At 70.2% G+C, this 55519-nt stretch carries 50 protein-coding genes; 21 read left to right on the plus strand and 29 right to left on the minus strand.

The annotated features are described in order from the left end of the window. Positions 1-227: 227 nt before the first annotated feature. Together VFR90_RS10070 and VFR90_RS10075 are read right to left on the minus strand one after the other, a co-directional pair. Positions 228-2711 carry an ATP-binding protein gene (locus VFR90_RS10070; RefSeq protein ID WP_326405994.1) on the minus strand — a complete coding sequence of 828 codons (2484 nt, stop codon included), beginning with the start codon at positions 2709-2711 and terminating at the stop codon, positions 228-230. Between the two features lie 207 nt (positions 2712-2918). Further along, a complete protein-coding gene (locus tag VFR90_RS10075) occupies positions 2919-4019 on the minus strand; it encodes an alkene reductase (RefSeq protein ID WP_326405995.1) in 1101 nt (366 codons plus the stop codon). Positions 4020-4134: 115 nt separating this feature from the next. On the opposite strand from VFR90_RS10075, the gene VFR90_RS10080 reads away from it, so the two are divergent. From VFR90_RS10080 to VFR90_RS10120, 9 genes are all read left to right on the plus strand, one after another. Then, positions 4135-4986, plus strand: coding sequence for an HDOD domain-containing protein (locus VFR90_RS10080; protein WP_326405996.1), 852 nt, complete (start codon positions 4135-4137; stop codon positions 4984-4986). Between the two features lie 147 nt (positions 4987-5133). Next, positions 5134-5904: an ABC transporter ATP-binding protein gene (locus VFR90_RS10085; RefSeq protein WP_326405997.1), complete on the plus strand. Its 771-nt coding sequence runs from the start codon at positions 5134-5136 to the stop codon at positions 5902-5904. Beyond that, entirely contained in the window at positions 5894-6619 is a 726-nt protein-coding gene (locus tag VFR90_RS10090) for an ABC transporter ATP-binding protein (protein WP_326405998.1), read from the plus strand. The genes VFR90_RS10085 and VFR90_RS10090 overlap by 11 nt, the downstream gene beginning before the upstream one ends. Positions 6620-6657: 38 nt before the next feature. Then, positions 6658-7869 (plus strand): ABC transporter substrate-binding protein, encoded by a 1212-nt coding sequence (locus VFR90_RS10095; protein WP_326405999.1) that lies wholly within the window; start codon positions 6658-6660, stop codon positions 7867-7869. 116 nt (positions 7870-7985) lie between these two features. Continuing rightward, positions 7986-8870 (plus strand): branched-chain amino acid ABC transporter permease, encoded by an 885-nt coding sequence (locus tag VFR90_RS10100; RefSeq protein WP_326406000.1) that lies wholly within the window; start codon positions 7986-7988, stop codon positions 8868-8870. Beyond that, positions 8870-9886: a branched-chain amino acid ABC transporter permease gene (locus tag VFR90_RS10105; RefSeq protein ID WP_326406001.1), complete on the plus strand. Its 1017-nt coding sequence runs from the start codon at positions 8870-8872 to the stop codon at positions 9884-9886. The genes VFR90_RS10100 and VFR90_RS10105 overlap by 1 nt, the downstream gene beginning before the upstream one ends. 122 nt (positions 9887-10008) lie before the next feature. Further along, positions 10009-11784, plus strand: coding sequence for a carboxypeptidase-like regulatory domain-containing protein (locus VFR90_RS10110; RefSeq protein ID WP_326406002.1), 1776 nt, complete (start codon positions 10009-10011; stop codon positions 11782-11784). Beyond that, positions 11784-12356 (plus strand): hypothetical protein, encoded by a 573-nt coding sequence (locus tag VFR90_RS10115; protein WP_326406003.1) that lies wholly within the window; start codon positions 11784-11786, stop codon positions 12354-12356. Before VFR90_RS10110 ends, VFR90_RS10115 begins: the two co-directional genes overlap by 1 nt. Positions 12357-12743: 387 nt before the next feature. Continuing rightward, positions 12744-14267 (plus strand): hypothetical protein, encoded by a 1524-nt coding sequence (locus tag VFR90_RS10120; RefSeq protein ID WP_326406004.1) that lies wholly within the window; start codon positions 12744-12746, stop codon positions 14265-14267. Between the two features lie 37 nt (positions 14268-14304). Here the strand turns inward: VFR90_RS10120 and VFR90_RS10125 are convergent, their stop codons facing one another. Next, positions 14305-15009 carry a YggS family pyridoxal phosphate-dependent enzyme gene (locus VFR90_RS10125; protein ID WP_326406005.1) on the minus strand — a complete coding sequence of 235 codons (705 nt, stop codon included), beginning with the start codon at positions 15007-15009 and terminating at the stop codon, positions 14305-14307. 50 nt (positions 15010-15059) lie between these two features. On the opposite strand from VFR90_RS10125, the gene VFR90_RS10130 reads away from it, so the two are divergent. The 4 genes from VFR90_RS10130 to VFR90_RS10145 all read left to right on the plus strand — a co-directional run bounded on the left by VFR90_RS10130 (position 15060) and on the right by VFR90_RS10145 (position 18916). Then, positions 15060-16103 carry a type IV pilus twitching motility protein PilT gene (locus tag VFR90_RS10130; protein WP_326406006.1) on the plus strand — a complete coding sequence of 348 codons (1044 nt, stop codon included), beginning with the start codon at positions 15060-15062 and terminating at the stop codon, positions 16101-16103. 34 nt (positions 16104-16137) lie between these two features. Then, positions 16138-16743, plus strand: a complete 606-nt coding sequence (locus VFR90_RS10135; RefSeq protein WP_326406007.1) for a cyclic nucleotide-binding domain-containing protein — start codon at positions 16138-16140, stop codon at positions 16741-16743. A 23-nt stretch (positions 16744-16766) separates the two neighbouring features. Continuing rightward, the gene (locus VFR90_RS10140) at positions 16767-17903 is read left to right on the plus strand and encodes a PilT/PilU family type 4a pilus ATPase (RefSeq protein ID WP_326406008.1); all 1137 of its coding nucleotides are present in this window, start codon (positions 16767-16769) and stop codon (positions 17901-17903) included. A 119-nt stretch (positions 17904-18022) separates the two neighbouring features. Further along, positions 18023-18916, plus strand: coding sequence for an NAD(P)-dependent oxidoreductase (locus VFR90_RS10145; protein WP_326406009.1), 894 nt, complete (start codon positions 18023-18025; stop codon positions 18914-18916). Between the two features lies 1 nt (position 18917). On the opposite strand, the gene VFR90_RS10150 is transcribed toward VFR90_RS10145, so the two are convergent. From VFR90_RS10150 to VFR90_RS10160, 3 genes are all read right to left on the minus strand, one after another. Continuing rightward, positions 18918-19595, minus strand: coding sequence for a BON domain-containing protein (locus VFR90_RS10150; protein WP_326406010.1), 678 nt, complete (start codon positions 19593-19595; stop codon positions 18918-18920). After that, the gene (locus VFR90_RS10155) at positions 19592-20188 is read right to left on the minus strand and encodes a phosphoheptose isomerase (protein ID WP_326406011.1); all 597 of its coding nucleotides are present in this window, start codon (positions 20186-20188) and stop codon (positions 19592-19594) included. The genes VFR90_RS10150 and VFR90_RS10155 overlap by 4 nt, the downstream gene beginning before the upstream one ends. A 73-nt stretch (positions 20189-20261) precedes the next feature. Continuing rightward, positions 20262-20681: a YraN family protein gene (locus VFR90_RS10160; protein ID WP_414676523.1), complete on the minus strand. Its 420-nt coding sequence runs from the start codon at positions 20679-20681 to the stop codon at positions 20262-20264. On the opposite strand from VFR90_RS10160, the gene rsmI reads away from it, so the two are divergent. The 4 genes from rsmI (at position 20659) to VFR90_RS10180 (ending at position 24885) form a co-directional block, all read left to right on the plus strand. Further along, positions 20659-21591, plus strand: coding sequence for a 16S rRNA (cytidine(1402)-2'-O)-methyltransferase (rsmI, locus tag VFR90_RS10165; RefSeq protein WP_326406012.1), 933 nt, complete (start codon positions 20659-20661; stop codon positions 21589-21591). The genes VFR90_RS10160 and rsmI overlap by 23 nt on opposite strands. 44 nt (positions 21592-21635) lie before the next feature. After that, on the plus strand, positions 21636-23114 hold the full coding sequence (gene tldD / locus VFR90_RS10170) for a metalloprotease TldD (protein WP_326406013.1): 1479 nt from the start codon (positions 21636-21638) through the stop codon (positions 23112-23114). A gap of 249 nt (positions 23115-23363) precedes the next feature. Next, positions 23364-24491, plus strand: coding sequence for a 3-deoxy-7-phosphoheptulonate synthase (locus tag VFR90_RS10175; RefSeq protein ID WP_326406014.1), 1128 nt, complete (start codon positions 23364-23366; stop codon positions 24489-24491). A 4-nt stretch (positions 24492-24495) separates the two neighbouring features. Further along, positions 24496-24885 (plus strand): DUF488 domain-containing protein, encoded by a 390-nt coding sequence (locus VFR90_RS10180; RefSeq protein ID WP_326406015.1) that lies wholly within the window; start codon positions 24496-24498, stop codon positions 24883-24885. 3 nt (positions 24886-24888) lie between these two features. Here the strand turns inward: VFR90_RS10180 and VFR90_RS10185 are convergent, their stop codons facing one another. Continuing rightward, positions 24889-25470 carry a cob(I)yrinic acid a,c-diamide adenosyltransferase gene (locus VFR90_RS10185; RefSeq protein WP_326406016.1) on the minus strand — a complete coding sequence of 194 codons (582 nt, stop codon included), beginning with the start codon at positions 25468-25470 and terminating at the stop codon, positions 24889-24891. A gap of 64 nt (positions 25471-25534) precedes the next feature. Between VFR90_RS10185 and VFR90_RS10190 the strand changes: the two genes are divergently transcribed. Then, positions 25535-26962 carry an FAD-binding oxidoreductase gene (locus VFR90_RS10190; RefSeq protein WP_326406017.1) on the plus strand — a complete coding sequence of 476 codons (1428 nt, stop codon included), beginning with the start codon at positions 25535-25537 and terminating at the stop codon, positions 26960-26962. Positions 26963-27013: 51 nt separating this feature from the next. Here the strand turns inward: VFR90_RS10190 and VFR90_RS10195 are convergent, their stop codons facing one another. The 9 genes from VFR90_RS10195 to mnmG form a co-directional block, all read right to left on the minus strand. After that, entirely contained in the window at positions 27014-28657 is a 1644-nt protein-coding gene (locus tag VFR90_RS10195) for a SpoVR family protein (protein WP_326406018.1), read from the minus strand. Then, the gene (locus VFR90_RS10200) at positions 28657-29934 is read right to left on the minus strand and encodes a YeaH/YhbH family protein (protein ID WP_326406019.1); all 1278 of its coding nucleotides are present in this window, start codon (positions 29932-29934) and stop codon (positions 28657-28659) included. The genes VFR90_RS10195 and VFR90_RS10200 overlap by 1 nt, the downstream gene beginning before the upstream one ends. Positions 29935-29949: 15 nt before the next feature. Next, positions 29950-31872, minus strand: coding sequence for a PrkA family serine protein kinase (locus VFR90_RS10205; RefSeq protein ID WP_326406020.1), 1923 nt, complete (start codon positions 31870-31872; stop codon positions 29950-29952). A gap of 387 nt (positions 31873-32259) precedes the next feature. Next, complete coding sequence (locus VFR90_RS10210) at positions 32260-33162, minus strand: ParB/RepB/Spo0J family partition protein (protein WP_326406021.1); 903 nt, start codon at positions 33160-33162, stop codon at positions 32260-32262. Positions 33163-33185: 23 nt separating this feature from the next. After that, entirely contained in the window at positions 33186-33761 is a 576-nt protein-coding gene (locus VFR90_RS10215; protein ID WP_326406022.1) for an RBBP9/YdeN family alpha/beta hydrolase, read from the minus strand. Then, complete coding sequence (locus tag VFR90_RS10220; protein ID WP_326406023.1) at positions 33758-35329, minus strand: S41 family peptidase; 1572 nt, start codon at positions 35327-35329, stop codon at positions 33758-33760. The genes VFR90_RS10215 and VFR90_RS10220 overlap by 4 nt, the downstream gene beginning before the upstream one ends. Next, entirely contained in the window at positions 35326-36108 is a 783-nt protein-coding gene (locus VFR90_RS10225; RefSeq protein ID WP_326406024.1) for a ParA family protein, read from the minus strand. The genes VFR90_RS10220 and VFR90_RS10225 overlap by 4 nt, the downstream gene beginning before the upstream one ends. A gap of 112 nt (positions 36109-36220) precedes the next feature. Continuing rightward, on the minus strand, positions 36221-36898 hold the full coding sequence (gene rsmG / locus VFR90_RS10230; RefSeq protein ID WP_326406025.1) for a 16S rRNA (guanine(527)-N(7))-methyltransferase RsmG: 678 nt from the start codon (positions 36896-36898) through the stop codon (positions 36221-36223). A 22-nt stretch (positions 36899-36920) separates the two neighbouring features. Continuing rightward, complete coding sequence (mnmG, locus tag VFR90_RS10235; protein ID WP_326406026.1) at positions 36921-38900, minus strand: tRNA uridine-5-carboxymethylaminomethyl(34) synthesis enzyme MnmG; 1980 nt, start codon at positions 38898-38900, stop codon at positions 36921-36923. A 119-nt stretch (positions 38901-39019) separates the two neighbouring features. Between mnmG and VFR90_RS10240 the strand changes: the two genes are divergently transcribed. Both VFR90_RS10240 and VFR90_RS10245 read left to right on the plus strand, forming a co-directional pair. Further along, positions 39020-39286, plus strand: a complete 267-nt coding sequence (locus VFR90_RS10240; RefSeq protein ID WP_326406027.1) for a YkgJ family cysteine cluster protein — start codon at positions 39020-39022, stop codon at positions 39284-39286. Beyond that, the gene (locus tag VFR90_RS10245; protein WP_326406028.1) at positions 39283-40065 is read left to right on the plus strand and encodes an SDR family oxidoreductase; all 783 of its coding nucleotides are present in this window, start codon (positions 39283-39285) and stop codon (positions 40063-40065) included. The genes VFR90_RS10240 and VFR90_RS10245 overlap by 4 nt, the downstream gene beginning before the upstream one ends. A gap of 22 nt (positions 40066-40087) precedes the next feature. Here the strand turns inward: VFR90_RS10245 and otsA are convergent, their stop codons facing one another. The 6 genes from otsA to VFR90_RS10275 form a co-directional block, all read right to left on the minus strand. Continuing rightward, positions 40088-41545, minus strand: a complete 1458-nt coding sequence (gene otsA / locus VFR90_RS10250) for an alpha,alpha-trehalose-phosphate synthase (UDP-forming) (protein WP_326406029.1) — start codon at positions 41543-41545, stop codon at positions 40088-40090. Between the two features lie 10 nt (positions 41546-41555). After that, positions 41556-42356 (minus strand): trehalose-phosphatase, encoded by an 801-nt coding sequence (otsB, locus tag VFR90_RS10255; RefSeq protein WP_326406030.1) that lies wholly within the window; start codon positions 42354-42356, stop codon positions 41556-41558. 81 nt (positions 42357-42437) lie between these two features. Continuing rightward, the gene (locus tag VFR90_RS10260; RefSeq protein WP_326406031.1) at positions 42438-44561 is read right to left on the minus strand and encodes a peptidase domain-containing ABC transporter; all 2124 of its coding nucleotides are present in this window, start codon (positions 44559-44561) and stop codon (positions 42438-42440) included. Positions 44562-44568: 7 nt separating this feature from the next. Beyond that, positions 44569-45861 (minus strand): HlyD family secretion protein, encoded by a 1293-nt coding sequence (locus tag VFR90_RS10265; RefSeq protein WP_326406032.1) that lies wholly within the window; start codon positions 45859-45861, stop codon positions 44569-44571. 131 nt (positions 45862-45992) lie between these two features. Continuing rightward, the gene (locus VFR90_RS10270; protein WP_326406033.1) at positions 45993-46142 is read right to left on the minus strand and encodes a hypothetical protein; all 150 of its coding nucleotides are present in this window, start codon (positions 46140-46142) and stop codon (positions 45993-45995) included. Positions 46143-46279: 137 nt separating this feature from the next. Continuing rightward, the gene (locus tag VFR90_RS10275) at positions 46280-46993 is read right to left on the minus strand and encodes an autoinducer binding domain-containing protein (protein WP_326406034.1); all 714 of its coding nucleotides are present in this window, start codon (positions 46991-46993) and stop codon (positions 46280-46282) included. Positions 46994-47143: 150 nt separating this feature from the next. Between VFR90_RS10275 and VFR90_RS10280 the strand changes: the two genes are divergently transcribed. Further along, complete coding sequence (locus VFR90_RS10280) at positions 47144-47611, plus strand: DUF4902 domain-containing protein (RefSeq protein ID WP_326406035.1); 468 nt, start codon at positions 47144-47146, stop codon at positions 47609-47611. A gap of 19 nt (positions 47612-47630) precedes the next feature. Here the strand turns inward: VFR90_RS10280 and VFR90_RS10285 are convergent, their stop codons facing one another. From VFR90_RS10285 to VFR90_RS10315, 7 genes are all read right to left on the minus strand, one after another. After that, positions 47631-48797, minus strand: a complete 1167-nt coding sequence (locus tag VFR90_RS10285) for an ABC transporter permease (protein WP_326406036.1) — start codon at positions 48795-48797, stop codon at positions 47631-47633. Beyond that, positions 48794-49597, minus strand: a complete 804-nt coding sequence (locus VFR90_RS10290; protein WP_326406037.1) for an ABC transporter ATP-binding protein — start codon at positions 49595-49597, stop codon at positions 48794-48796. Before VFR90_RS10290 ends, VFR90_RS10285 begins: the two co-directional genes overlap by 4 nt. Beyond that, on the minus strand, positions 49594-51114 hold the full coding sequence (locus tag VFR90_RS10295; protein ID WP_326406038.1) for an alpha/beta hydrolase: 1521 nt from the start codon (positions 51112-51114) through the stop codon (positions 49594-49596). The genes VFR90_RS10290 and VFR90_RS10295 overlap by 4 nt, the downstream gene beginning before the upstream one ends. 25 nt (positions 51115-51139) lie before the next feature. Then, positions 51140-51922 carry a sulfite exporter TauE/SafE family protein gene (locus VFR90_RS10300; RefSeq protein WP_326406039.1) on the minus strand — a complete coding sequence of 261 codons (783 nt, stop codon included), beginning with the start codon at positions 51920-51922 and terminating at the stop codon, positions 51140-51142. Between the two features lie 272 nt (positions 51923-52194). Further along, positions 52195-53871 carry a GMC family oxidoreductase gene (locus VFR90_RS10305; RefSeq protein ID WP_326406040.1) on the minus strand — a complete coding sequence of 559 codons (1677 nt, stop codon included), beginning with the start codon at positions 53869-53871 and terminating at the stop codon, positions 52195-52197. Between the two features lie 10 nt (positions 53872-53881). Beyond that, positions 53882-54520 carry a MarC family protein gene (locus VFR90_RS10310; RefSeq protein WP_326406041.1) on the minus strand — a complete coding sequence of 213 codons (639 nt, stop codon included), beginning with the start codon at positions 54518-54520 and terminating at the stop codon, positions 53882-53884. Then, positions 54502-55338, minus strand: a complete 837-nt coding sequence (locus VFR90_RS10315; protein WP_326406042.1) for a helical backbone metal receptor — start codon at positions 55336-55338, stop codon at positions 54502-54504. The genes VFR90_RS10310 and VFR90_RS10315 overlap by 19 nt, the downstream gene beginning before the upstream one ends. Between the last annotated feature and the right edge of the window lie 181 nt (positions 55339-55519).

The raw sequence follows: 55519 nt of genomic DNA on the forward strand, positions 1-55519 counted from the left end.
CGCTGCGCGCCGCGGGCCCCGCCGCGCGTTCGCGGCCGAGGCACGCGCTGCTGGCCGACGTGGACTTCGCGCATTCCAGGTTGCGGGGCTGAGCCCAAAGGGGAGCGGGCGGGTCGGGGTGGATGAGAGCGAGCCCCTGACCACCACGTCCCGCTCTCCTTCTTTTTCTTCCCCGCTCCGTTGCCGATCCTGACGCAGCACTCGGGCGTGCCGCGGGCCGGACAACGCTAGGCGGCGACGGGCGCCACCGCGCCGTGGCCGTCGAGCAGCGCGAGCAGCCGCTCCACATCGACCGGCTTGGTCAGGTACTCGTCGAAGCCCGCGTCGCGCGCGGCGCGGATGCTCTGCGGCAGCGCGTCGGCCGACAGCGCGACGCGCGGCACGCCGGCCAGCGCCGGCTCGTCCCGCAGGGCCTCCAGCACCTGCAGGCCGCTCATGTCGCCCAGGTGCATGTCGATCAGCAGCAGCTGCGGCGCCGGCGCGCTGCGCGCCAGCTCGATCGCCTCGCGGCCGTTGCGCGCGATGCTCAGGGCGCAGCCGGGACGCAGCGTCAGCAGCTGGCGCATCAGCTCGACGTTGAGCTCGTTGTCCTCGGCGTAGAGCACGGTCAGCGTCGCCGGGCCGGCCGCCGCCCGGGGTGCCGCCGGGGCGGCGGGCGCTGCCGGCTCGGGTGGCGCGGGCGTGTCGTCGCAGGGCAGGTCGACGACGAAGGTCGAGCCGCGGTCGCTCTCGCTGTGCACGGTGATCGAGCCGGCCATCAGCTCGACCAGCCGCAGCGTGATCGCGAGGCCGAGCCCGGTGCCGTCGACGCTGCCGCGCTCGGCGCCGAGCCGGTTGAAAGGCTCGAACAGATGCGCCTGCTGCGCGGGCGTGAGGCCGAAGCCGGTGTCGGTGACCGCGAGGCTGACGCGATCGAGCGCGGTGTCGATCGCCACCGTCACCCGGCCGCCCGGCCGGTTGTACTTGATCGCGTTGCTGAGCAGGTTCACCAACACCTGGCGCAGCCGCATCGCGTCCGCGCGCACCTGCAGCCCGGCGAGCGAGGCGCTGCCGCCGACCTCGAGCCGCACGCCGCCGGCCCGTGCGGTGGGCGCGACCAGCGCGAACGAGTCCTCGATCAGCTTGCGCACCGGCACCGGCCCGATCGAGAGCGGCAGGCTGCCGCTTTCGATGCGCGAGAGGTCGAGCACGTCGCCGATCATCGCCAGCAGGTGCTGGCCGGCGTGCTCGATGTGCGCGATGCGCGCGCGCTGCGTGTCGGCGAGCGGCGCGTGCGGGTCGCTCGCGAGCAGCTGCGCGAAGCCGAGCACCGCGTTCAGCGGCGTGCGCAGCTCGTGGCTCATGCGCGAGAGGAACTCGGTCTTCGCCGCGTTGGCGCGCACCGAGGCCTCGGCGGCGACCACCGCCTCCTCGTAGCGCTTGCGCTCGGTGATGTCGTCGATGTAGCCGTGCCAGAGCGTCGCGCCGTCGGCCAGCCGCTCGGGCGTGCCGCGGCCGAGCACCCAGCGCCGCCCGCGCAGGGGCAGCTCGACCTCCCATTCGAGCGCCCACGGCGCGAGCGCGCGCCCGCAAGCCTCGAGCGTGCCCCAGACCTTGCCGCGCTGGCCCTTGACGACGCGCTCCATCATCAGCCGCGCGTCCTGCCGCACCGGGCCTTCGGGGTCGAGCTCGAACAGGTCGCGCATGCCTTCGCTGGCGTAGGGCACGGTGGCCCGGTCGGCGGTGTCGATGCGGAACTGGAGCAGCACGCCCGGCACCTTGCTCGCGAGCTTGACGAACTGCGCCTCGCGGGCGCGCAGCTCGGCTTCGGCGCGCTTGCGCTGGTCGATGTCGGAGACGATCGCCACCGTGTAGAGGAACTCGCCGCGCGCGTCGCGCGCTGCGGTAAGCGCGAGCTGCACCCACACGGAACTGCCATCGCCACGCAGGTAGCGCTTCTCGCCGAGCAGGTGATGGATCTCGCCGCGCACCAGCGGCTGCATCTGCGCGGCCCAGGCGGCCCGATCGTCGGGATGGGTGAGTTCGTCGGCGCGCATGGCGAGCAGCTCCTCGGCCGGCCGGCCGACCAGCTCGCACATGCGCGCGTTGACCTCGATGAAGCGGCGCTGCGGATCGACGCGCACGATGCCGACGCCGCACAGCTCCAGGTTGGTGTGCCAGCGCCGGTCGTTCTCGCTCAGGCGCGCTTCGGCGGCGCGGCGCTGGCGGTCGAGCTGCACCGCGGCGATCACGCCGGCGACGGCCTGGAACATCGGGTCGAGCCGTTCCAGCATCGCGGTGTCGTAGCCGCCGGGTCGGTTGGCGAGACCGACCATGCCGACCATCTCGCCGCCGTAGTGCAGCGGCAGGCCGAGGAAGCTGTTGAGCGGCAGGTGACCCGAAGGCATGCCGCGGCCGGCGCGCGGATCGTTCGGGGCGTCGTTGGCGATCACCGGCTGTGCGGTGACGAGTGCGGCGCCGAACAGCGTCTTCAGGTTGCGGAACTCGATGCCGCGGACCCGCTCGCGCTCGACGCGCTCGCGCGAGGCGTCATCCCAGGCGATGTTGGTCATCGTGAAGATGCGCAGGTAAGGCACGCCGGGCTCGTCGTGCCAGACCTCGCCGATGAAGCCGTACTCGCTTTCGCAGAGGGCCAGCAGCTCCGGCAGGATGGGATCGAGCGCCCGGTGCGGCTCGACGCTGCGCACGAAGCTGGCCTGGATGCGGCGCACCACCGCAGCCAGCGGGGGGCGATCGGATGGCTCGGTTTGGGGGGACGACACTGCCAATGAACCCCGGAAACGCGGCGCCGCGGCGCCACGGGACGGCGATCATGCTGCGAAGCCCCACCGCGTGGAAGCGAGGAAGGACCCTCGCAGGCGGCCGCCCGACGCCAGCCGTGCGGCATCGTCCACGCCGCGTGCGTTTCGCCGTGGCGCTCAGGCGGCGAGCGCCGGGTAGTCGGTGTAGCCGCGGGCGCCGCCGCCGTAGTAGGTGGCGCGGTCCGAGGGCGCGAGCGGCAGCTCGCGCCGCAGCCGCTCGACCAGGTCGGGATTGCTGATGAACGGGCGGCCGAAGGCCACCACGTCGGCTTCGCCGGTGGCGACGGTGCGCTCGGCGAGCGCACCGTCGTAGCCGTTGTTGACGATCCACGGCGCCTTCGCGAGGCGGCGCAGCGCGGCGTAGTCGAAGGCCTCGCCTTCGCGCGCCGGCACGTCGCGCGGCCCGCCGGTCGCGCCTTCGATCACGTGCACGAACGCGAGGCCGAGCCCGCCGAGCCGCTCGGCCACGTGCTCGAACAGCGGCTGCGGGTCGGCGTCGCTCACGTCGTTGGCCGGCGTCACCGGCGACAGGCGGATGCCGGTGCGGCCGGCACCGATCTCGGCGGTGACGGCCTGCATCACCTCGACGAGCAGCCGCGCGCGGTTCTCGATCGAGCCGCCGTAGGCATCGGTGCGGTGGTTGCTGCCGCTGCGCAGGAACTGATCGAGCAGGTAGCCGTTGGCCGCATGGACCTCGACACCGTCGAAACCCGCCTCGATCGCGTTCGCCGCGGCGCGGCGGTAGTCGGCGACGATGCCCGGCAGTTCGTCCAGGCGCAGCGCGCGCGGCTCGGAGACGTCCTCGAAGCCGTTGGCGGTGAAGGTCTTCGTGTTCGCGCGGATCGCCGACGGCGCGACCGGCACCTCGCCTTCGGGCAGCAGCGACACGTGCGAGATGCGCCCGACGTGCCACAGCTGCACGACGATCCTGCCGCCCGCTTCGTGCACCGCGCGCGTCACCGCCTTCCAGCCCTCGACCTGCTCGGCGCTGTAGATACCCGGCGTGTCGAGGTAGCCCTGGCCGAGCGGCGAGATCTGCGTGGCCTCGGTGACGATCAGCCCGGCGCTCGCGCGCTGCGCGTAGTAGGTCGCGGCCAGCGGCGATGGCACCCGGCCCGGCGCGGCGCGGTTGCGCGTCAGGGGCGCCATCGCGATGCGGTTGGCGAGCTGCAGCTCGCCCAGGCGCACCGGGTCGAACAACGAGGGGCGGTCAGGCATCTTGGACACGGGATGGGCACTCCGTCACGGTAGGAAGCGGCGGACTCTAGAAGCCGCCCGAAACGCCCGCTGCTGCAAGCCTTCTCGCTTCGTGCTTGCCCCTACGATGGCCCGCATGGCCATCGACCAGACCCTGCGCGCCCTCGACATCGACCTGCCCGCCTGCCCGCAGGTGCTGGTGCAACTCTCGGTGCTGATGCACGACGAGGGCGCCAACCTGCGCATCATTGCCGAGCTGATCGAGACCGACATGGCGCTCGCCTCGGCGGTGGTGCGCACCGTCAATTCCGCCTACTTCGGCCTGCAGCGTCGCGTGGAGTCGGTGCCCGAGGCGGTGCGCTACCTCGGCACGCGCGAGGTCTCGGCGCTGACGTTCGAGATCGGCCTGCGTGGCGCCTTCCCGCCGCGGCCGATGCTCAATGCGCTGTGGGAGCGCGCCGGCCGTCGGGGGCTCGCGATGGGACGGGCCGCGCCCGCGCTCGACCTCGACCCGTGGCTCGCGCACACCGCCGGCCTGTTCGCCGAGAGCGGCCAGGCCGCGCTCGTGATGCACGACACCGAAGGCTACGAAGCCCTGCTCGCCTCGACGCCCGATGCCTTCGCCCAACTCGAGGGCGAGACCGCGCTGTACGGCGTGAACCACGCCGCGCTCGGCGCGGCGCTGTGCCAGGTCTGGGGCCTGAGCTCGCAGGTCGCCGCCGCGGTGCGGCTGCGCCCGGCGGTGCTGCAGAGCCTGGCCGACGCGGGCCAGTCCAAGCACCCCGACACCGATGCCCCGTGGCTCACCGAGCCGCTGGGCACGCAGCAGCTGCTGGCGCTCGGCGCGATCGTCGATGCCGGCCTGGCCGGCTGCGACGAGCCGACGATCGCGCGCTACAGCGCGGCGGTCGGCCCGGTCGCCGGGCTCGATGCCGGCGCGCTGCGCGAGGCGGCGCTGGCGGGGGTGGCGCGGGTGCAGGCCGGCTGAGTCGTCACCCGGCCTCGGCGCGCGAGCGCGGGGCCCGCCTCCAGGCCCTCGCGCCGCCCGCCTGTGTCGCCTCGGCGTCTAGGGATAAGCCCGGCTCGTTGCGCCGCAACACGGCACCTACAGTGGGTCGCTCTCCTCGCGCCCCGCATGAGCGACCTCCTCCTCGAAACCCGCGATCTGACGAAGGAATTTCGCGGCTTCGTCGCCGTCGACCGGGTGAATCTGAAGGTGCGCAGCGGCCACATCCATGCGCTGATCGGCCCGAACGGCGCGGGCAAGACGACCTGCTTCAACCTGCTGACGAAGTTCCTCGCGCCCACCCGCGGCACGATCCACTTCAAGGGCCACGACATCACCGGCGAGACGCCCGCGCACATCGCGCGCCGCGGCGTGATCCGCTCCTTCCAGATCTCGGCGGTGTTCCCGCACCTCACCGTGCTGGAGAACGTGCGCATCGGCCTGCAGCGCGCCACCGGCACCTCATTCCACTTCTGGAAAGGCCTGAGCGAGCTGCGCACGCTCGATGCGAAGGCGCTCGAGCTGCTCGAGCGCGTCGATCTGCGCGAGATGGCGCACTTGAAGGCCGCCGACCTGCCCTACGGCCGCAAGCGCGCGCTCGAGATCGCGACGACCATGGGCATGGAGCCCGAGCTGATGCTGCTCGACGAGCCGACGCAGGGCATGGGCCACGAGGACGTCGAGCGCGTCACCGCGCTGATCAAGCGCGTGGCCGAAGGGCGCACGGTGCTGATGGTCGAGCACAACATGAAGGTGGTCGCGAGCATCGCCGACCGCATCACCGTGCTCGCGCGCGGCGCGGTGCTGGCCGAGGGCGACTACGCCGAGGTGTCGAAGCACCCGGCGGTGCTCGAGGCCTACATGGGCAGCGAGGCGACGGAGTTGCAAGGTGCCCACTGACACCGCGGCCCCGGCGCTGGAGATCCGCGACCTCAACGCCTGGTACGGCGAGAGCCACATCCTCCATGGCGTGAACCTCAGCGTGCCACGCGGCCAGGTGGTGACGCTGCTCGGGCGCAACGGCGCGGGCCGCACGACGACGCTGCGCTCGATCATGGGGCTGGTGGGCCGGCGCCAGGGCTCGATCAAGGTCCACGGCGACGAGACGATCGCCCTGCCCACGCACCGCATCGCCCACCTGGGCATCGGCTACTGCCCGGAGGAGCGCGGCATCTTCGCGTCGCTTTCGGCCGAGGAGAACCTGCGCCTGCCGCCGCCGCTGAAGGCCGGGCGGGGCAAGGCGATGAGCGAAGCGGACCTCTACGCGATGTTTCCCAACCTCGCCGAGCGCCGCGCGAGCCAGGGCACGCGCCTGTCGGGCGGCGAGCAGCAGATGCTCGCGGTCGCCCGCATCCTGCGCACCGGCGCCGACATCCTGCTGCTCGACGAGATCTCCGAGGGCCTGGCGCCGGTGATCGTGCAGGCGCTCGCGAAGATGATCCGCGCGCTCAAGTCGCAGGGCTTCACCGTGCTGATGGTCGAACAGAACTTCCGCTTCGCGGCCAAGCTGGCCGATCACTTCCACGTGATCGAGCACGGCCACGTCGTCGAATCGTTCCCCGCGTCCGAGCTCGCCGCCAAACAGTCGGTGCTCGACGAGCTGCTCAGCGTCTGAACCGGACGCACCCCCCATTTCCTTCGAAGGAGTTCCGCATGAAGCTCGCACTGCAACGCATCGCCCGGGCCGCCGTCCTCACGCTCGGCGGCGTGGCCGCGGCCCAGGCCCAGGTGTCGGGCGACGTGGTGAGGATCGGGATCATCACGGACATGTCGGGCCTGTATGCCGACATCGACGGGCCCGGCGGCGTCGAGGCGATCAAGATGGCGGTGGCCGACATGAAGGGCATGGCCGCGGGCAAGAAGGTCGAGGTCGTCTATGCCGACCACCAGAACAAGGCCGACGTGGCCGCGAGCAAGGCGCGCGAGTGGTTCGACACGCAAGGCCTCGACATGCTGATCGGCGGCACCAATTCGGCGACCAACCTCGCGATGACCAAGGTCGCGGCCGAGAAGAAGAAGCCCTTCATCTCGATCGGCGCCGGCACCTCGCGCATGAGCAACGAGGACTGCACGCCGTATTCGATCCACTACGCCTACGACACCGTGGCGCTCGCCAACGGCACCGGCAGCGCGGTCACCAAGGCCGGCGGCAAGAGCTGGTACTTCCTGACGGCCGACTACGCCTTCGGCCAGTCGCTGCAGAACGACACCACGGCCGTCGTCACCAAGTCGGGCGGGCAGGTGCTCGGCAGCGTCAAGCACCCGCTGTCGGCGTCCGACTTCAGCTCCTTCCTGCTCCAGGCGCAGAGCAGCAAGGCACAGATCCTCGGCCTCGCGAACGCCGGCGGCGACACGATCAACTCGATCAAGGCGGCCAACGAGTTCGGCGTCACCAAGTCGATGAAGCTGGCCGGGCTGCTGATGTTCATCAACGACATCCACTCGCTGGGCCTCAAGACGACGCAGGGCATGTACATGACCGACAGCTGGTACTGGAACCAGAGCCCCGAGGCGCGCGCCTGGAGCCGGCGCTTCTTCGAGAAGATGAAGCGCATGCCGTCGTCGCTGCAGGCGGCCGACTACTCGGCGACGATGCACTACCTGAAGGCGGTCGACGCCGCGAAGACCGACGACGGCGACAAGGTGATGGCGCAGATGAAGGCCACGCCGATCAACGACTTCTACGCGAAGGGCACGATCCGCAAGGAAGACGGCCGCGGCGTGCACGACATGTTCCTGCTGCAGGTGAAGACGCCGGCCGAATCGAGCGAGCCCTGGGACTACTTCAAGGTGGTCGAGAAGATCCCCGGCGACCAGGCGTTCACCAAGCTGGCCGACAGCAAGTGCCCGCTCGTGAAGAAGTGATGTCGGCCCCGACGCCTGTCGCTGCGCGCCTGCGCTGCTCCCCGAGCGGGCGCGGCCGGCCACGGGGCGGCCCGGCGGCCGGCCGGGGCGCGTCGACGGCCGATTGAGCAGCGGCCATGGAAGTTTTCGGCATCCCGCTGTCCGCGTTCCTGAGCCAGCTCCTGCTGGGGCTGGTGAACGGCTCTTTCTACGCGATGCTGTCGCTCGGGCTGGCCGTGATCTTCGGCATGCTCAACATCATCAACTTCGCGCACGGCGCGCTGTACATGATGGGCGCCTTCCTCGCGTGGATGGGGCTTGAGTACCTGGGGCTCAATTACTGGGTGATGCTGCTGGTGGCGCCGCTTGCGGTCGGGGCACTGGGCATCGCGATCGAGCGCCTGCTCTTGCAGTGGCTCTACCAGCTCGACCACCTGTACGGCCTGCTGCTGACCTTCGGCATCACGCTCGTCACCGAGGGCGTGTTCCGCAGCTTCTACGGTGTCTCGGGCCAGCCCTACCCGGTGCCCGACGCGCTGCAGGGCGCCACGAACCTCGGCTTCATGGTGCTGCCGAACTACCGCGCGTGGGTGGTGGCGGCGTCGGTGGTGGTGTGCCTCGCGGTCTGGGCGCTGATCGAGAAGACCTCGCTCGGCGCGACGCTGCGCGCCGGCACCGAGAACCCCAAGCTCGTGCAGGCCTTCGGCATCAACGTGCCGCGCATGGTGACGCTCACCTACGCCGGCGGCGTCGCGCTCGCGGCCTTCGCGGGCGTGCTGGCCGCGCCGATCCTGCAGGTCTCGCCGCTGATGGGCAGCAACCTGATCATCGTGGTGTTCGCGGTCGTGGTGATCGGCGGCATGGGCTCGATCCTCGGCTCGATCCTCACCGGCCTCGGACTGGGCATCGTCGAGGGGCTGACCAAGGTGTTCTATCCGGAGGCGTCGAACACGGTGGTCTTCGTCGTGATGGCGATCGTGCTGCTGGTGCGGCCCGCCGGCCTGTTCGGGAAAGAGAAGTGATGGCCGCTGTGCCCGCACCGGCCGCCACCGCCGCGCGCCCCGCGCGCTCGCCCTTGCTCGGCTACGCGCTGCTGTTCGCCGCGGTCGCGGCGCTCCCCTTCCTCGGCGCGTACCCCATCTTCGTGATGAAGGTGATGTGCTACGCGCTCTTCGCCTGCGCCTTCAACCTGCTGATCGGCTTCACCGGCCTGCTGAGCTTCGGCCATGCGGCCTTTCTCGGCGCCGCCGCCTATGCCGCCGGGCATGCGCTGAAGGTGTGGGGGCTGCCGGTGCCGCTGGGGCTGGCGTTCGGCGTCGGCGTCGCGGCGCTCGCCGGGCTGGCGTTCGGCTGGCTCGCGATCCGCCGCAGCGGCATCTACTTCTCGATGATCACGCTCGCGCTCGCGCAGATGCTGTACTTCTTCTTCCTGCAGGCGCCCTTCACCGGCGGGGAAGACGGCTTGCAATCGGTGCCGCGCGGCACGCTGTTCGGCCTGAACCTCGGCAACGACCTGACGCTGTACTACCTGGTGCTCGCGATCTTCGCGGCGGCGTTCTGGCTGATCTACCGCGTCGTGCACTCGCCGTTCGGCCAGGTGCTGACCTCGATCCGCGAGAACGAGGCGCGTGCCACCTCGCTGGGCTACGACGTCGACCGCTTCAAGCTCGTCGCCTTCGTGCTCAGCGCCGCGCTCGCCGGCCTGGCCGGCGCCACCAAGACGCTGGTGCTCGGCTTCGCGACGCTGACCGATGCCGTCTGGACGACCTCCGGCGCGGTGATCCTGATGACGCTCGTGGGCGGCATGGGCACGATGGTCGGCCCGATCGTCGGCGCGCTGGTGATCATCGCGCTGGAGAACAAGATCGGCGACGCGGGCCGCTGGCTGGCCGAACTGACCGGCATCGGCTGGTTCAACGGGCTGGGTGAATCGGTGACGCTGGTGACCGGGCTGATCTTCATCGTCTGCGTGCTGGCGTTTCGCCGCGGCGTCGTCGGAGAAGGCCTACGGCTGTGGGAGCGCTGGCGCGCCCGCTGAGCCGCGCAAGCCCGCGCGCCGAGGTGCAAATTGACACGGCACGACGCGGGCCGCCCGCTATCGTGCGCCACCGGCCGCCGGCCCTGCGATGCGGCTCATCGCTCCACGAAAGATCCCCCGAGATGCCTGACGAACTTCGTGCCGGAGCTTCATCGACCTTGCGGCCGTCGCGCGCCCGGCGGCGGCAGCGCATCGCGGCGCTCACCGCGATGGCGGCCCTGCTGTCAGCCTGCGGCGGCGGAGGCGGGGGCGGCGACAGCCCTGCACCCGCACCGCCCTCGCCACCCACCAGCTCGACCTGCGCAGCACCGGCGCCCAACCCGGCGCTCGGCGTGAACCCGGGGCCGGTGCCGAGCCCGCCCGCGCCCAGCGGCGCCTTCGTGATCGTCGGCACCGCGACCTACGACTTCGTGCCGACCAACAGCACCGGCCGCGGCCTCGACTACGCCGGCACGACGCCGCGGCCGATTCGCGGCGCGACGGTGCAGCTGCTCGACGGCGCGAACAACGTGCTGGCCACCACGACGACCAGCGAGACCGGCTCCTACGGCTTCGGGCTGCCCAGCGCCCAGCCGGTGCGGGTGCGGGTGCGCGCGGAGATCCGGCGCAGCGGCTCGCCCAACGGCGACCGCAACTTCACGGTGCTCGACAACACCGCATCGAACGCGCTGTACGTGCTCGACTCCGCGCCGCTGACGCCGGCCGCCGGCTCGAACACCGTCAACCTGAACGCCGCGTCCGGCTGGGGCGGCAGCAGCTACACCGGCACGCGCAGCGCCGGTCCCTTCGCCATCCTCGACGTCGCCTATGCCGCCCAGACCAAGGTCGCGAGTGCCGATCCGACCGTGACGCTCGCGCCGCTGCAGCTCTACTGGAGCCCCAACAACCAGCCCGCGGTCGGCAGCAGCGGCGGGCCCGACTTCCCTGCCGGCCTGATCGGCACCTCGTTCTTCACGTCGAGCGGCAGCACACGTTCGCTCTACCTGCTCGGCGCCGCCAACACCGACACCGACGAGTACGACAGCCACGTCGTCGCCCACGAGCTCGGCCACTACCTGCAAAGCGCGCTGTCGCGCGACGACAGCCCCGGCGGCGCGCACTCCACGCAGGACGAGCTCGACTTGCGCCTCGCGTTCTCGGAAGGCTGGGGCAATGCGTGGTCGGGCATGGCGCTCGGCAGCCCGCTCTACACCGATTCGCAGGGCAGCGGCCAGGCCGCGGGCTTCGCGATCAACGTCGGCACACCGCCGGGCGCCGGCGACCGCGGCGCCTATTCGGAAAGCTCGTCGCAGTACCTGCTGTGGACACTGCACCAGGACCCGGCGGTCGGCTTCACGCCGATCTACTCCTCGATGCGCGGGCTCGCCGCGGCGCCGACCTTCACGACGCTCTACAGCTTCGCCGCGCAGCTGAAGACGGCGCTCGCGAGCGCGGCCGCCTCGATCACGAGCCTGTGGGCCGGCCAGCAGATCGTCGCGCAGGACGCCTGCGGCAGCGGCGAATCGAACGCCGGCGCGAACGCGAGCAACCTGCCGGTCTACAAGGACTACGGCGCGACGGCCGGTGTGGTGCAGAACTATTGCGTCAACACCAGCAGCGATCCCGACAACGACGGCAACAAGCTCGGCCGCCACGTCTACGTCCGCTTCGCCTTGAGCGGCGCGCGCACGATCACCGCCACGCGCAGCGGCGGCAGCTTCACCGGCGCGTCGGATCCCGACCTGGTGCTCGTGCGCTCCGACGGCAGCCGCAGCTTCGCGAACGCCGAGACCACGCCGACGCAAGCCCTGGTCACGACCTTGCCGGCCGGCACCCACGTGCTCGGGCTCGAGGACTTCAATCTCGAGGCGCCGGCGAACACGCCCGCCACCAGCTGCTTCAACCTCACGGTGAACTGATGAACGGCCTCGCTCGCCTCCCCCGCCTTCCTCGGCTCGCGCGCCCGCTGGCGTTTGCGCTGGCGGCCGCGCTCGCCTCGACCGCCTCGGCCGGCTCCGACGGCATCCGGCCGCCGAACGCCACTGCGCCGTCGAAGCCGGCCGCGCCGCGCTGGACCGACGCCGCCGCCAAGCACGGCGGCTCCGGCATCCGCCTTCGCTACGAGGTCCCTGCCGCGCTGCAGGCCGGCGTACCGGCCGAACTGCAGCTGCAGTTCAGCGGCATCGGCGCCGCGGACGCCCGTGTCGAGCTGCGCGCACCGCAAGGCGCGAGCCTGACCGACACGAGCGGCAACGCCGTCGGCAGCGTCGCGCTGCCGGCCGGCCGGACGACGACGCTGCGGCTGCGCCTCACCCCGGCGCTCGACGGCCTGCAAACGCTCGACGTCTTCACCTCGCAGGCTCAGCGGCTCAGTGCGCAGTCGGTGCCTTTGAAGGTCGGCAGCGGCAAACCGGACCTGAAGACGATGGGCAAGCCGCAGACGATGCCCGATGGCGAGAAGGTGATCTCGCTGCCTGCGCAGACGCGCTGAAGCGCGTGGCGCGTGGCGCGTGCGGCATTCGACGCAGAGCCGGTCTTCGTGGTCCTTTTCGGCGGATGCCGCGACGCCCGCCTGAGTAGTCTTTCGCGCGTTGCGCCCTGCGCGTTGACGCCGCTCGAACGCGGCTCGCCGGACATGTTGGACTCCGCCCTCGACACCCGGAGGCCCGCGCCGCTCGCCCGCGAGCGCTTGCAGCGCCTGTGCTCGATCGCCGCGTGGATCGCCGCCGCGACGGCCTGCGGCGGCGGCGTCGACTCCCCGGTACCGCCGCCGGTTGCGGTGGAAGCACCGGCGCCGGGGCCGGAGCCGACCCCCGGGGCGCCCGCCCCGGGCCCGAGCCCGGCCCCCGGACCCGGTCCGGCGCCGGCCCCCGGGCCGGTGCCGCCTTCGCCGGCTCCGTCGCCGACACCCGGCGGCTTCACGATCAGCGGCCGCGCGACCTACGACTTCGTGCCCGCGCGCGCCAACGGCATCGGACTGGACTACGCCGCCACCGTCGCCCGGCCGATCCGCGGCGCGACCGTCTGGCTTGTCGATGCCGACGACCTCTTCATTGCGGAGGCGACGACCGACGCCGACGGCAACTACCAGTTAACGACCACGACGGCGCGGCCGATGTTCGTGCGCGTGTACGCCGAGATCTTCCGCAGCGACGGTGCGCCGGGCGGCGGGCGCAACATCACGGTGCGCGACAACACCGCCTTCGACGCGCTCTACCAGCTGCAAGGCGCGGTGTTCACGCCCGCGGCCGCCGCCACCACGCAAAACCTGCATGCGGCCTCCGGCTGGGGCGGCAGCAGCTACACCGGTCCGCGCGTCGCGGCGCCCTTCGCGGTGCTCGACGTGGCGTATGCGGCGCAGGCCAAGGTCGCCTCGGTGAGCACGGTCGACCTGCCGACGCTCTTCATCGCCTGGAGCCCGTCGAACCGCGCGATCGACGGCGACGTGACGGCCGGCGAGATCGGCGCCTCGCGCTACGAGAACCCGGTGTCGATCTACCTGCTCGGCGCCGCCGATGCCGACACCGACGAGTACGACCGCCACGTCGTCGCTCGCGAGCTTGGCTCCTGGCTGCAGACCGCGTTGTCGCGCGATGTCGTGCTCGAAGGAACGCACGGCAGCGCCGACCGGCTCGACATGGTCGATGCTTTCTCGCACGGCTGGGCCACCGCCTGGGCGGCCATGCTGCTGGACGACCCGGTGTTCACCAACGCGAGCGGCGCCGGCCAGGCCGGCGGGTCGGCCGTCAACCTCGGCACCGCGCCGGCGGCGAACCGCGGCTGGTATGCGGAAGCCTCGGTCGCGCACCTGCTGTGGGCGGCGCACCAGACGAGCGGCATCGGCTACGCGCCGATCCATCAAGCCTTCGTCGCGCTGGCGCAGGCGCCGACCTTCCCGAGCATCTACAGCTTCACCGCCGCGTTGAAGGCCCGGGCGCCGGCCGCGGCGGCGACGATCGACGGCCTGTGGGCCGGGCAGAACGTCGTCGCGCAGGACGCCTACGGCGCCGGCGAATCGAACAACGGCGGGAGCGCGGCCAACCTGCCCGTCTACAAGACCCATGTCGCCGCTCTCGGCGCAACGCAGAACTATTGCGTCAACGGCAGCAACGGCACGCCGAACAAGCTCGGCAACCGCGTCTACATCCGCTTCGGCTTCAGCGGCACCCGCACGATCACCGCCACCCGCATCAGTTCGACCGGCAACGCGCTAACCGACCCGGACTTCCGCCTGATCACTGCCGCAGGCGAGCAGGATTTCGCGCTGTCCGGCGATCCCGATGAAGAAGTACTGCCCGACGTGGCACTGCCGGCCGGCACCCACGTGATGGCGCTGTACGACTACAACATGCTCGACAGCGGCAGCAGCGGCACGAGCTGCTTCGACGTCAGGGTGGACTGAGCGCCGGCGCGGCGCGGCGCGTCACGGCGCGCGAGCTTCAGCGCCCGCGTGCGCCGAACAGCGCCTCGCCCACGCGCACGATCGTCGAGCCTTCGGCCACGGCGGCTTCGAGGTCGGCGCTCATGCCCATCGACAGCGTGTCGAGCGCGAGTCCTTCGTCGGCGTTCAGGCGATCGAGCAGTTCCCGCAGCGCACGATGTGGCGCGCGCTGGGAGGCGGCATCGGCGGCCGGCTCGGGGATCGCCATCAGGCCGCGCAGGCGCAGGCCAGGCAGGGCCGCGACCGCCTTCGCCAGCGCGGCGGCCTCGGCCGGCGCGACGCCGCTCTTGCTCGGCTCGCCGCTGATGTTGACCTGCAGGCACACCGAAAGCGGCGCCATGCCGGCCGGCCGCTGCTGCGAAAGCCGCTCGGCGACCTTGAGCCGATCGACCGAATGCACCCAGTCGAAGGCCGCGGCGACCGCGCGCGTCTTGTTGCTCTGCAGCGGGCCGATCAAATGCCACTCGACCGCGTGCCGCGGCACGCCGAGCGCGGCGAGCGCCTCGATCTTGTCGAGCCCCTCCTGGACATAGTTCTCGCCGAAGCGCGCGAGCCCGGCGCCAAAGGCGTCACGCACCGCCGAGGCCGGCTGCAGCTTGCTCACGCCGAGCAGCGTGACGCTTGCCACGTCGCGCCGCGCCGCGGCGCAGGCGCTCGCGATGCGGCCCTTCACGGCCTCCAGCTTGTCGGTGATCGTCGCCATAATCGTTTGAACACTCTGTCGCGAGGCCGTGAAGCGGCTCGCCGACCCCCATGGACATCACCCAGCTGCTGGCCTTCTCGGTCAAGAACAAGGCCTCGGACCTGCACCTGTCGGCCGGACTGCCGCCGATGATCCGGGTGCATGGCGACGTGCGGCGCATCAACGTGGATCCGCTGGACCACAAGAACGTGCACGACATGGTGTACGACATCATGAACGATGCGCAGCGCAAGGCCTACGAGGAGACGCTCGAATGCGACTTCTCGTTCGAGATCCAGGGCCTCGCGCGTTTCCGCGTCAACGCCTTCAACCAGAACCGCGGCTCGGGCGCCGTCTTCCGCACCATCCCGAGCAAGATCCTGACGCTCGAGCAGCTCAACGCGCCGAAGATCTTCGCGGAGCTTTCGCTGCGCCCGCGCGGCCTGGTGCTGGTGACCGGGCCGACCGGCTCGGGCAAGTCGACCACGCTGGCCGGCATGGTCAACCACATGAACGAAAACGAGTACGGGCACATCCTCACCGTCGAGGACCCGATCGAGTTCGTGCACGAATCGAAGCGCTGCCTGATCAACCAGCGCGAGGTCGGCCCGCACACGCTGAGCTTCAACAACGCCCTGCGCTCTGCGCTGCGCGAGGACCCCGACGCGATCCTCGTCGGCGAGATGCGCGACCTGGAGACCATCCGCCTCGCGCTCACCGCCGCCGAGACCGGCCACCTCGTCTTCGGAACGCTGCACACGAGCAGCGCGGCGAAGACGATCGACCGCGTGATCGACGTCTTCCCCGCCGCCGAGAAGGACATGGTGCGCGCGATGCTGTCGGAGTCGCTGATCGGCGTGATCTCGCAGACGCTGTGCAAGCTCAAGGACGGCTCGGGCCGCGTGGCGGCGCACGAGATCATGCTCGGCACGCCGGCGATCCGGAACCTCATCCGCGAGGCCAAGGTCGCGCAGATGTACAGCTCGATCCAGACCGGCAACGCGATGGGCATGCAGACGCTCGACCAGAACCTGTCCGACCTGGTGCGGCGCAACGTCATCACGCCGGCCGAGGCGCGCGGCAAGGCGAAGACGCCGGAGAACTTCCCGGGCTGAGGCCCGTATCGCGCTCGCTGCCGAGCCGTTCGCGATGAAGAAGTTCGAGCCCGCTCAGGACGGCGACGAGTCGCGACCCGCGCCGCTGGACGCCGACGAGCGGACCGAGGCGCCGACCGACGTGTCCTGGCCGGCGCGCGCCGCGAAAATTTCTGCCAAGCCGCACCCGCGCGACGCCGGCACGGCGCTCTTCATGCAGCTGTGGCGCAGCGACGGCCACGGCCTCGAGCTGAACGACGCCGAGATGCGCGCGCTTGCGCAGTACCTCGACTTCGCGCTGGTGCCGGCCGGTGCCGAGCTGATCGCCCAGGACGAGCGCGGCGACTTCCTGCTCGTGCTGCTGGAAGGCCGCATCGGCGTGGAGCACGTGCGGCCGAGCGGCGAGCGGCCGCGGCTGGCCGAGGCGCGCGCGGGCGACCTGCTCGGCGAGATGTCGCTGCTCGATGCCGGCCCGCGGTCGACCGCCTGCACGACGCGCACGCCGTGCCTCGTCGCGGTGCTCGAAGCGCGCCGGCTCGACGCGATGATGGAAAGTGCGCCGCGGCTTGCGCTGGCGGTCGTCACCGCGCTCGCGCGCAGGCTTTCGCTGCGCCTGCGCGAGGTGAGCGCGCGGCTGTCGGCCTTGCTCGGCGGCGCCTGACCGAACACACCGGGAGTTGGACCATGGAACGCGACCAGGCCTCGAAATTCGTCAACGACCTGCTGCGGCTGATGATCAGCCGCAACGGCTCGGACCTCTTCCTCACTGCCGATTTCCCGCCGGCGGTGAAGGTCGACGGCCGCGTCACCAAGGTCTCGCCGCAGCCGCTGACGCCGCAGCACACGATCGCGCTGGCGCGGGCGATCATGAACGACAAGCAGGCGGCCGAGTTCGAGAAGACCAAGGAGTGCAACTTCGCGGTCGCGCCGACCGGCATCGGGCGCTTCCGGGTCAACGCCTTCGTGCAGCAGGGGCACGTTGGCCTGGTGATGCGGGTGATTCCGCAGAAGCTGCCGACCATCGATTCGCTCGGCCTGCCGCAGATCCTGAAGGACGTGGCCGAGACCAAGCGCGGGCTGGTCATCTTCGTGGGTGCGACCGGCTCGGGCAAGAGCACCTCGCTCGCGGCGATGGTCGATCACCGCAACGAGAACTCGCAGGGCCACATCATTACGATCGAGGACCCGGTCGAGTTCGTGCATCCGCACAAGAACTGCATCGTCACGCAGCGCGAGGTCGGCCTCGACACCGACGGCTGGGAGATGGCGCTGAAGAACACGCTGCGCCAGGCGCCCGACGTGATCCTGATGGGCGAGATCCGCGACCGCGAGACGATGGACCACGCGGTGGCCTTCGCCGAGACCGGCCACCTGTGCATGGCGACGCTGCACGCCAACAGCGCGAACCAGGCGCTTGACCGGATCATCAACTTCTTCCCCGAGGAGCGGCGCGCGCAGCTGCTCATGGACCTGTCGCTGAACCTGAAGGGCCTGATCTCGCAGCGGCTGCTTCCGCGGCAGGAGGGCAAGGGCCGCGTCGCGGCGGTCGAGATCCTGCTCAACACGCCGCTGGTGGCCGACCTGATCTTCAAGGGCGAGGTGCAGGACATCAAGGACCTGATGAAGCGCAGCCGCGAGCTCGGCATGCAGACCTTCGACCAGAGCCTGTTCGACCTTTATGAAAGCCAGCAGGTCACCTACGAGGACGCGCTGCGCAACGCCGACTCGGTGAACGACCTGCGGCTGCAGATCAAGCTCAACAGCGCCCGGGCGCGCAACCAGGATTTGGCCGCGGGCACCGAAGGCCTCACCTACGGCTGATGAAATGAGCCACCCCCGTTGCGGCTTCGCCGCGCTCCCTCAAGGGGGCGCCGCCGGCAGACCGGCAAAGCCGGATCTGCGGCGGCTGCTCGCCAACGCAAAAACTTGAGACGTTCACGATGAGCGGCAAAACCTACGAAAGCGTGCCATCGCGCCGCGTCGCCTTCCTCGGCCTGGGCGTCATGGGCCATCCCATGGCCGGCCACCTGGCGCGCGCTGGCCATGCAGTGACGGTCTACAACCGCACCGCGGCCAAGGCTGAAGCCTGGGCGAAGGAGTACGGCGGCGCGCATGCACCGACGCCGATGCAGGCCGCCGCCGAGGCCGACGTCGTGTTCGCCTGCGTCGGCAACGACGACGACCTGCGGGCGGTCACGCTTGGCGAGAGCGGCGCCTTCGGCGGCATGAAGCCGGGCGCGGTGTTCGTCGATCACACGACCGCGTCGGCCGACATCGCGCGCGAGCTGGCGGCGGCGGCGCAGGACCGCGGGATCGGGTTCGTCGACGCGCCGGTCTCCGGCGGCAACCTCGGCGCGATCAACGGCCAGCTCACCGTGATGTGCGGCGGCGAGGCCGAACACTTCACGGCGATCCAGCCAGTCGCGATGGCCTTCGCGAAGGCGGTGACGCTGCTCGGCCCGGCCGGCAGCGGCCAGCTCGCGAAGATGGTCAACCAGATCGCGATCGCCGGGCTCGTGCAAGGCCTCGCCGAGGCCATCGCCTTCGGCCAGAAGGCCGGCCTCGACATGAGGGCCGTGCTCGGCGTGATCGGCAAGGGCGCAGCGCAGAGTTGGCAGATGGACAACCGTGGCCCGACGATGATCGACGGCAAGTTCGACTTCGGCTTCGCGGTCGACTGGATGCGCAAGGACCTCGGGCTGTGCCTCGACGAGGCCGGCCGCCACGGTGCGCGGCTGCCGGTGACGGCCCTCGTCGACCAGTTCTATGCCGACGTGCAGGCCGCCGGCGGCAGCCGGCTCGACACCTCGAGCCTCATCACACGGCTGCGCTGAGCTACCTGCCCGACGCCGGGGCCGACTTCGGCTGATCCTTGACCGAGGTCTGCGCCTGCGCGAGTTCGGCCTCGGTGATGATCTCGAAGACCTTCACCACCTTGTTCACGTTGGCGACGCCGCGGGCGATCTCGGTCCCGCGGATCGCTTCGCGCTCGGTGACGCGGCCCATCAGGAAGACGGTGCCGCGCTCCACCACGATCTTGTAGGCCGACGAGAAGGTGTCGCGCGCGTCGATGTAGCTCGCGCGCAGCCGGGTGGCGATCAGCGCGTCGCTCGAACGCTCGCCGAAGCTCGAGTTCGGACCGACCGTCAGTTCGTTGACGACCGCCTTGACGTTCTCGATCTTCGACACCGCAGCCTCGGCCGCGGCCTTGTCGGACTCGCTCGCGACCTGGCCGGTGAGCAGCACCGTGCGATTGAAGCTGGTGACGTTGACGTGGCCGAGGCCGCCGATCGCTTCCTTGATGCGCGAGCCGGACTTGAACTCGATCGACTGGTCGTCCACCTGTGCGCCGGTCGTGCGGCGGTCGCTCGCGACCACCGCGCCGCCGAGCGCCGCGCCGCCGATGAGCAGCGGTGCGCAGGCGGTGAGCGCACCGGCGAAGGCGAGCAAGCCGGCCAGCACCACGGGCCGGGCGATGCGGCGGGTCGAGCCCTCGGATTCGCTGCGGTTCATTCGGTCTCCTGTTCGCCGAGCAATTGCACATCGACCGCGTCGCAGATGCAGTGGATGGCGAGGATGTGCACTTCCTGGACACGCGCGGTGCGTTCGTGCGGCACGCTGATGTGCACGTCGGTCTCGCTCAGACGCTGGCCGAGCTTGCCGCCGCCGCGGCCGGTGAGCGCGATGACCGTCATGTCCTTGTCGTGCGCGGCATCGACGGCGGCCAGAACGTTGGCCGAATTGCCGCTGGTGGTGATCGCGAGCAGCACGTCGCCCGGGTGGCCGAGCGCCTGCACCTGCTTCGCGTAGACCGCGTTGAACTCGTAGTCGTTGGCGATCGCGGTGAGGATCGAGGTGTCGGTGTTCAGCGCGATCGCCGCCAGCCCGGGCCGCTCGCGCTCGAAGCGGCCGACGAACTCGGCGGCGAAATGCTGCGCGTCGCTGGCCGAGCCGCCGTTGCCGCAGGCGAGCACCTTGCCGCCTGCGGTGATGCAGCCGAGCACCGCCTGCACCGCGTCGGCGATCGGCTTGCTCAAGGCCTCCGCGCATTGATTCTTCAGGTCGGCACTGTCGAAGAAATGCCGCTGGATTCGTTGTTCAAGCATGGCGGGAATCATAGGTCAGGGCCTCGGAGCGACCAGGGGGCGCGAGGTTCCGCCTGCCCGCGTCGAAGCGGTGTCAAGCCGCGTCGAAGGCCGCACGCAGCCACGCGAGGCGCTCGCCGTCGATCGCGACCACGTCGAAGCGGCAGGCCGGCGCAGCGGGCCAGCGCAACAGATAGTGCTGCGCGGCATAGACGATGCGCCGCTGCTTGGACGCCGACACCGAGCCGGCTGCACCGCCGTGCGAGGCCGAGCGTCGCGCGCGCACTTCGACGAAGACCAGCGTGCCGTCGCGATCGCGCATCACCAGGTCGATCTCGCCGGCGCGCCGGCTGGGGCCGGCCGCCACGCGGTAGTTGCGCTCGACCAGCACGAGCCCGGCGCGCAGCAGGTGTGCGAGCGCGAGCGCCTCAGCGCCGTCGCCCTGCGCCTTGGTCGTGCGACCATGCCTTGCGGCTTTTCCGCCTTCTTCGATGGACGTCTCCCTGATCCGCAGTGCGGCAGCGCAGGCTGCCGGCGCCCAGCAGTATCCGCAAGGCGCGCTGTACGTCGTCGCGACGCCGATCGGCAATCTCGCCGACCTCAGCCTGCGCGCGATCCATCTGCTGGGCCTCGTCGATGCGGTGGCTTGCGAGGACACCCGGGTGACGGCCGGGCTGCTGCGGCACTTCGGCATCGACAAGCCGCTCGTCGCGGTGCATGAACACAACGAAGCCGAGGCGGCCGCGGCCGTGGTCGCGCGGCTCGCGGCCGGCGAGCGCGTCGCCTACGCGAGCGATGCCGGCACGCCTGCGGTCAGCGACCCGGGCGCGCGGCTGGTGGCCGCCGTGCGCGCGGCGGGGCATCGCGCCGTGCCGCTGCCGGGCGCGAGCAGCGTCGCCGCGGCGCTCAGCGCGGCAGGCGATGCCGGCGGCGCGGGCTTTCGCTTCGTCGGTTTCGCGCCCGCGAAAGCCGCCGAACGCGCAAGCTTCCTCGCGACGCTGGCCGGCGACGCGCAGACGCTGGTGCTGTTCGAGGCGCCGCATCGCATCGAGGCGCTGGCCGAGGCGCTGGCGCGAGCGATGCCCGAGCGACCGGCGAGCCTGTGCCGCGAGCTGAGCAAACAGTTCGAGCAGATCGAAACGATGCCCGCGGCGATGCTGCCGGCCTGGCTCGCCGCCGACGCGCAGCGGCGCCGCGGCGAGTTCGTCGTCGTGCTCCATGCCATCGAGCGCGCCGCCGAGGCCGGCCTCCCCGCCGCAGCCGAGCGACTGCTGGACCGGCTGCTCGAGGCGATGCCGCTGAAACAGGCCGTCGCGATCACCGCCGAAGCGACCGGCGCGCCGCGCAACGCGGTCTACGCGACGGCGCTCTCCCGCCGGACCGGCGCGCCCCAGGACGATCCCGCGATCGATCGCGGTCATTGAGATCGCCGTGGCCGCCGCGAGGGGCGGCTCCCTAGAATCGACTGATGATCACGCGCGAACCCACCGTCGAGCGTCTGGCGGTCGCCAGCCGCCTGCTGCTCGAACCCTTCGGCCTCGACGAAGCGAAGCTCGCGAACGCGCTGCGCACGATCGCCGAGCACCGCATCGACGATGCCGACCTCTATTTCCAGACGACGCGCAGCGAAGGCTGGAGCCTTGAGGAAGGCATCGTCAAGAGCGGCAGCTTCGGCATCGATCAGGGCGTGGGCGTGCGCGCGGTCGCCGGCGAGAAGACCGCCTTCGCGTACAGCGACGACATCTCCGAGGCCTCGCTGCTCGACGCCGCGCGCACCGTGCGCACGATCGCCGCCGCCGGCCAGAGCCGCCGCGTCAAGCTGGCCGGCCGTGATGCCGGCACCGTGGCCGCGAGCCGCGCGCTCTATGCGCCGATGGATCCGATCGCCACGCTCGACAGCGCCAGCAAGGTCGCGCTGCTCGAACGCATCGAGCAGATGGCGCGCCGGCGCGACCCGCGCATCGTGCAGGTGATGGCGAGCCTGGCCGCGGAACACGACGTGGTGCTGGTCGCTCGCGCGGTGGGCAAGGACTTCGTGCTGGCGGCCGACGTGCGGCCGCTGGTGCGCCTTTCGATCACCGTGATCGCCGAGCAGAACGGGCGCCGCGAGGTGGGCAGCGGCGGCGGCGGCGGGCGCTTCGGGCTCGGCTACTTCCAGGACGCGGAGCTCACGGCCTACGTCGATCAGGCGGTGAACGCCGCGTTGACCAACCTCGAAAGCCGGCCCGCGCCGGCCGGCGAGATGACGGTGGTTCTGGGTCCGGGCTGGCCGGGCATCCTGCTGCACGAGGCGATCGGTCACGGCCTCGAAGGCGACTTCAACCGCAAGGGCTCGTCGGCGTTCAGCGGGCGCGTCGGCGAGCGCGTCGCGGCCAAGGGCGTCACGGTGCTCGACGACGGCACGCTGCCGGACCGGCGCGGCTCGCTGAACGTCGACGACGAAGGCAACGCCTCGCAGCGCAACGTGCTGATCGAGGACGGCATCCTCAAGGGCTACATCCAGGACGCGATGAACGCACGGCTGATGAAGGTCGCCCCCACGGGCAACGGCCGCCGCGAAAGCTACGCACACGTGCCGATGCCCCGCATGACCAACACCTACATGCTGAGTGGCGGCAAAACGAAGGACGAGATCGTCGCTTCGATGAAGAAGGGCCTGTACGCGACGAACTTCGGCGGCGGCCAGGTCGACATCACCAGCGGCAAGTTCGTGTTCTCGGCGAGCGAGGCCTTCTGGGTCGAGAACGGGCGCATCCAGTACCCGGTGAAGGGCGCGACGATCATCGGCAACGGCCCCGATGCGTTGACGCGCGTCAGCATGATCGGCAACGACATGGAGCTTGACACCGGCGTGGGCACCTGCGGCAAGGAAGGCCAGAGCGTGCCGGTCGGCGTGGGCCAGCCGACGCTGCGCATCGACGGGCTGACCGTCGGCGGCACCGCCTGAACCACGCAAGCCGGCGCGGCCGCGACACCACAGACCGCGCGAAATCGAGCTTGTGAAGCGATGAAGGCCTCGACTACATTCGCGCCCATGCGTTCGGCAGCCTATTTCTTTGCGTTCTACTGGTTCTCGCACCGCCCCGGCGGAGGAGAGGCCAGCGCATAGCAAGAGGCGCAGCCGAATCCACCAACCGCCGGGCCCGAAGCCCGGCGGTTTTTTTTCGTCCGACCACTTTCGACAGGGAGCCCTTCGATGAACGCCCTCTCCGCCCAAGCGCCCGACGTCTGGGCCCCGCGCGCCGACAAGACCAGCGACACCGACGACGAGCGCATCGAAGACGTGATGCCGCTGCCGCCGCCGGAGCACCTGATCCGGTTCTTTCCGGTGCGCGGCACGCCGGTCGAGCAGCTGGTCGGCATGACCCGCCGCAGCATCCGCGAGATCATGGCCGGCCGCGACGACCGGCTGCTGGTGATCATGGGGCCGTGCTCGATCCACGATCCGGCCGCGGCGCTCGACTACGCGAGGAAGCTCAAGGCGCAGCGCGACAAGCACGCCGACACGCTCGAGATCGTGATGCGGGTGTATTTCGAGAAGCCGCGCACCACCGTCGGCTGGAAGGGCCTGATCAACGACCCCTACCTCGACGAGAGCTTCCGCATCGACGAGGGCCTGCGCATCGCGCGGCAGCTGCTGCTGGAAATCGGCCGCCTCGGCCTGCCCGCCGCGAGCGAGTTCCTCGACGTGATCTCGCCGCAGTACATCGGGGACCTGATCGCCTGGGGCGCGATCGGCGCGCGCACCACCGAGAGCCAGGTGCATCGAGAGCTGGCCTCGGGGCTGTCGGCACCCATCGGCTTCAAGAACGGCACCGACGGGAACCTGAAAATCGCCTTCGACGCGATCCAGTCGGCGAGCCGGCCGCACCACTTCCTGTCGGTGCACAAGAACGGCCAAGTCGCGATCGTCGAGACGCGCGGCAACAGCGACTGCCACGTGATCCTGCGTGGCGGCAAGGCGCCGAACTACGACGCGGCCAGCGTCGCCGCGGCCTGCGCCGACCTCAGCAAGGCGGGCCTGCCGCCGACGCTGATGGTCGATTGCTCGCATGCCAACAGCAGCAAGCAGCATCAGAAGCAGCTGGAGGTCGCGCGCAGCATCGCCGACCAGATCGCCGGGCCGAAAGAGACCAGCCGGCAGATCTTCGGCGTGATGGTCGAGAGCCACCTGCAGGCCGGCGCGCAAAAGTTCACCGCCGGCAAGGACGACCCGGGCGCGCTCGCCTACGGCCAGAGCATCACCGACGCCTGCCTCGGCTGGGACGATTCGCTGCAGGTGCTCGAGGTGCTGAGCGCGGCCGTCAAGGCGCGCCGGGGCTGAAGCGATGGGCGTGCGCGTTGTGCGGCTCGGCAGCCCTCGGGCGCCGGGCGAAGGCACGCGCATTGGCACCGTGCGGCGGCCGCCGCGCGGCGTGCCGAAGACGGCGTTCGCGTCCGGCGACTGGTACGACGTGTGGTTCCCGACGCTCGCGCCGAGCGCCGAGACCGTGAAGCTCGCGCAGGCGGCCGAGACGCCCGCACAGTGGGCCGCCTTCGCGCGCAAGTACCGCAGCGAGATGACGGCACCCGAGAGCGCGCATGCGCTGTCGCTGCTCGCCGCGCTGTCGAAGCACGGCGCCTTCTCGGTCGGCTGCTATTGCGAGGACGAGGCGCACTGCCATCGATCGATCCTGCGCGAGTTGCTGCTCGCGCACGGCGCCGTGGTCGACGGTTGAGGCTCAGTCCGCGTCGGACTTGAGGCGCTCGCTCTGCCAGTAGACGTCGTCGCCGCCGAGACTGTCGAGGTTCGCGCGGTTTAGCACGCGCGCCAGCACGAACAGCAGGTCCGACAGGCGGTTCAGGTACTGCCGCGCCGCGGGCCGCACGCCCTCGGGCTCGGCATGCTGCAGGGCGACGACGGCACGCTCGGCCCTTCGCGCGACCGTGCGGCCCACGTGCGCGAGGGCCGCGCTGCGCGTCCCGGCCGGCAGGATGAATTCCTTGAGCCGCGGCAGGGCCGCGTTGTGCTCGGCGAGCGCCGCGTCGAGCGCGAGCACGGCCTCGTCCTTCAGCAGCACATACCCGGGGATCGAGAGCTCGCCGCCGAGGTTGAACAGCTCGTGCTGGATCGCGACGAGCAAGCGGCGCACCGCCTCGGGCAGCGGCTCGCACAGCAGCAGGCCGAGCGTCGAGTTCAGTTCGTCGACATCGCCCATCGCCTGCACGCGCAGGTGGTCTTTCGGCACGCGCTGGCCGTCGCCGAGGCCGGTCGTGCCGTCGTCGCCGGTGCGCGTGGCGATCTGCGTGAGTCGATGGCCCATCGGGCGATGCTAGCGGAGCCGCTTCCTAGAATCGCGACGTTGTCCGATCCGCAGGAGGCGCGCGATGAATGCTCCGACCGAAAGCTTCGTGGCCGCCGCCGCGCGCACCGCGCCACCGGAGCTGATCGACGCGCTGAGGCACCGCTTCGGTGAACGCTGCTCCACCGCCCGGGCGGTGCGCGAACAGCACGGCCGCGACGAATCGCCGATTGACGCACCGCCGCCCGACGCGGTCGTGTTCTGCGAAAGCACCGAGGACGTGGCCGCGGTCGTCGCGCTCGCGCAGCGGCATGCGGTGCCGGTGATTCCGTTCGGCGTCGGCTCCTCGCTCGAGGGGCATCTGCTCGCGGTGCAGGGCGGCATCAGCATCGACGTGTCGCGCATGAGCCGGGTGCTGCGCGTCGATGCCGACGACCTGACCGCGACCGTGCAGGCCGGCGTCACGCGCAAGCAGCTGAACGAGGCGATCCGTCACGAGGGCCTGTTCTTCCCGATCGACCCGGGCGCCGACGCTTCCATCGGCGGCATGAGCGCGACGCGGGCGAGCGGCACGAACGCGGTGCGCTACGGCACGATGCGCGAGAACGTGCTGGCGCTGACCGTCGTCGTGCCCGATGCCGCGGAAGGCAGCCGCGTGATCACGACCGGCACGCACGCGCGCAAGAGCAGCGCCGGCTACGACCTCACGCGCCTGTTCATCGGCAGCGAAGGCACGCTGGGCGTGATGACCGAGATCACCCTAAAGCTCTACCCGCTGCCCGAATCGGTGAGCGCGGCGATCTGCCACTTCCCGTCGATCGACGCCGCGGTGCGCACCACGATCCAGACCATCCAGCTGGGCGTGCCGATCGCGCGCTGCGAGCTGCTGGATGCGAACACCGTGCGTGCGGTCAACGCCCACGACAGGCTGGGTCTGCGCGAGACCCCGATGCTGCTGATGGAATTCCACGGAAGTGTCGCGGGCGTGAAGGAGCAGGCCGAGACGGTGCAACAGATCGCCGTGGAGTACGGCGGCGAAGGCTTCGAATGGGCGACCACGCCCGAGGCGCGCACCAGGCTGTGGACCGCGCGCCATCACGCCTATTTCTCGGCGTTGCAGACCAAGCCCGGCTGCCGCAGCGTCACCACCGACACCTGCGTGCCGATCTCCAAGCTCGCCGAGTGCATCGAGGCGACGGTCGCCGAGGCGGACGCGAGCGGCCTGCCCTACTTCCTCGTCGGCCACGTCGGCGACGGCAACTTCCACATCGGCTACCTGATCGACCCGGCCAAGCCCGAGGAACGCGAGCTCGCCGAGTCGCTGAACCGCAAGCTGGTCGCGCGCGCCTTGCAGCTCGAAGGCACCTGCACCGGCGAGCACGGCATCGGCCTGCACAAGATGGGCTTCCTGATCGACGAGGCGGGCGCCGGCGCGGTGGCGCTGATGCGCGGGATCAAGCGCGCGCTCGATCCGGCCAACATCATGAACCCGGGGAAGATCTTCGCGCTGTAGAGGCGGCGCGGCCCGCGCGAAGCGGGCCGCAGCGATGCGCGCCGACCGCGGCTAGTCGCGGTGCACCGGCCCGGGCGCCGTCCAGCGCTTGGTCACGCTGCCGGCGGCGTTGACGCTTTCCATGTGCACGTCGAAGCCCCACAGGCGCGCGACGTGCTTGAGCACCTCGGTCGTCGTCTCGTGCAACGGGCGATCGTTGTGCTGGGTGTGGCGCAACACGAGCGAACGGTCGCCGCGGCGGTTGACGTTCCAGACCTGGATGTTCGGCTCGCGCGAGCCGAGGTCGTACTGGTGCGACAGGCTCTCGCGCAGCCGCCGGTAGCCGCTGTCGTCGTGGATCGCGGCGATCTCCAGTTCGCTTTCCTGTTCGTCGTCGCGCACCGCGAACAGGCGCAGGTCGCGCATCAGCTTCGGGCTCAGGTACTGGCCGACGAAGCTTTCGTCCTTGAAGTTGCGCATCGCGTGGTCGATGGTCGGCAGCCACTCTCCGCCGGCGATTTCCGGGAACCACGCACGGTCCTCGTCGGTGGGCGCTTCGCAGATGCGCTTCAAGTCCGTGTACATCGCGAAGCCCAGCGCATACGGGTTGATGCCGCTGTACGCAGGGTGGCCGACGGGCGGCTGGTAGACGACGTTGGTGTGCGACTTGAGCCACTCGACCATCATCCCGTCGCCGAGATGGCCGTCGTCGTACATCGTGTTGAGCAGCCTGTGATGCCAGAAGGTGGCCCAGCCTTCGTTCATGACCTGCGTCTGGCGCTGCGGGTAGAAGTACTGCGCGACCTTGCGCACGATGCGCACGATCTCGCGCTGCCAAGGCTCGAGCAGCGGAGCGTTCTTCTCGATGAAGTACAGCAGGTTCTCCTGCGGCTCCTCGGGGAATCGCTTGGCATCGTCCTGCTCGGCCGCCTTGCCCTTGGCCTTGGGCAGCGTGCGCCACATGTCGTTGACCTGCTGCTGCGCATAGGCCTCGCGGTCCTCGCGGCGCGCGAGCTCCTGTGCGAGCGAGAGCTTGGTCGGCCGCCGATAGCGGTCGACGCCGTGGTTCATCAGCGCGTGGCAGCTGTCGAGAAGGTCCTCGACCGCATCGAGCCCGTGGCGCTGCTCGCATTCGGCGACGTAGTTCTTCGCGTAGACGAGGTAGTCGATGATCGATCCCGCATCGGTCCACATGCGGAACAGGTAGTTGCCCTTGAAGAAGCTGTTGTGGCCGTAGGCCGCGTGCGCGATCACGAGTGCCTGCATCGCCATCGAGTTCTCCTCCATCAGGTAGCTGATGCAGGGGTTCGAGTTGATGACGATCTCGTAGGCCAGGCCCATGTGGCCGCGCTTGTAGTTCTTCTCGGTCGCGATGAATTCCTTGCCGTAGCTCCAGTGGCGGTAGTTCACAGGCATGCCCACGCTGGCGTAGGCGTCCATCATCTGCTCGGCGGTGATGATCTCGAGCTGGTTCGGGTAGGTGTCGAGGCCGTAGCGCTTGGCCGTCTCGCGGATCACCGCGTGGTACTGGTCGATCAGCTCGAAGCTCCAGTCGCTGGTCGACGGCAGCCGCTCCCGCACGGCGGCTTTCGGCGCATCGGACAGCGGCACGCTGACGGCGCGCCGCTCCGGCGGCAGTGGCAGGTCGGTGGACGGGAAGAGATCGCCGGTGTGCGTCTCCACCTCGGCCGGCTTCGGTTCGTGACGGCGACTCATCAGGCGGTCTCCTTCTTGAACAGCTCGCGGAACACCGGGTAGATCTGCGAAGGCTCGAGCACCTTGCGCATGGCGAAGTGCGGGTGCGTCTCGGCGATCTGCGAGTACTCCTCCCACAGGTTCTGCTCGGGCTCGGCGACCTGCACGTAGGCGAAGTAGCGGCACAGGGGCAGCAGCTGCTCGGCGACGATCTCCCGGCATCGGCCGCTGTCGTGGTGCCAGTTGTCGCCGTCGCTCGCCTGCGCGCCGTAGATGTTCCATTCGCTGGTCGGGTAGCGCTGGCGGATGATTTCCTCCATCAGCACCAGCGCGCTCGACACCACCGTGCCGCCCGTCTCGGTCGAATGGAAGAAGCCTTCCTCATCGACCTCCTGCGCCTGCGTGTGGTGGCGGATGAAGACGACGTCGATCTTCTCGTAGTGCCGGGTCAAGAAGAGGTACAGCAGGATGAAGAAGCGCTTGCTCAGATCCTTGCGCGCCTCGTCCATCGAGCCCGATACGTCCATCAGGCAGAACATCACCGCGCGCGTCGTCGGCACCGGAATCTTGACGCGGCTGCGGTAGCGCAGGTCGATCGGGTCGAGATACGGCACGCGGGCGATGCGCGCGCGCAGCATGTCGACGCGGGCCTCGATCTCCTTGATCTCATGCGCGCGCAGCTCGTGGCCCGGGTCGGTGCCGCGCTGCTTCAGGATGTCGAGCTGCGCCTCGAGGTGCCGCAGCTCGCGCCGCTCGTCGGCGCTGAGCGCGATGCGCCGGCCGAGCGCGCCGCGCATCGAGCGCACGACGTGCAGGTTGTTCTGCGTGCCTTCGCTGGTGAAGCCGGCACGCTGGGTCTTGAACTCGGGAGTCTCGGCGAGCGTCGTCTTCACCAGGTTGGGCAGGGCGAGGTCGTCGAAGAAGACCTGCATGAACTCTTCCTTGCTGAGGTGGAAGACGAAGTCGTCGTCCCCCTCGCCGGAATCACTCGCCTGGCCGCCGCCGCCCTGCCCGCCGCCGCCTTCGGGCCGCTTGATGCGGTCACCCTTGACGTATTCCTTGTTGCCCGGATGCACCGTCTCGCGCATGCCGCCCTGGCCGTGGCCGAACACCGGCTCGGAGACATCGCGCTTCGGCAGCGTGATGTCTTCGCCCTTCTCGATGTCGCGGATGCCGCGGCCGCTCACCGCCTTGCGCACCGCCTCGCGGATCTGCGTCTTGTGGCGACGCAGGAAACGCTCGCGGTTGCCGATCGACTTATTTTTGCCGGCGAGGCGACGATCGATGATCTGCGGCATCGGCAACTCTCGCGATCAACTGCTCTTGCGCACGCGCAGGTACCACTCGCACAGCAGCCGCACCTGCTTGGGCGTGTAGCCCTTCTGCACCATGCGGTTGACGAAGTCCTCGTGCTTCTTCGCCTCGTCGGCGCTCGCCTTCGCGTTGAAGCTGATGACCGGGAGCAGCTCCTCGGTGTTCGAGAACATCTTCTTCTCGATCACCGTGCGCAGCTTTTCGTAGCTGGTCCACGCCGGGTTGTTGCCGGCGTTGTTGGCGCGCGCGCGCAGCACGAAGTTGACGATCTCGTTGCGGAAGTCCTTCGGGTTCGCGATGCCGGCCGGCTTCTCGATCTTCTCGAGCTCGCCGTTCAACGCCGCACGGTCGAAGACCTCGCCGGTGTCCGTGTCGCGGTACTCCTGGTCCTGGATCCAGTAGTCGGCATAGGTGACGTAGCGATCGAAGATGTTCTGGCCGTACTCGCTGTAGCTCTCCAGGTAGGCGGTCTGGATTTCCTTGCCGATGAACTCCGCGTACCGGGTCGACAGGTGCTCCTTGATGAAGGCGAGGTATTTCTGCTCCGTCTCGGCCGGGAACTGTTCGCGCTCGATCTGCTGTTCAAGCACGTACATCAGGTGCACCGGGTTCGCCGCGACTTCGGTGGAGTCGAAGTTGAAGACCTTCGACAGGATCTTGAACGCGAAGCGGGTGCTGATGCCGCTCATGCCTTCGTCGACGCCGGCGTAGTCGCGGTACTCCTGGTAGCTCTTGGCCTTCGGGTCGGTGTCCTTGAGGCTCTCGCCGTCGTAGACCAGCGCCTTCGAGAACAGCGACGAGTTCTCCGGCTCCTTCAGCCGCGACAGCACCGCGAACTGGGCCATCATCTTCAGCGTGCCCGGCGCGCACTTGGCCTGGCTCAAGGACGAGCCGTGGATCAGCTTGTCGTAGATCTTGATCTCGTCGCTGATGCGCAGGCAGTACGGCACCTTGACGATGTAGATGCGGTCGAGGAAGGCTTCGTTGTTCTTGTTGTTGCGGAAGGTCTTCCACTCGCTCTCGTTGCTGTGCGCGAGGATGACGCCATCGAAGGGAATCGCGCCGAAGCCTTCGGTGCCCTTGTAGTTGCCTTCCTGCGTGGCCGTGAGCAGCGGGTGCAGCACCTTGATCGGCGCCTTGAACATCTCGACGAACTCGAGCAGCCCCTGGTTGGCGAGGCACAGGCCGCCGCTGTAGCTGTAGGCGTCGGGATCGTCCTGCGCGTAGGTCTCGAGCTTGCGGATGTCGACCTTGCCGACCAGCGAGCTGATGTCCTGGTTGTTCTCGTCGCCCGGCTCCGTCTTGGCGACGCCGACCTGCTTGAGGATGCTCGGCAGCCGTTTGACCACCTTGAACTTGCGGATGTCGCCGCCGTATTCGTCGAGCCGCTTCACTGCCCACGGCGACAGCACGCGATTCAGGTAGCGACGCGGGATGCCGTATTCCTTTTCGAGGATCGGGCCGTCTTCGGCGGCATCGAACAAGCCGAGCGGCGACTCGTTCACCGGCGAGCCCTTGATCGCGTAGAAGGGCACGTGCTCCATCAGCTGCTTGAGCCGCTCGGCGATCGAGCTCTTGCCGCCGCCCACGGGGCCGAGCAGGTAGAGGATCTGCTTCTTCTCTTCCAGCCCTTGGGCCGCATGGCGGAAGTAGGAGACGACCTGCTCGATCGCGTCCTCCATGCCGTAGAACTCGGCGAACGCGGGATAGCGCTTGATGATCTTGTTGGCGAACAGCCGCGACAGCCGCGGGTCGTTGCGCGTGTCCACCAGCTCCGGCTCGCCGATCGCCTTGAGCATGCGCTCGGCGGCCGTCGCGTAGGCGAGCGGCTCGCGCTTGCAGATCGCGAGGTAGTCCTCGAGGCTCAACTCTTCTTCGCGGCTGCGCTCGTAGCGCGCGGCAAAGTTGCTGATCACGTCCATCAATTCCTCCGGTTCATGAGGAGCGGCGTCGTGCGGTGTCGGTCGAGGATCGCTGAGTGAGGACCGCGCCACGCTGCTTGGTTCGAGGATCGGACTCTCGGATCGCTCGAGTCCGAACGATCATGCATCCTTGCATCGAGCATCGGCAACAAAGCGCGCCATTTCCCTGCCTGTTGCCGTGATGCTGTTCATCCGCACTTCGAAGGCTCCCGTGCAAATTGCATGCCCCGAACGCCGTTGAAGATCGTGTTGCTGTGAGGACCACCGCTTGCGCGAGGTTCCGCGAACGCGAGTTCGATCGAGCCGACGGCGCAATGGGCATGCAGCATCAACGCGCACGCATGCGCGCTCGATGCCTGGGGTTTGCGATGAGTCGCGTGCGCTGTGTCAGCGTGGCACGGTCGCGCGCAGTTTTTCGAGCAGCCCCGAAAGCTCGTCGAGCGAGGCGAAGGCGATCGCGACCTCGCCCTGCTCGCCCTGGCGGGTGCGTCGCTTGACGCGTACTTCGACGCTCGCGGCCAGCGCATCGGACAGCTCTTCTTCGATGCGCTGCAGGTCGCGCGACTTCGCGCGCGCCGCACGCAGCAGCGGCGTCTGCCGGCCCGGTGCGGCCTGGCGACCAACGATCTTCTCGGCATCGCGCACCGTCAGTTGCCGCGCGACGATCTCGTGGGCCGTCGTGATCTGCTCGGCACGGCCGAGCGACAGCAGCGCACGCGCATGGCCCATGTCGAGATCGCCGGCCATCAGCATCTGCTGCACCGGCTCGGCAAGGTTCAGCAAGCGAAGCAGGTTGCTCGCGGCACTGCGCGAACGGCCGACCGCCTTGGCCGCGCCCTCGTGGGTCAGCGCGAACTCGTCGACCAGACGCTTGAGCCCCTGCGCCTCCTCGAGCGGGTTCAGGTCCTCGCGCTGCATGTTCTCGATCAGCGCCATCACCGCGGCCGACTCGTCGGGCACGTCCTTCACCAGCACCGGCACCTCGTTCAAGCCGGCGAGCCTGGCCGCCCGGAAGCGGCGTTCGCCGGCGACGATCTCGTAGCGGCCTTCGCCCGGCGCGCCGACCGGCCGCACCAGGATCGGCTGCATCACGCCCTGGCTTTTGATGCTTTCGGCCAGCTCGTAGAGCGAGCCCTCGTCCATGCGGGTGCGCGGCTGGTACTTGCCGGGCTGCAGGCGGTCGAGCACGAGGCGTGTCGGGGCGTCGGCCACCGGCGCGGCGTCGAGCGCCTTCGGGCCGAGCAGCGCTTCGAGGCCGAGGCCGAGGCCTTTGGGTTTTTTGGTCGCCATGAGCAGGTGAAAGTGAGACCGGATCAGGCCGATCCGGCTTGGGCAGCGAGAGCGAGCAGCAGGCGGTGACCTTCCTCCCAGTCGCCCAACTGCGCTTCGCCATTGATGTGACCGCAGTTGCCAAGTGAGCACAAGCTTGCGTCCCAGTCGGCAGCCATCATCGCCGCGCGCTCGGGCGTGGCATAGGGATCGTCGCTGCTCGCGACCACGGTCGCCGCGAACGGCAGCCGCGCGCGCACGATCGGCCGCCAGGAGCCGAGCTGCGGCGGCATGTCGGCGCGTTCGATGTCCGGCGGCGCGACCAGCAAGGCGCCACGCACGCGTGCGGTCAGGCCGCTGTGCGCCGCCCAAGCGGCGACCAGCTGGCAGCCGAGGCTGTGCGCCACCAGCCAGCAGCTTTCACGGCCCGGCTCGAGCAGCACCTCGTCGAGCCGCGCCATCCAGTCGCCGCGGCGCGGCCAGAGCCAATCGGCCTGTTCGACGCGGTGGTAGCCGTGGCCTTGCTCCCAGCGCGTCTGCCAGTGCGTGTCGCCCGAGTTTTGCCAACCGGGCAGCAGCAGCACGGTGGCTGGCGCGGGGGCGGCGGGCCGCTCGGTCATCGCGCGGGGCCGGGACGCACCGACGGCAGGTCGATGCGGCTTTCGCGCGTGACGTGGCGCGCCAGCAGCGGCTCGGGGCGGCCGGCCTTGGCGATCGGGTTCGCCGGCTTGCCGGAGCCGACCGGGCAGGCGCCGGTGTCGATCAGCGCCAGCGCGGTGGCGAGCTGGCCTTCGGCCGGATCACCGAGCGGGTGATCGAGGTCGTCGGCCACGGTGCAGCTCGGCGCGAAGCCGCCGGCGTAGTCGCCCTGCCCCTTCTGGTTGACGCCCTGGAACTCGATCGGGAAATAGGAGACGCCGCAGTTGTCCCGCGCGGTGAAGCCGTAAGGCTTGCCGCAAGTGGCGCTGCCGACGAGGCGCACATCGATGTCGATGCCGCGCAGCCCGTTGACGATCGACTCGCTGGCCGAGCAGGTCGAGCCGCTCGCAAGCACCGTCACCCGCGAGAAGCCGAGGCTCGGCAGCGGGTTCTGCGTCGTGCAGGCAAGGTTGGCGTTCAGGTTGCAGGAGACGTTGAAGAAGCCGAGCGACGAACCCGGCGCGTTCGATTCGGCGCTGCGCTTGTCGTTGTATTGCAGGCGCTCGAAGAGCTTGCCGGCGGTCGGCGTCGCGCCGGCGATCATGTAGGCGAGCTGGCTCGCGAGGTACAGGTAGCCGCCGCCGTTGTAGCGGAGGTCGAGCACGAGTTCGGTGGCGCCCGCCGCGCGGAAGCCGTCGATCGCGGCGGCGAGCGGGGCCTCGGCAGTCGCGATGTGGTCGTTGAAGACCAGGTAGCCGACGGTGCGGCCACCGACATTGAAGGTGCGGCTCAGCGGCACCGGGGTCTTGGTGATTGCCGCTGAGGTCAAGCTGGCCGGCGGCAGCGTGCTTGCGCTGCGTCGAAAGACGAAGCTGTGCGCTTCCCCTAACACGGACGGAAACAGAGGCCGCAGCAACGTCTCGTACGGCGCGCCTTCGGCCGGCACGCCATCGACCGAAACCAGACGGTCTCCTCGCCTCAACCCCAGCGACGCCGCGGGTGAACCCGGCTCCACGTAGGCGATCGCCAAGCCCGACCACGTGGGATTCGCCGTCACATGGCTCCACTCGATACCGTAGCCGGCCGACACGCCGTTCTGCGCCAGTTGGTTCCAGAGCGCCGTCGGATAGGTGAAGCTGAACGGGTCCTTGCGCCGAGTCGTGCCGGCCACGAGCGCTGGCGTCTTCAAGGCTTCGAAGTAGTTGTCGATCGAGCGGTAGTAGCCCGCGCCGGTGTCGACGCTGTAGGCCGCCGCGCTCGCATCGACCGCGGGCACTTCGGCATACCAGAGGTAGGCCTGGTCGAAATAGGAGCGCAGCCAGCGCTTCTCGTCGGCAAGGCTGCCGGCGGTGGTCGGCCCTTCGGCGTCGCCACGGAACGGGTTGTTCGGCGAGCACTTCTGCGCGACGACCGGATCGCCCGCCGGCGCGGCCGGCGCATCGCCACCGCCGCCACCACCGCCGCCACCGCAAGCCGCGACCAGCACGGCCGCTGCCGACAGCGCCAGCCCGATGCGGCCGCGCCTGCGACCCTCGCTCAGTCCCGTCATGCCGCTTTCCTCAGGGTTGCCACGCGCGCGACCATCTCGCGCGCAAATTCGACGAAGGCTTGCGCGCCGCGCGACGCCGGGTCGAACACGACGCCCGGCAAGCCGTAGCTCGGCGCCTCGGCCAGCCGCACGTTGCGCGGGATCACGCTGTCGAACACCTTGTCGCCGAAGTGCGCCTTCAACTGTTCGCTCACCTGCTGCTGCAGCGTGATGCGCGGGTCGAACATCACCCGCAGCAGGCCGATGATCTGGAGCTCGGGATTCAGGTTGGCGTGAACCTGCTTGATCGTGTTGACCAGGTCCGACAGCCCTTCGAGCGCGAAGTACTCGCACTGCATCGGCACGACGACGCCATGCGCCGAACACAGGCCGTTGAGCGTCAACAGGCTCAGGCTCGGCGGACAGTCGATCAGCACGAAGTCGTGGTCGGCCGACACCTCGGCGAGCGCTTTCTTCAGTCGGAGGTTGCGGCGCTCCAGACCGACCAGTTCGACTTCCGCGCCGGCCAGCTCGCGGTTCGCGCCCAGCACGTCATAGCCGGCCTTGTCGCTGCGCTGGCGGGCCTCGGCGATCGAGGCGGACTCGAGCAGCACCTCGTAGACGGACATCGGCAGCTGGCGCTTGTCGATGCCCGAGCCCATCGTCGCGTTGCCCTGCGGGTCCAGATCCACAACCAGCACCCGTTGTCCGACACGCGCCAAGCCGGCGGCCAAATTGACCGTCGTCGTCGTCTTGCCGACGCCGCCTTTCTGGTTCGCGATGCAGAAGATGTGGGCCATGGCGCGTCGCCGGCGCGAACAGCCGGTTGGGATCAGCGGGGTGGGAGCGCGAGAGTGTCGCAGCCCGCCGCAGCAGCCGGACTGCGCATGGCCTGCCGCGCGCGGCGGGATGTTACGAGGCGCTTCGCGCCGGGTCCTTGGTGGTCGCTTTTTCTCGGGGGCGCATCCAGACCAGGCTGCGCTCGGCATTCAGACCCGGCACCGTCAGCGGTTCCACGTGAAACACCACAGCTGACGACAACTGCGCGGCCTCGTCGGCAATGCCCCGCGCCTTCATCGCAGCCCAACAGCCGCCGGGCGCCAGCGCCGATGCGCTTAGCCGCGTGAAGTCTTCCAGCGACGCGAAGGCGCGCGAGACGACGACCGTCCAGCTGCTGCGGGAGACGGTTTCGACCCGCCCATGCAGTGCGGCGGCCGACTTGAGCCCCAGTTCGACGATCACCTGCCGCATGAAGCCGACTTTCTTGCCGACAGCATCGATGCACGTCACCGGCCAATGCGGCTCGGCGATGGCAACCACCAGCCCAGGCAGCCCGGCCCCGCTGCCCACGTCCAGGATTTGCGGCGCGGTGGCTTGCCGGCGCAGCGGGGCGACGATCGCCAGGCTGTCGAGCAGGTGCTGGCGGACGACTCCCGGCCTGTCGCGCACCGCGGTCAGGTTGTAGACGGCGCTCCAGCGCTCGATCAGCTTCAGATAAGCCAGGAGCTGCTCAAGCTGAGCCGGCTGCAGCGACACGTCGAGTGCGGCTGCGCCGTCGCGCAGCTCCGCCAGCGCTTCGTCGTCGGTCATGCCGACCCGCCTCGAAGTACCGTCATTCGACTTCGGCGGCGGTGGCCGTTCGCCCTCGCCGCCGCCGCAGATGCACCAGCAGCAGCGAGATGGCTGCCGGTGTCACGCCGGAAATGCGCGCCGCCTGCCCCAGGGTCTGCGGCCTTTGCGCGGCAAGCTTCTGGCGAACTTCATGGCCGAGGGCCGGCACTGCGGCGTAGTCGAGGTCGGCCGGCAGCAGCATGGTCTCGAAGTGCGCCGCACGCTCGACGGCTTCCTGCTGACGGTCGATGTAGCCGGCGTACTTGAAGCTCGTTTCAAGCTGGGCGATCACTTCGTCGGCGCTGGCCACGCCGAGTTCGGCCCGCAAGGTTTCACGTGAAACTGCCTTCGCGGGTTGCTCTAGCGCGAACAAGGCCTGCACTTGGTCGAAGCTCACGCCCGGCCGTCGCAGCAAATCGCCGAGCGCGTACTCGCGCTCGAGCGCCTTGCCGACGCAGCGTTCGGCCGCGTCCCGCCCCACCCTTTCGGGATGGACCCAGCTCGAACGCAGCCGCTGCGACTCGCGCTCGACCGCATCGCGCTTGCGCGCATAGGCGTCCCAGCGCGCGTCGTCGACCAGCCCCAGGTTGCGGCCGATCTCGGTCAGCCGCGCATCGGCGTTGTCCTCGCGCAGCTGCAGCCGGTACTCCGCGCGGCTGGTGAACATCCGGTAGGGCTCGGTGACGCCCTGCGTCACCAAATCATCGGCCAGCACACCGAGGTAGGCCTGGTGCCGCCCGGGCACCCAGGCGTCGTGGCCCTGCACCTGGCAAGCGGCGTTGATGCCGGCGAGCAGGCCCTGCGCCGCCGCTTCCTCGTAGCCGGTCGTGCCGTTGATCTGCCCGGCGAAGTAAAGCCCGCCGATCAAGCGCGTCTCCAGCGTTGGCGTCAAGGCGCGCGGGTCGAAGTAGTCGTACTCGATCGCGTAGCCCGGCCGCAGGATGTGCGCCTGCTCCAGGCCGGCGATCGAGCGCACCGCGGCGATCTGCACGTCGAAGGGCAGCGAGGTCGAGATCCCGTTCGGATAGAACTCGTGCGTCGTCAGCCCCTCCGGTTCGAGGAAGACCTGGTGCGCGTCGCGCTCCGCGAAGCGGCTGACCTTGTCCTCGATGCTCGGGCAATAGCGTGGCCCGGTGCCTTCGATCCGGCCGGTGAACATCGGGCTGCGCGCGAAGCCGCTGCGAATGATCTCGTGCGTGCGCTCGCTGGTGTGCGTGATCCAGCACGGCCGCTGCTCGGGGTGTTGCTCGGCGCGGCTGAGGAAGCTGAACACCGGCAGCGGCTCGGCCGCCGGGCTGCCGTCGTTCGCGGGCATGCCGTCGCCGGGCTGGCGCGTCGTACGCGCGAAGTCGATCGTCCTGCCGTCGATGCGCGGCGGCGTGCCGGTCTTCAGCCGCCCCTGCGGCAGCTTCAGCTCCTTCAGCCGTGCCGACAACCGCAGCGCCGGCGGGTCGCCCGCCCGCCCCGCCGCGTGGCTTTCGAGCCCGATGTGCACCTTGCCGTCGAGAAACGTTCCGGCGGTCAGCACGACGCTGCGCCCGTCGAACCGGATGCCGGACTGCGTGACGACGCCGACCGCCCGGCCGCCCTCGACCACCACGTCGTCGACCGCCTGCTGGAACAGCCGCAGCTTCGCCTGGTTCTCGAGCCGGCGCCGGATCGCCGCGCGGTACAGCACCCGGTCGGCCTGCGCCCGCGTCGCCTGCACCGCCGGCCCCTTGGAACGGTTGAGGATGCGGAACTGGATGCCGGCTTCGTCGGTGGCGGCGGCCATCGCGCCACCGAGCGCGTCGATCTCCTTGACCAGATGGCCCTTGCCGATGCCGCCGATCGACGGGTTGCAACTCATCTGCCCCAGGGTTTCGAGGCTGTGCGTCAGCAGCAGCGTCGAGCAGCCCATCCGCGCCGCGGCCAAGGCCGCCTCGGTGCCGGCGTGGCCGCCGCCGATCACGATGACGTCGAAGCTTTCGGGGAAACGCATGGTGGACGGGGGCGCGGGGCACGCCGGCTTGAGCGAAGAAGGGAGCACGGAGATCGCCGCGCCGCCGCAATTTTAGGCAGCCGCTCCCTCGCTGCACTCCCCGCATCGAGAATCCGCCGATGCCCGACCAGCCCCTCGCCTGCCGCACCGGCTGCGCCGCCTGCTGCATCGCGCCGTCGATCAGCTCGCCGACACCGGCCCATCCGAACGGCAAGCCTGCCGGCCTGTGCTGCGGTCACCTCGATGACGCGCTGCGCTGCACGCTGTTCGGCCGGCCCGAACGGCCGGCCGTCTGCGGCTCGCTGCAGCCGAGCGTGGAGATGTGCGGCAGCAATCGTGAGCAAGCACTAGCTCGCCTGGAGTGGCTCGATAAGGCGACGGCATGAGCGGCGCGGCACACCGACTCGCGGGCTTCGACCTGAGCGGCAAGGCGGCGCTGATCACCGGAGCCAGCCGCGGCCTCGGCCTTGCAGCGGCGCAGGGTCTCGCCGAAGCCGGCGCGTCGGTCTGGATCAACGGCCGCGACCGCGCGGCGCTGGCCGCCGCCCGTGCCCGCATCCTCGCGGCCTGCCCGAGCGCGCAGGTCGAGCCGCTGCCTTTCGACATCACCGACGAAGCCGCCCGCGCAGACGCGCTCGAGCGCATCGCCGCAACGGCCGGGCGCATCGACATCCTGGTCAACAACGTCGGCGCCCGCGACCGGCGGCCGATCGAGGCGTTCGCGCTCGACGCGGTGCGCGGCCTGCTCGAAAGCAACCTCGTCGCGCCTTTTGACCTCGCCCGCGGCGCCGCCCGGCGGATGCCCGAGGGCGGGCGCATCCTCAACATCGCGTCGATCGCCGGCCCGATCGCCCGACCCGGCGACGCGGCCTACACGATGAGCAAGGGCGGCCTCGATGCGCTGACCCGCGCGCTCGCCGCCGAGTACGGGCCGCGCGGCATCGCGGTCAATGCGCTGGCGCCCGGCTACTTCGCGACCGAGGCCAACGCCCCGATGGCGGCGCTGCCCGAGCACGCCGCCTGGCTCGCACAACGCACCTCCTTCGGCCGCTGGGGCGCGCCGGGCGAGATCGCGGGCGCCGTCGTGTTCCTGTGCTCACCCGCGGCCAGCTACGTCACCGGCCAGACGCTGGCGGTGGACGGCGGCTACCTGGCCCACTGGTGATGCCGCGCCGCGTGGCCGGCGATCAGCCGGCGCGCTGCGCCTCGGCCAGCGCGGTGAGGAAAGCCTTGCGCCACCAGTGCACGTCGAACTCGCGCACCCGCTGCATCAGGGCGCGATGGCGTTCGACGCGCTCCTGGTGCGACATGCGCAGCGCGCGCTGGATCATCTCGGCGGTGCCGCCGGTGTCGTAGGGGTTCACGAGCAGCGCCTCGCGCAGCTGCTCGGCCGCGCCGGTGAAGCGCGACAGCACCAGCACGCCCGGGTCGGCCGGGTCCTGCGCGGCCACGTACTCCTTCGCGACCAGGTTCATGCCGTCGCGCAGCGGCGTCACCAGCGCCACGCGGCCGGCGCGGTAGAGCCCCGGCAGCCGCTTGCGCGCGAGCGTGCGGTGGATGTAGCGCACCGGCATCCAGTCGAGCTCGCCGTAGTCGCCGTTGATGCGCCCGGCCAGCAGCTCGAGCTGGGTGCGGATGTCGTCGTAGGCGCCGACGCCTTCGCGCGTCGGCGTCGCCACTTGAATCAGCGTCGCGCTGTTGCGGTTCTCGGGGTAGTTCGCGAGCAGCCGGCCGAAGGCGCGCAGCCGCTGCGGGATGCCCTTGGAGTAGTCGAGCCGATCGACGCCCACCAGCAGCTGCCGCTTCGCATACTGCTCGCGCAGCGTGTCGCGGGTGTCGATCGACTCGGCCGTGTCGGCGAGCGCGGAGAACTCCTCGACGTCGATGCCGATCGGGAAGGCGCGCACGCAAACCTGCCGCGAGAACGCGCGGAGGTGGTCGCGGCCCAGATCCTCGGCGCCGGCTTCGTCCTGCACGTAGCGGGTGAAGTGCGCGACGTCGGCCTGGCTTTGCAGGCCGACCAGGTCGTAGGCGAACAGCGAACGGATCAGCCATTCGTGCGCCGGGATCGCGGCCAGGATCAGGGGCGGCGGCAGCGGGATGTGCAGGAAGAAGCCGATGCGCTGCTCGCAGCCCAGCGCGCGCAGCTCGGCGGCCAGCGGGATCAGGTGGTAGTCGTGCACCCAGATCACGTCGTCGGCGCGCAGCAGAGGCAGCAGCTTCTGCGCGAACAGCCGGTTGACGCGCTGGTAGCCCTCGAAGTGGCCGTCGTCGAACTGCGCCAGGTCGAGCCGGTAGTGGAAGACCGGCCAGAGCACGCGGTTCGAATAGCCGTCGTAGTAAGCGGCGAGATCGTCGCGGCTCAGGTCGAGCGTCGCCAGCGTCACTTTGCCGGCGTGCTGCACCTGCAGATGGCCCGAGGGCGCGCCGTCGTCGGCGGTCTTGCCGCTCCAGCCGAACCACAGGCCGCCGCTGGTCGCCAGCGCCTCGCCGACCGCGACCGCAAGGCCGCCGGCGGCCGGCTTGCGCGGATCGGCCAGGCGGTTCGAGACCACCACCAGCCGGCCGCCCCCCGCCGCAGCCTTCAGGCCGCGCGCGGCGGTGCCGAGGGGAGCTTTCGGCGTGGCGAAGCGCTCGCCGCTCATGCCCGCGGCCTCATCCGGCGGGCGAGACCGCGACGGCGCCGTCGAGCGCCGCCAGCGAGTCCTCCAGCCAGCGCCGTACCGCCTGCGGGTTGTCGAGCCGGAAGCGTGCGCAACTCGCGCCCGCGCCGACCTTGACGCCGAAGCCACCGCACGCCTGCGCGGCCGCGAAGCCGTCTTCGTCGGTCGCGTCGTCGCCGACGAAGATCGGCAGGCGCCGCGCGAACGGTTCGCCGGCACGGAGTTCGCGCAGCGCGCTTGCCTTGTCGATGCCGGCCGGCTTGACCTCGGCCACGCACTTGCCGAGCAGCACCATCCAGTCGGGATACGGCCGCACCGCCGACTTCAGCGAGCGCAGGCACAGGCCGCCCAGCTGCGGCGCCTGGCGCCAATGCAGTGCGAGCGCCGCCTGCTTGTCCTCGACCCGCAGCCCCGGGTGGAGCCCCGCGAGGCGCTGCGCACGCAGCTTCACCGTGCGCGGCAGTTCGAGCGGCTGGCGGTGCAGCGCGCCGAGCGCGTCGCGCCATTCGATGCCGTGGATGCCGGCAGCCGGCAGCTGCAGGGGCGCGAGGAAGCGATCGAGCTCCACCAGCCGGCGCCCGCTGACCAGCGCGACCGCGCCGCCGAGCGCGTGCCGAAGGCGTTCGAGCGTCGGGAGCAGCCAAGGCTCGACCACCACCGCATCCGGCCGCGGCGCGATGGCCACCAGCGTGCCGTCGAAGTCGAGGAAAAGCGCCGCCTCGCGTGGCAGCGGCGGCGCGGGCGGGGCGAAGTCGGTCGGGGCTGCGGTGGCGGTCGGTGCGTCGAGGTTCACGGCCGGACCTTAGCGCCCGCCAGCGCTTCACCCCGGCAACAACCCCAAGCCGCACTGGGCCGGTGCGGCTTTGCTGCGGCCTCAGCCCGGCTGGCCCGCGTGCGCGACGCTGCGCAGGTCCTGCGCGACGCGCCCGCCCTGCAGCACGATGACCCGCTGCGCCGAGGCGATGGTTTCCGGCCGGTGCGCGACGATCACCCGCGTCATCTCCAGTCCGCGGATCGCCTGGTTCACCAGGCGTTCGCGATCGACGTCGAGCGCGCTGGTCGCCTCGTCGAGGAACAGGATCTTCGGCCGCTTGTAGAGCGCACGCGCCAGCAGGATGCGCTGCTTCTGGCCGCCCGACAGGCTCGCGCCGAGGTCGCCGATCAGCGTGTGGTAGCGCATCGGCATCGCGTCGATCTCGTCGGCGATGCAGGCCAGCCGCGCGCATTCGGCCACCCGCGCCGGGTCGGCCTCGGTGTCGAAGAAGCCGATGTTGTCGGCGATCGAGCCGGCGAAGAGCTGGTCGTCCTGCATCACCGTGCCGATCATCTGGCGCCAGTTGGCGAGGCCCAGCTGCGCGAGCGGCACGCCGCCGATGCGAATCTCGCCGGCGTTCGGCGCGTGGATGCCGAGGATCAGCTTCACCAGCGTCGTCTTGCCACAGCCGGAGGGGCCGACGATCGCGACCGACTCGCCGGGCTCGATCGTGAACCCGCAGTCCTTGAGCACCCAGGGCTCGGTCTCGGCGTAGCGGAAGGCGACACCGTCGACCTCGATGCGCCCCACAGGCTCCTGCGCGAGCGGCAGGGCCTCGGTGGCCTCGGGGGCGGTGAGCACGATGTCGGCGAGCCGCTCGCCTTGCAGCCGCAGCATCTTGAGTTCGACCGCCTTGTCGATCAGCGCCGAGACGCGCAGCGCGAACTGCTCCTTGAACGCGAGGAACGCGAACAGCATGCCGACGGTGAAGCTGCCCTGCATCACCAGCAGCGCGCCGATCGCGACGATCGCGATGCGCTCCAGCCCGAACACCAGCTTGTTGACCGACGCGAAGCCGAGATCGAGCTTCTTCGCCGCGACGTCGGCGTTCATCGCATCGACGACCAGGTTCATGAAGCGCGCGCGCCGCTCGTCCTGCCGGTTGTAGAGCTTGATCGCCTGCACGCCGCGCAGCGATTCGAGGAAGTGCGTCGAGCGCTTGGCCTCGTGGACGATGAACTCTTCCGTCGCCTCGCGCTGCGGCGCGAACCAGGCCCAGCGCAGCAGCGCGTAGATCGCCACCGCCCCGAGCGCGATCGCGGCGAGCAGCAGGCTGTATAGCGCCATCATCGCCAGCGTCACCACGACCAGCAGGCCGTCGAGCACCGCTTCGATGAAGCTGGTGGTCAGCGTCTGCTGGATCTTCTGGATCGCGCCGAAGCGCGACATCACGTCGCCCGCGTGCCGCTTCTCGAACCACGCGACCGGCAGCTGCATCAGGTGCGCGAAGACATTGGCGAGCCACTGCAGGCTCAGCGTGCTCGAGAGATAGAGCACCGCCCAGGAACGCAGCGCGCCGGTCGCCACCGTGATCAGCACCAGCAGGCCGAAGCCCAGCGCCAGCGTGACCAGCAGGTCGCGGTCGTTCGACAGCAGTGCGCCGTCGACGACCCACTGCAGGAAGAACGGCGCCAGCAGCTGGAAGGCTTCGAGAGCGAGCGCGAACGCGAAGATCTGGCCGAGCGAGCGCTTCAGGCCGTGCACCGGGCCGAGCAGCTGGCGCAAGGTCAGCGCGCGGCGTTCGTCGTGCGCGCGAAAGCCGGTGCCGGGGCGCAGCTCGAGCGCCACGCCGGTGAAGTGACGGCCGAGTTCGGCCATCGACAAGGTGCGCAGGCCGCGCGCCGGGTCGTGGATCACCGCCTTGCCGCGCCTGACCGCCACCAGCACGACGAAGTGGTTCAGGTCCCAGTGCAGCAGGCAGGGCAGCGCCATGCGGGCGAGATGCTCCGGCTCGGCGCGCAACGGCCGCGCGTTCAGCTGCAGCGCACCGGCCATGCGCACCAGGTCGGCCAGCGTCGCGCCCTTCGAAGACAGCGAGAAACGCTGCCGCAGCGTGCCGAGATCGCTGCGATGGCCGTGGTGCGAGGCGATCATCGCGAGGCAGGCCAGGCCGCACTCGGCCGCCTCGGTCTGCAGCACGAGCGGCGTGCGGCGGCCGCCGCCGAATCTCAGCGCATCGAGCATCGGCGCGTCAGCCCGGCGCCGCCCGCGTGCTGGCGAGGCGCCCACCGAGGCCGATCAGCGGCTCGAACATCCATTCGACGAGCCGGCGGCGGTCGAGCCGCACGTCGGCATCGAGCTGCATGCCGGCGGCAAGCGGCTGCGGCTCGCCATAGGCGGCGATCGTCTGCCGGTCGAGCGCGACGGTGATCCGGTACATCGGCTCGGTACCGACCGTCGCGTAGTTCGCGACGTTGGCCAGCGGCAGGGTCGCCAGCTCGCTCGGCTGCAGCGGCGTGCGCGAGACCTGCAGCACATGGCCCGTCTGGTGGCCGAATTTCTGGTAAGGGAAGGCTTGATAGCGCAGCGACACCGGCTGATCCGGCCGGACGAAGCCGAGCGCGCTCGACGGCGCATACAGGTGCGCCTGAAGCTGCGCGCCGGCCGGCAGCAGCGTCGCCAGCGTCGTCGTCGCGGTGACGGCCTGGCCCGGATCGACCAGCACCGCGCCCATCACGCCGTCGCTGGGCGCGCGCACGACGATGCGCTGGCGCGCCTCGGCTTCGGCGGCATCGCGCTCCACGCTCGCCATGTCGCGTTCGAGCGCGCCGGCGGCCGTCTGCGACTTCAACGGCAGCTCGCGGCGCTGCGCCTCCAGGCTGCCGATCTCGCGGAGCTGCCCGGCGCGCTGGCGTTCGAGCGCCTGCACCGCGGTGCGCACCGCGAGCTCCTCCTCGGCGCGGGACTGCACCTGCGCGGCCGACACGAAGGATTCGGCCTGCAGCGACTGCCACCGGGCGAGCGTCTCGCGGGCGAGCTGCAGGCGCTCGCGCTGCAGGCGCACTTCGCCGTCGAGCTGGGCAAGCTCGGCGCGGCGGTCGGCGAGCTGGCGGTCGATCGCACGAATCTGCGTCGCGGCGAGCTCGGCTTCGCGCCGCAGGGCCTCGCGCAGGCTGCGCGACTGGGCGTCGAGACTTTCCCGCACCGCAGCCTGCGATTCACCGCCGGCAGTGACGCGGTCGATTGCGAGCACGAACAGCGTGTCGCCACGGCGCACGGCCTGCCCTTCGACGACGCGCCGTTCGGCCAGCGTGCCGCGCTCTTGCGGCAGCAGGCGGATCACGCCCTGATCGGGCACCAACACGCCGGCGACACGAGCCTTGCGTTCGTAGTGAGCGAACACCAGCAGGATGCTCAGCCCGACCACCGCGAACAACACGAGCGCCACGCAGACCGACAGCGATACCGGCCGCATCAACGCGATCTCGCCAAGCCAGACCTGGCGCTGCGCTTCGACGGCTTCAGGCCGGAACAGGTCGGCCATGGGGTCAGCGCGACGTGCGGTGCGAAGCGGCCAAAAGCGCGACGGCGGACCTGCCAGGGGGCAGGTCCGCCGTAACAGACACGCGAATCAGCCAGGCCGCGCAGGGCTTGGCGATGCGCCTATCCGGAAACTTACCAGCCGTTACCAGGAGCTCTGGTAGCCGCACCAGCAACGAATTCGAGGTCTTCCAAGGCAATCGGCTGCGGCTGGGCAACGGCTGCTTGGTCTTCGGCGGTGTGCGTCGTTTCGACATCGCAAGCGATCAGGCGAATGGTTTCCATCGTGTGCTCCAGTCTGGTGTTACGCCGACCCCTCGGCGTGCTGACCAAATTGAAGCACCCCCCACGTTTATGGGGTACTGGAAACTCTTACAGGGTGGGCGTGATTTCCTCCCGTCACGCTCGCTACCGATGGTTGCCTAGCGGAGGATTCCAAGCCGCAGTGCCTTGAGCACCGCTTGGTGCTTGTTTTGACAACCGAGCTTGTGCATCGCGGTGTTGATGTGAAGCACTGCCGTCCGCTCCGAGATTCCCATGATGGAGCCGACCTCCCAAGCGGTCTTGCCGTCCATCGTCCACTTGAGGCTGTCAAGTTCGCGAGGGCTCAGCTTTGGCCGCTCCAAGCGCAAGCTCTCGGGGACCAAAACGCGCATCGCGGTGTCTTGGGCATGAACGGCGAAAAGCTGGAGGTCGGCCACCATGCGCGTTACCTCGCCGCGATCCTTTGGGAGAGCCTGATCGCGATCGACACCGATCATGAAATGCCGACCTTCGGGCATGTGAAGCGCTAAGCAGATGCCAGTGCGAAAGCCAAAGCGCGCTTGCCCTTCCCATTTCGAGCCCTGACCTGCGGTCACGTATGTGCTCTGGTCCCAAATGATCGGCACGCTTTGTCGTTTGCAGTGCTGCAACACGGGATCGAGCTTCCAAGACTCCGTGTCGTCGATCATCTCGCTGTAGGCCGCGGGGGCGTTGTCGACGGCCACGAACTCCGTGTCGCCCACAGGATGGTCCACCACAGTGACAGCTGAAACCGTGTCGAAGCCGAGCTGCTTCGTAAAGCGCACTACCTCACGACGAAAGTCGTCGCGACTTTGCGCTTCGAGCACTGACTGATAGCTGCCTTGCAGCATCGCCCGCTAGACCTTTCCCGACCTCACGCTTCGTGAGCTAACTCACCGACAAGCGAGCCCCTGAAAGGGTTTACAGATGTCACCGGCGCATGAACTCAGGACACTGCCGGCAGCCATCACTTCCAGGGAAATCCCCCCCTGCCATCGATCATGACCCCCGCCTGGACCGTCGGCGCCTGGCCCACTGCATTGTGGCAGCCCGGGCGTGATCTGCCGCTGCACTTCGTCCACCTTGGCACGCATGTGTCGAGTCGGCTCAGTCCCGAATGGCCCAGCATGGGTCAGACGGTCTGGGGCGGTCGCGCCGGCGACGCCGCGGCGGGGATTTCCTGGGATTGGATCGAGGTCGCCGAGGGCATTGTCGCGATCGCCGACCCGATGATGATGACGAGCAACCTGCGCCTGATCGGCAGCGAAGGCGAGGTGCTGACGGCCCACGAAGCCGCGCCGCACCTGAACCGCTTCGTGCGCAGCCTGCCATGGCAGGCGGAGATCTGGCGCATGCTCGAACTCGAACGTCAGTCGGGCGCGCTCGTCGCCGCCGAGCGCAACTCGCGCACCGGCGCGACACCGAGCAGCATCGGCATCTCGATGCCCCTCGGCGGCACGCCGAATTGACGCGCCGACCGAGACGCCGTCAACGCACCGCCGCCTGCCGCAGCCGCAAGGCGACGTAGCCCAAACCAGCGGCCACCAGCACCGCAGCGACGAGCACGCTCGCGGCGATGCCCGCCACCGACAGGCCCTCGCCGCGCAGCACCTGGTTCATCAGGCTGTGCTGGCCGAGGGCCGGCACCCAGGCGAACCACGGCTTGCCGCCGCCTTGATCGAACACCGCGATCAGCGGCAGCAACGACACCGCCAGGATCACGCCGGTGCTCGCTGCCTGCGCTTCCTTGAAGCTCTTGCAGCGGATCGCCACCGCCATCAGCAGCGCCGCCACGGTGGCCGCCAGCGGCACCAGGACCAGCACGAAGGCAACCGCCTCGCGCGGCCCGAACTGGAACAGCGCGCGCAGCGCCTCGCTGCGGATCAGCCCCTGCGCCGGCAGGAAGCTCGCGGCACTCAGCACCGCGATCGCAAGCCCCACTGCTGCGACCGCGGCCCACTTGCCGAGCACCAGCGCGACCGGCCCGACGGGGTTCGACAGCAGCGGCTCGAGCGAGCCGCGCTCGCGTTCGCCGGCTGTCGTGTCGAGGGCGGCGCCGAGCGCGCCGTAGACCACCGCCATGATCACGAAGAACGGCACCATCCCGGTGAATTGCGCGCCGCGCGCGCCGGTGCCCGCGAGATCGCGCTGCTGCACGTCCAGGCTGCGCAGCGCCGCCGGCGGCACGCCGCGCACCGCGAGCAGCAAGGCCGCGCGCTCGCGGTCGAAGCCCTCGAGCAGCCGCAGCAGCCGCGCGCCATCGGGCCCGCTGTCGCGCTGCCCGCCGTCGCTCTGCACCGTGACTTCGGCCGGCTCGCCGCGCGCCAGCTGTTCCTCGAAGCCCGGCTCGACGATCAGCAGCGCAGGCATCGCCCGCCGCGCGGCACCGGCCGCAGGCGCCACCGGCTCGATGCGAAACCCCTGCCGCTCGATGTAGTTGGCCAGCGTCGGCGCGTGCTCGATGCCGCTCGCATGGACGACCCGCTGCTCGGCGCGCTCCTCGATCGCCGCGACGATCCCCGACAGCGCCGCCAGCAGCACCGGCCCCATCGCGACCGCGCTGAGCAGCACGACCATCAGCGTGCGTCGGTCACGCAGCGCGTCGAGCAGCTCCTTCTTCACCACGACGAACGCGTCGCGCAGCGTTCGCCTCATGCGGGCTCCGCTTCCTGCGCGGCGTCGGCGAAGGCCAGACGCACGAAGGCGTCCTCGAAGTCGGCCGCGCCGGCGCGTTCGCACAGTGCGCCGACGCTGCCTCGCGCGACGGTGCGACCCTTCGCGACGATCACCACGTCGTCGCACAGCCGCTCCACCTCCTGCATCACATGGCTCGACAGCACGATGCACTTGCCGCCGCCCTCGGGCCGGCTGAGGTGGCGCAGCACCTCGCGCAGCGCGCGGGTCGACAGCACGTCGAGGCCGTTGGTCGGCTCGTCGAGCACGATGTTGGCCGGGTCGTGCACCAGCGCGCGTGCGAGCGCGGTCTTGACCCGCTCGCCCTGGCTGAAGCCTTCGGTGCGGCGATCGAGCAGCGGCTTCATTTCCAGCAGGCCCGCCAACGTCTCGATGCGCGCCTGCGCCGCCTCGGCCGGCATGCCCTGCAAGGCCGCGTAGTAGGCGACGTTCTCGCGCGCGGTGAGCCGCGGGTAGAGCCCGCGGGCGTCGCTCAGCACGCCCAGGCGCGCGAGCGCGGCGCGCGGCGCGCGCGCGACGTCCAGGCCATCGACCTCGACGCGCCCGCCGTCGGGGCGAATCAGCCCGGCCACCATCCGCAGGCTCGTCGTCTTGCCGGCGCCGTTCGGCCCGAGCAGCCCGGTGATGCAGCCGTCGGCCGCACGGAAGCTCACCGCATCGACCGCCACCACGCGCACGGACTTGCGCCGGCGCCAGGCGAACACGGCCTTGCCCGCCGGTGCCGCGGTGAAGCTCTTCTGCAGCGACTCGGCGACGATCACGGCCGCGCTCCGGCCGGCCGCGTCAGCGCGTCGCCGGCGTCGAGCCCCGGCGGCACATAGGCCGGCGGGCGCGGCAGCCGCGCAAGGCAGCGGGCATCGACCGACAGCGCCTGCGCGTCGGTCTCCGCCTCGACGAAGCCGTGCAGCAGATCGCCGCCGCAGCCGCTGTTGAGCAGGCCATGGCCGGCGTTGGGGGCGACCGCATGCCGCGCTTGCGGGCCGAGCGCCTCGGCCACGCGCTGGCCGTGCCGCGGCGGCGTCACCGGATCGAGGCCGCCGCTCAGCAAGAGCACCGGCGCCGGGCTCGGCGCGATGCGGCGGAACTCGGCCGGCACCGCCCCGCGCGGCCAGCTCGCGCACAGCTCGCGATACGGCCGCGCATAGGCGGCGAGCAGCGTCTCGACGCCCGCGAGCGCCGGCCGCGGCGGCGGCTCGCCGCCGCTCGCTGCGGCATCTTCGGCGCAGATCACCGAGAAGTGCATGCCTTCGGCGATGCGCGTCGCGCGCGCGCCGCCGCCGGCGGCCGTCGCAAGCCCGGCGAGCGGCTGCCAGCGCCCGGCCGCGGCTTCATCGATCGCGAACGGCAGCGCCGCGGCCAGCGCCGGCGCGTAGAGCGGCCCGCGCACCATCGCGGCGACGAGCTCCGGCGTGAACGCCACCGTCGTCAGGCGGCCGCTGGCCGGGTCGAGCACCTGCGCCGGGCTGCTCGGCGCCTTCATCAGCGCGGCCCAGTGCGCGGCGAGCCGCGGATGCCGGCGCGCGCAGGCGGCGTCACGCCCGCAGCCGTCGATCAGCGCCTGCAGCGCGGCGGCGGTGTCGAGGCCGAGGTTCTCGGCCAATGCCATGTCGGGCGGGGCCACGCCGTCGATCACCGCACGCCGCACCCGTTGCGGCTGCTGGCGCAGGTACTCGAGCACGGCCCGCGTGCCGTAGGAGCCGCCGACGAGGTTGATGCGCTCGGCGCCGAGCGCGGCGCGCACCGCCTCGACGTCGGCCATCGCGATCGTCGTCGTGTAGTGCCGGAGGTCGCCGTGCGGCAGCTTCTGCAGGCCCTGCATGCAGGCGGCCAGCCGCGCGATGCCGCGCGCCACATCGATGCGCTCGGCGATCGGGCGGCGCGCCTCGGCGGCGCGATCGTCCTCGGCGCAGGCCAGCGGCGCGGAGCGGCCGGTGCCGCGCTGATCGACGAACACGAGATCGCGCCGGTACGCGAGCCGCGCGACGGTGGCCGCGAACGTCGGCGCCAGCGCGATCGCGCTCTGCCCGGGGCCACCGGCGAAGAAGAAGATCGGATCGCCCCGCTTGCCGCGCGCCGGTGCCGGCACCACGGCGTAATGCACCGCGATGCGCGCACCCTCGGGCCGGGCCGGGTCGAGCGCGCGATCGACACTGCCGCACAGCACCTCGTGCTTCAGGCCGGCGATGCGGCAGGGCTCGAGTGTTTCGTCGGCGGCACGCGCGCCGCCGCTGCCCATGAGCAGCGCGAGGACCAACGCCGACGACGCGGGCGACTTCATGCGCAGCGATTCTGGTGGCGCCGCTTCACCGCAGGAAGGCGTCGTAGGCCGTCTTCGCGATCAAGGCGGCGACGACCGCGATGAACGCACGGCGCACGAAGCCGGCGCCGTGCCGCAGCGCGAGGTGCGTGCCCAGCAGGCTGCCGGCGACGTTGGCCAGCGCCATCAGCAAGGCCAGCGGCCAGGCGACGTGGCCGGTGAGCGCGAAGGCGCCGAGCGCGGTCAGGTTGGTCGCGGTGTTGAGGAGCTTCGCACTGGCGCTCGCGTGCAGGAAGTCGTAGCCGAGCACGCGCACGAACAGGAAGACGAAGAAGCTGCCTGTGCCGGGGCCGAAGAAGCCGTCGTAGAAGCCGATCGCGCCGCCGATCGCGCTGGCCCAGAGCATCTCGCGGCGGCCACGGTGGCGCGGTGCGTGCTCGCGCCCGAGGTCCTTCTTCGCCAGCGTGTAGACCAGCAGGCCGGCCAGCACGAAGGGCAACACGCGGCGCAGGCCGTCGGCCGGCACCTGCGTCACGCCCCAGGCGCCGGCGAAGCTGCCGAGCCCCGCCGCTGCGGCGGCGACGAACAGGCTGCGCCAGGGCAGCTCGACATGCCGCGCATAGCGCTGCGCGGCCCACGCCGTGCCCCAGACGGCCGCAGCCTTGTTGGTGCCGAACAGCGTCGCCGGCGGCACCTGCGGATAGAGGCTGAACAGCGCCGGCACGAGGATGAGGCCGCCGCCACCGACGATTGCATCGACCATGCCGGCGAACAGCGATGCCGCCGCGGCGAACCACCACTCGCTGCCGTACGCCAAGACCGAAGTCATCGAAACGAGACCCTGAAATGCAAGAGCGCCGGGGGTACCGGCGCTCCTGGTGGCTTGGGGCGGGTCGGCCCCTGCCTTGATTTCTTGTGACCGCGGCGGTTGTCCAGGCCGGCTGCGGCTTCTTCGTCTTCTCTTCGCTTGTCTCCTCGGTCCCCCGCCTGATGGGTCGAGCCCATCGCGAGTGGGCTGAATGTAGGCAGGCGTATCCCGCACAGCATCGGGGTTTACCGCAGCGTCGTGGTGCGCCGCCGACACCTCGGCGACAGCGCGCTTCAGCCGCGCGCCGGCCGGTGCCCGTGCTCGGTGCAGATCCAGGCGGCGGCCTGCTCGGCGAGCATCAGCGTCGGGCTGTTGGTGTTGCCGCTGGTGATGGTCGGCATCACGCTGGCATCGACGACGCGCAGGCCTCCGACCACGCCCCCCGGACCGCGCACCCGCAGGCGCGAATCGACCACCGCCTCGTCATCGTCGACGCGCCCCATGCGGCAGGTGCCGACCGGATGGAAGATGGTCGTGCCGATCTCGCCCGCGAGCCGTGCCAGCTGCGCGTCGGACTCGTGCTCGATGCCTGGCTTCAGCTCCTGCGGCTGGTACTTCGCGAGCGCGGGCTGGGCGACGATGCGGCGCGTCAGGCGCAGGCTCTGGGCGGCGATGTGGCGGTCGCTGTCGGTGCTGAGGTAGCGCGGCGCGATCGCCGGCGCATCCTCGCAGCGGGGGCTGGTGATGTGCACCGTGCCGCGGCTCGTCGGGTTCAGGTTGCACACGCTCGCGGTGAAGGCGTCGAAGGGGTGCAGCGGCTCGCCGAAGGCCTCCAGGCTCAGCGGCTGCACGTGGTATTCGAGGTCGGGCCACAGCCGGTCGGGCGAGGACTTGGTGAACGCGCCCAGCTGCGACGGCGCCATGCTCATCGGCCCGCTGCGCCTGAGCAGGTACTCGAGGCCGATGCGCGCCTTGCCGTGCCAGGACGACGCGAGCGTGTTCAGCGTCCTGACGCCGCGCACGCCGAACACCGCGCGGATCTGGAGGTGGTCCTGCAGGTTCTCGCCGACGCCGGGCAGCTCGTGCCACAGGCCGATGCCGTGGCGGTGCAGCAGCTCGCCGGGGCCGAGCCCCGACAGCTGCAGGATCTGCGGCGAGCCGATCGCGCCGGCCGAGAGCAGCAGCTCGCCGCGGCTGTGCACGCGGGTGATGCCGTTCGGCGTGATCACCTCGCAGCCGCTGCAGCGCAGGCGGCCGTCGTCGCTGCGTTCGATCACGAGGCGCGTGACCTGCGCGCCGGTCCACAGCTCGAAGTTCGGCCGGCCGTAGCAGGTCGGGCGCAGGAAGGCGCGCGCGGCGTTCCAGCGGAAGCCGGCGCGCTGGTTGACCTCGAAGTAGCCGACGCCCTCGTTGTTGCCGCGGTTGAAGTCGCGCGTGGGCGGGATGCCGGCCTGCTGCGCCGCGAGCGCGAAGGCGTCGAGCACGTCCCAGCGCAGCCGCTGTCTTTCGATGCGCCATTCGCCGCCGGTGCCGTGGAACTCGGCGAAGTCGGCGTCCGCGTCGGCGGCGTGGTGGTCCTCGTGCCGCTTGAAGAACGGCAGGCAGTGCTGCCAGCGCCAGGCGTCGTCGCCGGTCACCTCGGCCCAGTGCTCGTAGTCGCGCGACTGGCCGCGCATGTAGATCATCCCGTTGATGCTCGACGAGCCGCCGAGCACCTTGCCGCGCGGGTAGCGCAGGCTGCGGCCGTTGAGGCCCGGTTCGGGCTCGGTGCGGTAGAGCCAGTCGGTGCGGGGGTTGCCGATGCAGTACAGGTAGCCGACCGGCACGTGGATCCAGTGGTAGTCATCGCGCCGGCCCGCTTCAATCAGCAGCACGCGCTTCGAAGGATCGGCGCTGAGCCGGTTGGCGAGCAGGCAGCCGGCCGTGCCGGCGCCGATGATCACGTGGTCGAAAACGGGGCCGTCGCTCATCGATCCGCCGTCATCGCGCAAGGTGGCTCGCGAGCACCGGGAACAGCTTGATCAGCCCCTCGGCCATGATCTCGACCGCCATCGCCGCGAGGATCAGGCCCATCAGCCGCGTCATCACGTTGATGCCGGTGCGGCCGAGCACCTTGGCGATCTTTGCCGACGCGAGGAAGGCGAGGTAGACCGCCAGCCCGATCACCACGCCGTAGAGCACCAGCGCGCCGAGCTGCATCCAGCCGCGGCTGCGCTCGGCGTAGATCACCATCGTCGAGATGGTTGCCGGGCCGGTCAGCAGCGGGATCGTCAGCGGCACCACCGCGATGCTGTCGCCGGCATCGACCTTGTCGTTGCCTTCGCGCACGTCTTCGGCGCTGGTGTCGGCCGGCTTGGCGTTGAGCATCTGCAGCGAGCTGATCAACAACAGGGTTCCGCCGCCGACCTGGAACGACGCGATGCTGATGCCGAAGAACTCGATGATCTGCAGCCCAGCCAGCGCGCTGACGGCGATCACCATGAACGCCGAGAAGGCGCTGACGCGGATCGTGCGCTGGCGCTGCGCCCGGTTGAAGCCGGTGGTGAAGCTGATGAAGAAGGGGATCGCGCCGATCGGGTTGACGATCGCCAGCAGCGCGATCAGCGGCTTGAAGTCCATGCGGCGATTCTGGCTTCGTCCTCCGGCTTGCCGCCGGCCAGCGCACGCGCATAGCGCAAACCCGCGACCGCGCGTGGGCCGTACCAGCTCAGCAGCTCGCCGTCGACCCGCTGCACGCGGGCCTGCGGGCACAGCGCCTGTGCCGCACGTTCGTCTTCGGCATCGAAGCGGCAGGGCTCGCTGCTCAGCAGCACGCGGTCGATGTCCGCGAGCCACCGCGCCCCGGGCTCGACGACCGGGTAGCGCGCCGCGCCGCTCGCACCGCCCAGGGCCGCCGGCCAGGTCTGCCAGCCAACACCTGCCAGCATCTTCGCGATGTAGGTGTCGCGCGCCACGGTCATCCACGGCTTGCGCCAGATTAAGTAGAGCACGCGCTGCGGCTTGAAGCGGCTGGCGGCGGTGCGCCCGAGCTCCTCGCGCAGCGACCCGCGCAGCCGGTTCGCCCGCTCGGCGACGCCCGGCTCGGCCGCGAAAACCGCGGTGAAGCGATCGACCAGCTCGAGATTGTCGGCCGGTCCGCAGGGATGCGTGACGATCAGCGCCGGCACGAACTCGCGCAGCGCCTCGGCGGTCTCGGCGCGGTTCTCGTCGATGTTGAGCAGCACGTGCGTCGGCGCCAGCCGGCGCAGCTTGGCGAGGTTGACGTCCTTGGTGCCGCCGACCTTGGGCACCGCCTTGAGCAGCTCGGCCGGATGGACGCAGAAGCCGGTGCGCGCCACCAGGCACCGCGCCAGGCCCAGCTCGCAGAGCAGCTCCGTCACGCTGGGCACCAGGCTTGCGATGCGCGGCGGCGCGGGGTTTGCAGCACTGCCCGGCATCCCTAAGCTCCGATACAACAGACGGGGTTGCCTGATTCACCCAAAAGCATGCTTCACCCATAATGGGTTTTCGTGCTTGGCTGCGGTGCCTTCTTTCGGATCGGTTTCCGGTGGGTCGAGGCTCCACAACAGACTTCGGGGTACCTCGGTACCGTTTTTTGAGGAAGAGAGGCGCTTCGCC

The organism is Methylibium sp., assembly GCF_035762065.1.
In the GTDB taxonomy this organism is placed as follows: Bacteria; Pseudomonadota; Gammaproteobacteria; order Burkholderiales; family Burkholderiaceae_C; genus Methylibium.

Bases quoted from the DNA above. Each gene is read 5' to 3' on its own strand.
- VFR90_RS10075 (WP_326405995.1), bottom strand. From the start codon at position 4,019: ATGCCTGACCGCCCCTCGTTGTTCGACCCGGTGCGCCTGGGCGAGCTG.
- VFR90_RS10080 (WP_326405996.1), top strand. From the start codon at position 4,135: ATGGCCATCGACCAGACCCTGCGCGCCCTCGACATCGACCTGCCCGCC.
- VFR90_RS10085 (WP_326405997.1), top strand. From the start codon at position 5,134: ATGAGCGACCTCCTCCTCGAAACCCGCGATCTGACGAAGGAATTTCGC.
- VFR90_RS10095 (WP_326405999.1), top strand. From the start codon at position 6,658: ATGAAGCTCGCACTGCAACGCATCGCCCGGGCCGCCGTCCTCACGCTC.
- VFR90_RS10100 (WP_326406000.1), top strand. From the start codon at position 7,986: ATGGAAGTTTTCGGCATCCCGCTGTCCGCGTTCCTGAGCCAGCTCCTG.
- VFR90_RS10105 (WP_326406001.1), top strand. From the start codon at position 8,870: ATGGCCGCTGTGCCCGCACCGGCCGCCACCGCCGCGCGCCCCGCGCGC.
- VFR90_RS10110 (WP_326406002.1), top strand. From the start codon at position 10,009: ATGCCTGACGAACTTCGTGCCGGAGCTTCATCGACCTTGCGGCCGTCG.
- VFR90_RS10115 (WP_326406003.1), top strand. From the start codon at position 11,784: ATGAACGGCCTCGCTCGCCTCCCCCGCCTTCCTCGGCTCGCGCGCCCG.
- VFR90_RS10125 (WP_326406005.1), bottom strand. From the start codon at position 15,009: ATGGCGACGATCACCGACAAGCTGGAGGCCGTGAAGGGCCGCATCGCG.
- VFR90_RS10130 (WP_326406006.1), top strand. From the start codon at position 15,060: ATGGACATCACCCAGCTGCTGGCCTTCTCGGTCAAGAACAAGGCCTCG.
- VFR90_RS10135 (WP_326406007.1), top strand. From the start codon at position 16,138: ATGAAGAAGTTCGAGCCCGCTCAGGACGGCGACGAGTCGCGACCCGCG.
- VFR90_RS10140 (WP_326406008.1), top strand. From the start codon at position 16,767: ATGGAACGCGACCAGGCCTCGAAATTCGTCAACGACCTGCTGCGGCTG.
- VFR90_RS10145 (WP_326406009.1), top strand. From the start codon at position 18,023: ATGAGCGGCAAAACCTACGAAAGCGTGCCATCGCGCCGCGTCGCCTTC.
- VFR90_RS10150 (WP_326406010.1), bottom strand. From the start codon at position 19,595: ATGAACCGCAGCGAATCCGAGGGCTCGACCCGCCGCATCGCCCGGCCC.
- VFR90_RS10155 (WP_326406011.1), bottom strand. From the start codon at position 20,188: ATGCTTGAACAACGAATCCAGCGGCATTTCTTCGACAGTGCCGACCTG.
- rsmI (WP_326406012.1), top strand. From the start codon at position 20,659: ATGGACGTCTCCCTGATCCGCAGTGCGGCAGCGCAGGCTGCCGGCGCC.
- tldD (WP_326406013.1), top strand. From the start codon at position 21,636: ATGATCACGCGCGAACCCACCGTCGAGCGTCTGGCGGTCGCCAGCCGC.
- VFR90_RS10175 (WP_326406014.1), top strand. From the start codon at position 23,364: ATGAACGCCCTCTCCGCCCAAGCGCCCGACGTCTGGGCCCCGCGCGCC.
- VFR90_RS10180 (WP_326406015.1), top strand. From the start codon at position 24,496: ATGGGCGTGCGCGTTGTGCGGCTCGGCAGCCCTCGGGCGCCGGGCGAA.
- VFR90_RS10185 (WP_326406016.1), bottom strand. From the start codon at position 25,470: ATGGGCCATCGACTCACGCAGATCGCCACGCGCACCGGCGACGACGGC.
- VFR90_RS10190 (WP_326406017.1), top strand. From the start codon at position 25,535: ATGAATGCTCCGACCGAAAGCTTCGTGGCCGCCGCCGCGCGCACCGCG.
- VFR90_RS10195 (WP_326406018.1), bottom strand. From the start codon at position 28,657: ATGAGTCGCCGTCACGAACCGAAGCCGGCCGAGGTGGAGACGCACACC.
- VFR90_RS10200 (WP_326406019.1), bottom strand. From the start codon at position 29,934: ATGCCGCAGATCATCGATCGTCGCCTCGCCGGCAAAAATAAGTCGATC.
- VFR90_RS10205 (WP_326406020.1), bottom strand. From the start codon at position 31,872: ATGGACGTGATCAGCAACTTTGCCGCGCGCTACGAGCGCAGCCGCGAA.
- VFR90_RS10210 (WP_326406021.1), bottom strand. From the start codon at position 33,162: ATGGCGACCAAAAAACCCAAAGGCCTCGGCCTCGGCCTCGAAGCGCTG.
- VFR90_RS10215 (WP_326406022.1), bottom strand. From the start codon at position 33,761: ATGACCGAGCGGCCCGCCGCCCCCGCGCCAGCCACCGTGCTGCTGCTG.
- VFR90_RS10220 (WP_326406023.1), bottom strand. From the start codon at position 35,329: ATGACGGGACTGAGCGAGGGTCGCAGGCGCGGCCGCATCGGGCTGGCG.
- VFR90_RS10225 (WP_326406024.1), bottom strand. From the start codon at position 36,108: ATGGCCCACATCTTCTGCATCGCGAACCAGAAAGGCGGCGTCGGCAAG.
- rsmG (WP_326406025.1), bottom strand. From the start codon at position 36,898: ATGACCGACGACGAAGCGCTGGCGGAGCTGCGCGACGGCGCAGCCGCA.
- mnmG (WP_326406026.1), bottom strand. From the start codon at position 38,900: ATGCGTTTCCCCGAAAGCTTCGACGTCATCGTGATCGGCGGCGGCCAC.
- VFR90_RS10240 (WP_326406027.1), top strand. From the start codon at position 39,020: ATGCCCGACCAGCCCCTCGCCTGCCGCACCGGCTGCGCCGCCTGCTGC.
- VFR90_RS10245 (WP_326406028.1), top strand. From the start codon at position 39,283: ATGAGCGGCGCGGCACACCGACTCGCGGGCTTCGACCTGAGCGGCAAG.
- otsA (WP_326406029.1), bottom strand. From the start codon at position 41,545: ATGAGCGGCGAGCGCTTCGCCACGCCGAAAGCTCCCCTCGGCACCGCC.
- VFR90_RS10260 (WP_326406031.1), bottom strand. From the start codon at position 44,561: ATGCTCGATGCGCTGAGATTCGGCGGCGGCCGCCGCACGCCGCTCGTG.
- VFR90_RS10265 (WP_326406032.1), bottom strand. From the start codon at position 45,861: ATGGCCGACCTGTTCCGGCCTGAAGCCGTCGAAGCGCAGCGCCAGGTC.
- VFR90_RS10270 (WP_326406033.1), bottom strand. From the start codon at position 46,142: ATGGAAACCATTCGCCTGATCGCTTGCGATGTCGAAACGACGCACACC.
- VFR90_RS10275 (WP_326406034.1), bottom strand. From the start codon at position 46,993: ATGCTGCAAGGCAGCTATCAGTCAGTGCTCGAAGCGCAAAGTCGCGAC.
- VFR90_RS10280 (WP_326406035.1), top strand. From the start codon at position 47,144: ATGACCCCCGCCTGGACCGTCGGCGCCTGGCCCACTGCATTGTGGCAG.
- VFR90_RS10285 (WP_326406036.1), bottom strand. From the start codon at position 48,797: ATGAGGCGAACGCTGCGCGACGCGTTCGTCGTGGTGAAGAAGGAGCTG.
- VFR90_RS10295 (WP_326406038.1), bottom strand. From the start codon at position 51,114: ATGAAGTCGCCCGCGTCGTCGGCGTTGGTCCTCGCGCTGCTCATGGGC.
- VFR90_RS10300 (WP_326406039.1), bottom strand. From the start codon at position 51,922: ATGACTTCGGTCTTGGCGTACGGCAGCGAGTGGTGGTTCGCCGCGGCG.
- VFR90_RS10305 (WP_326406040.1), bottom strand. From the start codon at position 53,871: ATGAGCGACGGCCCCGTTTTCGACCACGTGATCATCGGCGCCGGCACG.
- VFR90_RS10310 (WP_326406041.1), bottom strand. From the start codon at position 54,520: ATGGACTTCAAGCCGCTGATCGCGCTGCTGGCGATCGTCAACCCGATC.
- VFR90_RS10315 (WP_326406042.1), bottom strand. From the start codon at position 55,338: ATGCCGGGCAGTGCTGCAAACCCCGCGCCGCCGCGCATCGCAAGCCTG.